Origin of the sequence: Longirhabdus pacifica, assembly GCF_004115085.1 — a bacterium.
GTDB classification, from domain to species: Bacteria; Bacillota; Bacilli; order Paenibacillales; family DSM-105158; genus Longirhabdus; species Longirhabdus pacifica.
Genome location: NZ_QXJP01000021.1, coordinates 1 through 57671, shown reverse-complemented (window position 1 = coordinate 57671; position 57671 = coordinate 1). Strand labels below are relative to the sequence as shown.

The following is a 57671-nucleotide window of genomic DNA, read 5'->3' as shown; positions in this document are numbered from 1 at the left end:
GCGGATTTAATTTGGTGTGAGACATCTGAGCCTAACTTAGAAGAAGCTCAACGTTTTGCAGATGCTATTCATGAGAGATTCCCAGGTAAATTGTTGGCATACAACTGCTCCCCATCATTTAATTGGAAAAAAAAGCTCAATGACGAAGACATAGCAGAATTTCAAGAAAAATTAGGGGAAATGGGTTATAAATTTCAGTTCGTAACATTGGCTGGATTCCATGCACTGAATTACAGTATGTTCGAACTAGCAAGAAAATATAAAGATAGAGGGATGGCAGCATATTCTGAACTACAACAAGCAGAATTTAGTACAGAACAAAATGGATATACTGCAACTCGCCATCAACGAGAAGTAGGAACAGGATACTTTGATGAAGTAACACAAGTAATATCTGGCGGGAAGTCATCTACTACCGCTTTAACAGGATCAACAGAAGAGGAACAGTTTACAAAAGTATAAAAAATAAAGCGTATTCATAAATGAATATATAGAGCACGAAACCAGATAGAGGCGAGGAAAAAATCCATCTTCGCCTCATCAAATATTTTTATAGCATTTTAAATATTTATAATAAATTGACGATTCAGTTATTTACGTATCATAATAATATTATATGTTCGAGATAATTGGGGGCAATTCATTAGAACATGGTTAAATCAATGGTTAGGAAGGAGATGAAAAGATGACAGTCCAGCAATTGGAGGATGTTCTTGGTCACGAGAATGTGCATTTTAACTTGCCTGTAGCAAGACTAATGGAAATAGCTGTGCAGCAGAAAGAAGGGGAGTTAACGAATGTAGGAGCCATCAACGCATTAACTGGTAAATATACGGGACGTTCTCCAAAAGATAAATTTATCGTGGATGAACCTTCCGTAGACGGTTTAATTGACTGGGGAAAAGTAAATCAGCCTATGTCGCAGCATCATTTTGACACACTGTATTCGGATTTGCTATCTCATTTGACAGCAAAACAAAGTTTCGTATTTGATGGATTCGCTGGAGCAGATGAACAGTATAGATTACCACTCAGAGTCATCACCGAATATGCATGGCACAATTTATTTGCTGCTCAATTGTTTATTAAGCCATCTGAGGAAGAATTGAAACACCACACTCCACAATTTAAAGTCATCTATGTTCCTACCTTTAAAGCAAACCCACAAAAACATGGTACTCGTTCAGAAACATTCATCACTATTCATTTCGAAAAAAATATCGTTCTTATTGGTGGAACCGAATATGCAGGAGAAATGAAAAAATCTATTTTTACTGTCATGAATTATTTGTTGCCTAGAAAAAACGTTTTATCTATGCACTGTTCTGCCAACGTAGGGAAAGATGGTGACACCGCTTTATTTTTTGGCTTAAGTGGGACAGGAAAAACGACGCTATCTGCTGATCCTGAGCGCCGTTTAATTGGTGATGATGAGCACGGATGGTGTGAAGATGGTATTTTTAATATCGAAGGTGGATGCTATGCTAAATGTATTCACCTGTCCGAAGAAGGAGAACCTCAAATCTGGAGGGCAATCGGTTTTGGAACCGTTTTAGAAAATGTGGAAGTACACCCATCCACCAGAACAGCAAACTATGATTCAAGCTTATATACGGAAAACACTCGTGCGGCATACCCAATAGAAGCGATACCGGGCGCAGTTATCCCTAGTGTTGGAAAAAGCCCGGATACGATTATTTTTTTAACAGCGGATTCAACAGGGGTGTTACCACCAGTATCTAGATTAACGAAAGAACAAGCCATGTATCATTTCCTATCTGGTTACACGAGTAAGATGGCAGGAACAGAGCGAGGAGTAACCGAACCAGAAGCTGAGTTTTCCACTTGTTTTGGAGCACCATTTTTGCCTATGCATCCTATTGTTTATGCAGAAATGCTAGGTCAAAAAATTAATGATCACGATGTAAAAGTGTATTTAATTAATACAGGGTGGACAGGTGGCGCTGTGGGCACGGGACATCGTATGAAGTTAAAATACACGAGAGCCATGGTAACAGCTGCATTATCTGGAGAACTTGAACATGCATCCTTTGTAACAGATCCTATCTTTGGCTTACAAATTCCAACTACATGTCCAGGAGCACCGAAAGAAGTATTGTTACCAAGGGAAACGTGGGAAAATAAAGAGGCTTATGATAAACAAGCGATTCAACTGGCAAAGCAGTTTATAAATAATTTTAATCATAAATTTCCGGATGCCAAAAACATTGCAGAAGCAGGACCTAGATTGAAGACGATGGCATAACATCAAACTTACTATTGTATAAGATTGTAAAAGAAGTCTGTCATATTTCGAAATAAGAATATGGAGGCTTCTTTTTTATGGCACCACAACTATGGTTAAACATATTTATATTGAAAAATATATAGACTATCAACCTATTTTTAGTTGAAACATATAGAAAATATTGATATTATTAACATGTAATATATTAGAAATTTAAATACAAATAATTTAAATGTTAACATCCATAGATAATGAGATGTAGTCAATAATTATGACAAACATATGCTATGATACAAATGTTTTATTATCTTGTAGTAAAGACCTTTATATATATTTACTTCAGTACATCATAGGGAGGAGGAGGTTTTTCTAGATCAGTAATTTAGTAGATTTACGTGTTGTTAGTAAAGCTTTAACGAAATAAAAAAGTTGTGATTAAAAAATATAGGAATGAGGGACAGTAATGAAAAAAACGATGGTTATGCTATTATCGTTAACTTTAATATTTTCGATGTCTAGTACTGTGTTTGCAGAGGACAAAGCAATAGAGGCAACGTCAATGGAACAATCACAAGTTAGAAGTGGTACAGTAGAAGTGAGTATGGCTGATTTAGCTTCATTTTCAGGAAGTAAAGAGTACAGTGCAGGAACCATAAATGGATTTTTCAGAGGAACAGATAAAATATGTCAAGCAGATCCGAAAATCGTAAATGTAACTAGTCTTGGAATTCCAGACAATGCTAAAGTGTCTGCGATTAAAGTGACAGCATCACGTACTGGAGTCGTGAATTACACTTACAATTATAGGTTGCAAGTGGCAAATGAGTTAGATGGGATCTATCCTAAATATTCAAGTGTAGAAATGCCTTCTTCCTCTAGACAGTATGGAACGATAAATACATTTAACGGCGCACCTGTGATCGATACTTGGTTTGTTTCTTTTACTTGTGAAAGAATTTTTACAAATCAATTCACAGGCGCAACAGTCAAGGATTTTAAATTACTCATTGAATACACATATTAAATCTGACACATCTTAAGCATATGAAATAACAAAGATGAAATCATCTTAACGCTGAGTATAAAATACTTAGCGTTATTTTTTTTAGAAAAATGTTGACAGGCAAAATGACCATTGTTAATATGGCAATAATATATTTTGGACTATCTAATGAATAAACAACAAAAAGGGGGCTTATGTTGTGTGGGAGGCAAAGTTTCAAAAGGAAGGACTTTCGTTTGATGATGTACTATTAGTACCTAGAGAGTCTAATGTTTATGGGAAACAAATTGATGTTTCTACCCAATTACACAATAAATTAAAATTAAATATACCATTTATAAGTTCAGCTATGGACACTGTAACGGAATCAAAGCTGGCTATTTCCATTGCAAGAGAAGGTGGACTTGGTATTATACATAAAAACATGTCCATTGAGCAGCAAGCGGAAGAAGTGGATCGAGTAAAGCGCTCTGAAAGTGGAGTTATTACAAACCCCTTCTCCTTAAATCCAGAACATACGGTAACGGATGCAGAACATTTAATGAGTAAATACCGCATCTCAGGTGTCCCTATCGTTGATGAAGCGAAGAAATTAGTCGGTATATTAACGAATCGTGATCTTCGTTTTATTCATGATTACAACATTCTTATTCGAGATGTGATGACGACCGAACACCTAGTAACAGCTCCAACTGGAACTACGTTGGAAGAAGCAGAGGTCATTTTACAAAAGCATAAAATTGAAAAATTACCGATAGTAGATGAAGAAATGCACCTTAAAGGTCTCATTACTATTAAAGATATTGAAAAAGCGATTCAATTTCCTAGTGCTGCAAAAGATGAACAGGGAAGATTGTTAGTAGGCGCGGCAGTGGGTATAGGTAAAGATACATTTGAAAGAACCGCTGCGCTATTGGAAGCAGGAGCAGATGTTATTACGATCGACTCTTCTCATGGACATCATATTAACGTTGTTAATCTGGTTCGTGAAATGCGTGCTCAATATCCGGAGCTACCTATTATCGCTGGAAACGTTGCAACAGCGGAGGGAACGATTGATTTGATCGAAGCAGGAGCGTCCATCATTAAAGTGGGAATTGGGCCAGGTTCCATTTGTACGACGCGAATGATTGCAGGAGTAGGTGTACCTCAAATTACTGCTATTTACGATTGTGCAACAGCAGCAAGGAAATATAACATCCCTGTCATTGCAGACGGTGGTATTAAATTATCTGGGGACATCACAAAGTCAATAGCAGCAGGAGCAAGTGCTGTCATGATTGGCAGCATGTTCGCAGGAACAGAAGAGAGTCCAGGGGAGTCGGAGATTTTCCAAGGCAGAAGATTTAAAGTATATCGAGGCATGGGATCATTAGGCGCCATGAAAAAAGGAAGTAAAGATAGATACTTCCAACAGGATGAATCGAAACTCGTTCCAGAAGGTATAGAAGGAAGAGTTGCGTATAAAGGACCTTTATCCGATGTCATATTCCAACTCATTGGTGGATTACGTTCTGGCATGGGATTATGCGGTGCGGCAAATATTCATGTGCTGAAAGAAGAAACGAAATTTGTGAAAATAACGGGAGCAGGATTGAAAGAAAGTCATCCGCACGATGTACAAATTACGAAAGAATCACCAAACTATTCCCTATAAAATAAAATGTAAGCTAGAGAGCAGAGAAACGGAATTGTTTCCCTGCTTTTTTTGTACCTATCAATATGTTAAAATAATGTGGATCATAACTGTTTCGCAACTGTTTTACCAACAAAATGAGAAGTATACTTTGCACCATGAAAAACACACATAATTGAATTAATGGGAAGTGAGAGAGAATGAATAAAATTTTTAATAAAACAAAATGGAAAAAAATAACCGCGACTGTATTAATATTTCAACTATTACATATGTTTTTGCTATCTTCTTTTTTTCAAACTCATCATGTACAAGCTCAAACCGACATTACAGTCGTTAGCGATGAATTAAAATCAGCTGTCTTGATGGATGCCATGACAGGACAAATACTATATGCTAAAAATGCAGATGCAGCATTACCACCAGCAAGTATGAGTAAGATGATGACGGAATACCTTCTATTAGAAAGTGTTGCTAACGGTCAGTTAGCATGGGAACAAACGATTACCATTAGTAAATATGCTAGTGATATGATAGGTTCTGGACAGCAGCTTGCAGAAGGTAGACAATATACGGTCAAAGATGTATACAGACAGTTGGCTATATACTCCGGCAATGATGCATCCATCGCTTTGGCGGAAGCTATTGCTGGCACGGAAGAACAGTTTGTGAATATGATGAATAGCAAAGCAAAGGAATTGGGATTATCAGATCAAACTTATTTTGCTAACTCTACTGGTTTGAATAACAGTGAATTAAGAGAGTATAGTGCATTGGCGCCAAACGTCCCCAATGTTCCTGGTGAGACATTATTAACCGCGAATGATGCAGCATTATTGGCTAGAAACTTAATTGTAGATTTTCCTGAAGTGTTAGAAACAACCAGTATTACAGAGGCGAATGTCGTAGAAAGTGATCCTACTTCATTAAAAATGGTCAATTGGAATTGGATGTTGGAAGGTTGGAAAGAGTACAACAACAACTTCACAGAATTTGCATATGAAGGTTTAGATGGCTTGAAGACAGGTCATACAGATGAGGCAGGATACTGCTTTACAGGGACAGCAGAACGAGATGGCATGCGCCTCATTAGTGTAGTAATGGGTGCTGGATCAGAACCAGAAAGATTTAGAGAAACGAAAAAGTTACTCGATTACGGGTTTAATAATTTTGAAAAGAAAACGATAGTGAAAGCAAAGTCTACGTTAGAACAATTGACAGAAGTGGAAATTAAAAAAGGCGTAGAAACAAAAGTCCCAGTAGTAACTGAGACGAGCATTACGTTGTTGGTAGGGAAGCAGTTTGATGAAGCAACGGATGTTACCATTGAAGCAGTGGCATTACCTGAAGATATTGTAGCTCCTATCGAAACGGGACAAAAAGTAGGTACCGTAACCGTAAAGTATACTTCACCAAGTGGTGAAATTGTAGAGACAGTAAACCTTATTGCTGAAGAAGAAGTAGAAAAAGCGGGATGGTTTAGACTCTTTTTGAGAGCAATTAAAAACTTCTTTGTCGATATTTTTGAAGGAGTAAAAAATTTATTTTAATTCCATTCTAAATATGAAAGAAATGTCCTTCAAATCAGGGCAGTAAAACAAGCGTATTCAGCAGTAATAGTTGTTTAAATATAGTGTTTATTGTAAAATGAGATGTTAGTATATCATGACGGGAGGTCTTTCGATTGGAAACAGGAACAACGGTAGTAAAAAGAGGTATGGCAGAAATGCAAAAAGGTGGCGTCATCATGGATGTGATGAACGCAGAACAAGCGAAAATTGCTGAGGCTGCAGGGGCTTGCGCAGTGATGGCTTTGGAAAGAATTCCATCCGAAATTCGCGCATCTGGTGGTGTAGCAAGGACAGCAGATCCGACTATTATCGAGGAAGTAGTGAAATCTGTTTCAGTTCCAGTCATGGCGAAAGCACGTATTGGACATTTTGTAGAAGCGAAAATGTTGGAATCACTAGGTGTAGACTACATTGATGAAAGTGAAGTGCTTACACCAGCTGATGAAGTGTATCATATAGATAAAACACAATTTACCGTTCCATTTGTATGTGGAGCGAAAGATATCGGAGAAGCATTGCGTCGTATTGGAGAAGGTGCAGCGATGATGCGTACGAAAGGAGAACCAGGTACGGGTAACATCGTAGAAGCGGTTCGTCATATGCGTATCATTAATTCTCAAATCAGACATATTCAAAACATGCATAAAGATGAGTTAATGACTTATGCTAAAAACCTTGGAGCACCTTACGATTTGGTGCTTAACATTCATGAAAATGGGAAGCTTCCAGTCGTGAATTTTGCAGCGGGAGGCGTTGCTACACCTGCTGATGCAGCATTAATGATGTATTTAGGCGCTGACGGTGTATTTGTAGGATCAGGCATATTCAAGTCTGACAATCCTGAGAAGTTTGCAAAAGCAATCGTAGAAGCGACAACACATTACGATGATTATAAATTAATTGCTGATGTATCTAGAAATTTAGGTGCACCGATGAAAGGGATAGAAATATCCGACTTAAATGCAGCTGAGCGAATGCAAGATCGCGGAATCTAATTTGTAGCTTGGAGAAAGAGGTCACGATGAAAGTAATTGGTGTTTTAGCTTTACAAGGAGCAGTAGCGGAGCATATTCGTATGATTGAACTCGCTGGGGCTAAAGGAGTCGCAGTAAAGCGGGTAGAGCAGTTAGCTGATTTAGATGGCATGATTATTCCAGGTGGAGAAAGTACCACGATTGGAAAACTGATGAAAACGTATGGTTTTATCGATGCATTAAAGCAGTTTTCTGAACAAAAAAAGCCAATTTTTGGTACGTGTGCAGGTCTTATTATATTAGCTAAGCATATAGGCGAGGAACAAGCACACTTGCAATTGATGGATATCGAAGTGAAACGAAATGCATTTGGCAGACAGCGTGAAAGCTTCGAAACCGATCTTGATATCAAAGGGTTGGATGAACCGTTTAGAGCAGTGTTTATACGCGCCCCTTTAATTGAAAATGTGGGTGAAAATGTAGACATCTTATGCCGATATAAAGATCAAATTGTAGCTGCTAGACAAGATCATTTGCTTGTGGCTTCTTTCCATCCAGAGCTCACCAATAACATGGCAGTGCATCAATATTTTATTGATATGATGATGTAATGAAATCCATGCATTATCTTTATAGAGCCTATAAAGCACCTTTTTAAGGTGCTTGTTAATTTTTTGTTGTTTGTATAAGGAGGTTTTCCTTTTATGTTGGACATAAAAAAGCTTAGAAGTGATATGGAAAATATAAAAAAAATGTTGGAGCATCGCGGCGGCTCTCTTGCAGAGGTTACACAGTTTACGGAACAAGATGAAAAGAGAAGAGCATTATTGCAGGAGACAGAGCAATTAAAAAATAAAAGAAACATTGTTTCACAGCAAGTGGCACAAAAAAAGAAAAAGAAAGAAGATGCAGAAGCGCTGATTGTTGAAATGAGAGAAGTTTCTTCACAAATCAAACAATTAGATGAGCAAATACGAACGGTAGAAGAAAACCTACAGCAGGTTATGCTCTCCATTCCTAACATCACGCATGATTCTGTCCCTATTGGAACATCAGAAGAAGACAATGTATTGCATCGCACATGGGGGGATACAACCACATTTTCTTTTGAACCTAAACCTCACTGGGAACTAGGAACGAATCTGGGTATTCTCGATTTTGAAGCTGCAGCAAAAGTGACGGGATCACGATTTGTTTTTTATAGAGGACTTGGTGCAAGGTTGGAACGGGCGCTTATACAATTCATGATGGATGTACATAGCGAGCAACATGGGTATGAGGAGATTCTACCTCCGCTCATGGTTCATCGCAATAGTATGGTTGGTACGGGTCAGTTACCGAAGTTTGAAGAGGATGCATTTAAAATACAAGATACAGAGTATTTTATGGTTCCAACTGCGGAAGTTCCAGTCACCAATTATTACCGTGATGAGATTTTAAGTATGGAGAACTTGCCGCAAAAATTTGTAGCTTATAGTGCATGCTTCCGCTCTGAAGCAGGTTCCGCAGGCAGAGATACGAGAGGAATTATTAGACAGCATCAATTTAATAAAGTAGAACTCGTTCATTATGCACTACCAGAAGCATCTTATGAAACGTTAGAACAACTTCTGAGTCACTGTGAAAAAATACTACAGTTGTTGAAACTTCCATATCGCGTGATGAACTTATGTACAGGAGATACTGGCTTCTCAGCGGCTAAAACGTACGACATTGAAGTTTGGATGCCAAACAGTGCAGTGTATAGAGAAATATCTTCTTGTAGCAACTTTGAGTCTTTTCAAGCGCGTAGGGCGAACATTCGCTTTAGAAGAGACAATCAGAGCAAACCAGAATTTCTGCATACACTAAATGGATCTGGTTTAGCTATTGGAAGAACAGTAGCAGCCATCATGGAGAACTATCAGCAAGAGGATGGATCTATTGTCATTCCGGATGTTTTACAACCTTATATGCAAAATGTAAAAAAAATAATAAAATAGTACTTGATTATTTAGGTCAATATATGATATTATACTCCTTGTCACTACAAAGTGTGACAAGGTCTTGGAGAGGTGGTCGAGCGGTTTAAGGCACTGGTCTTGAAAACCAGCGAAGGGGTGACTCTTCCGTGGGTTCGAATCCCACCCTCTCCGCCATATAACATTAAATACATAAAACCGTAAGGTTTACGATAATAAAAATCCTGTTGCTTATCACAACAGGATTTTTTGTGCCCTCCATATTCAAGTTCTTATATGTTTATTCTCCTCACTCACCAGCTATAAAGCTATACATACGTAGATAGTACCTGTTAACGGTTTAACGCCTGCTACTTGCTATAATGAGTTCCTCCTGAGGTGTCCATATTCTATGTTGATGTTGTTATGATGGTTCCCTTTTCTTATTGTATAAAACTACACAGGTTGAACGATAAAAATGGATATGTGTGAAACGGTATAAAAAGAGGACGGAAGCGAAAAATTAAAGGATGGAGGTGTCATCTCTATGCAAGAGCAAGTTCATCATATGGATTCACTAGAACAATCGTGGCAGCATACACTCCCTGGCTTGTTAAATGTCAGTGATGGATGCAGTGTGGTGCAAGATGCTTCTAATCCTAATGCGCTTCGTATTCACATTGATGCAGCGGGAAGAAATCAACATTCGTTTGACTTCAAGTGTACGTATGTTGATGAAAGAGAAGTTAAAGTGGAGCTCGTTGATGTCGAGCAAGCTAATGTAACAGTAGATGAGCGTTCCGAAACGATGCAACATATGATAAAGGATTACGTTCGGCACATACACGAATGTGCACAGGCTCTACAACACGACATATAAGGCTCAATGGAGGTTATGATGGATACAGAAAAGATGATTATGCCAGATAATCCACATGAAGTAACAAACCGCAGCCACGGAGAGCAACAACACGGACAAGCACCGTTGTCAGGGTCAAAAAAGACGAAAAAAGCAAACCACTCCAGAAGTAAACAGCATAGTGAAGGTTCCTAGTAATACAAAAACAGCGAAAGCAAGTGAATTGCTTTCGCTGTTTTATATCATTTAGTACTGATTCATTACAAATTTATGATGGTGAATTTAATGAATTATGATTCTGCATTTATTTCTTCAACTGGATCCTCAATGAGGTATCCATCTCCACTTCCATCTGATTCAGACTCTGTTTCTTCCTCGTTTTTATCTTCCTCTGTTGTTTGATCATTATTTTCGCTCTGCTGTTGGTCTAATTCATTTTCTTCATCTTGAGCAGATGACGGTTGGTCATTTTCATTATTAGTATTCTGCTCTTCATTTGAAGTTGTTTCATCCCCGGTTTGCTCATTATTTTCATCAGAACCTTCTTGTTCAGATTCCGCTTCATTTATATCTTCGTCATTCGTATTATCTTCTACATTGTCGTTGGAAGAAGTATCTTCCTCGATGTAACCATCATTAGATTCATCATTTTCTTGTGATTCCGCATCTTGTTCTGTATTATCTTCTTGGCTGTTATCTTGTTCCGACTCCTTTTCTTCCTCATTGCTCACTTCCTCTTCCTGTTTCTCTTCTACTACCGCAGGAGGCGTGTAAGCTGGGAACGAAGCACTCGGGTTATCTGTTACATCTGGAATAGATGCTAACTGATCGATACTGTAATCTGGTTCCAAAGCATGGAACGATAAACGTAATTTTGAGAGTTCATCATCAGAAATAACGACTTGACCATTCGCATATTGTTCAGGAAACGGAATAGATACAATAGAATTGCTGTTGAACGTATTGTAATGCGTCGTGATTAGACTATACATATCGTTCATATTCATATCTGTTTTAATATTATCACTAACAATATCTAATAAACTTGTTACTTTTGTTGCGCTTCCCCACGACAACAATTCATCTGCTAATGCATCCACGATTTCTTGCTGTCTTAGTCCTCGCTCGAAATCAGAGGAATAGTACCTTGAACCTCTATCGTCTTTTCTGTGACGGGCATAGCCTAATGCATCTTTTCCATCTAATACTTGCAAACCTGCTGCAATATCAATATCCGTGCCGTCACTTTTGTTGCGATAAATAAGGGAACGCTGTACGTCTATCTCAACACCACCAACTTCATCGATGAGATCAATGACAGTTTGGAAATTGACCATCACCGTATGTGAAATTTCAATATCTAATAAATCTTCTATACCTTCTCTAAGAGAAGCCATGCCTGTACTTACATAAATTTCATCATATTCGCTACCGCCTAAATTTACAGTAGAACCTGTAAGGAAGGAGTCATCCTGTCTTCCTTTTTGTTGAGCGTAAGAAAATCCTTGATAAAAGAAAGAATTAATTTTTGAATAATAATTATCGTTGTTCGCTAAGTATAGATCCCGTGGGATGGAAACGAGCTTTATCGTTTCTTCTTTTGGTATAGCGTGAATGACCATAATGGAATCTGTATTAAACATGACCAAATCTTCTCTATAATCCATACCAAAAACTAAAGCGTAAAAGTCTTCATCATTTTTTATCTCTGGTACTTCTTCTTGACTGATTACTTCCCCTTCAGCATTTGTTTTCGGTACTTTTGTTTCTTCTATTTTGGAAAGTACCTGATATACAAAAAATGAGGTCATCGAAAAAAGTAGTACAACCGTAATGAGTGCCACGCGTTTTATATTAATTTTATTTTTTTTGTTTATTTTTTTATTTTGATTTTTTCTTCTTGTTACAAGGGATTTGTTGTTTTCTTGTTCACTATGAATAATAAATCACTCCTACATCAAATTACATTATAAAATATATACGAGATTGACGGACAAAAGTTGCTTCAACTTATTTAGAAAGGCAACTTTATTGTTCTATTTTCGTATACATAGATGAATGCAGTTTTATAAAGTTAAAAAATTAAAAAAATGTAATGAATTTATTGATTTTTTACTTGCAAAAAGTATTCATTATACTATAATGAATAAATGTTTGAAATTTGAAATGAATGAAAAATGGGGGAAGTAAAATGAAACGATTATGGATGAGCTTTGTCAGTGTGTTATTAGTATTCTCTTTAGTACTGACAGCTTGTGGGAACAGCAATAGTGCTGAAAACAATGCAAGTGAGAGCGCGAAAGACATTTTAAAGACTGAAATGGAAAAACAAGCAGATATGAAAAGTGGAAAAATATCTGGCGACTTTGACCTGAAGCTAGGAGAAGAAGTGATCACGGCAATGATGGAGGAAGCTGCTAGTAATCCTCAGGCGATGATGATTTTAAACCAAATGTTAGATGCCGATGTTAGTTATCGAAGTACATTTGATTACGAGGCAAACCAAATGGAGTTTATTCTTGATGTAGCATTAGGTGGATCAGAAGAAGGTGCGGAAAGTACAATGGAGTTTTCCTTACCAATTATGATGAATGATGAAGCAATGTGGATTGGCGTTCCAGATATCGATATTATTGCTATGTTTGCACCGCAATTGTACGGAAAATACATTAAAATGAGTTATGAAGAACTTGCTGCAATGGACGACGCTTATATGTATGAGGTAAGTCCTTTTGAATTACTGAATGAGAACAGAGAACTACAGACAAAGGCAGGCATAGATATCATCAATGCTGTAATGGGTCCGCTTGATGAAGCAACATTTTTTACACAGTTAAAAGCAGACGATATGGAGCTTCCAGATGGATTTAAAGCAGATCAAATTGTACAATTTTCACTGAGTGATGATAATTTAGAGCCGTTTGTAAAAGCAATGGTACAAATGGTGCCTGATGTATTAGACGTTTATAGTAATCCAGAATATGAGTCATTGTTCGGATTTACAGAAGATGATCTAGAAGAAATGAAAAGTCAATTTGAAAGTGAAGATATCACAGAAGAAGACATCATGACAGCGTTGGAAGAGATGAAAGAAGCAATTCAAATTGAAAAATTCTATCTTACACAAGCTTTTAGCGAAGATTTAGGGCAATACGTTTCTATGGAAGCTGATATCATTGCGATTGACAATGGAGAGCAATACCCATTTGCAATGAACATGACAAGCTTGTTAAGTGAAGTAAATGAAAAAGTGGAATATGAAATTGGAATCCCTTCAGAAGAAGATTCTATCTCCATTATGGAGCTAATGGGGCTATAACAACAATTTTAACATTTGGATTAAATAAAAGATGAAGGTAATACTAATATTAACATTAATTACCATTCCATTAAGTAATGAGAAGATGCTGCCGCATAGTGATATGTGAGTAGCATCTTTTTTTGTAGTATGTTGTACAACCTACTGTATTCATACCAACCTACCCCACTATAGTGAATAATATCCATAGGTAACGGGAAAACCATACATAAGTTTTGTGTGACTGTACTGCACAGCATGTTTTCCATACATAAGGGTAAAAGGTGGTTTATCTCACCAATGGATAAAATAAAGTGGTATCAGATTTTAATTATGTTTTCTATATCGATTAGCACGATCAATCAAATTCAGGTTGTTCCTGTTATGATGTCTCGCGCAGACAGAGACACATGGGTTGCTATTCTATTCACCGTCCCTCCCTTTCTATTATGGATTGTCGTGCTTTACTTTTTAATAAAAAAAGCGAGCAAACAACATATTTATGATTGGTTAACGGAACGTACTTCTTCCATCTTTGCTACATGTATTATCAGCATTGGTTGTCTCGTCATTCTTGTTTCTGCCTATTCCACGTTAAAAGATGTCATTACGTGGACATCTAACACGTATTTAATGCAGCGGCCTTCGGTTGTTCTCGTCGTCATTTTTATCATGCTCAGCTATTATCTAGTTCAATCTGGGTTACAAACCATAGTGATAACAGCTGGGGTATTGTTGCCAATCCATTTCTTTTTGGCACTAACCGTATATATGTGGGGTTTTTCATACGATAATTTTTATCGTGTTTTTCCTGTATTTGAACATGGGATACAGTCCGTTGCCTATGGCATGATGTATGCTGCAGCCGGCTTTTTAAGTATATTTTTCATTTTATTTTTGCAACATAGAATTAGCGAGCCGATCAAATTGCGTTGGTTAATGCTATTAGGTGCTTATCTTGTTATTGATCTACTTATCCCTAACTTGATGGGCAATGCAGAATTTGGACCGAAGGAAACGTCGAGGCAACGGTATCCTATATATGAACAATGGCGGTTAATTGAAGTAGGGAGATATATCGAACATCTTGATTTTTTAGTTATATTTGAATGGTTATCTGGGACTTTAATTCATTTTTCTATACAAATTTTTATTGTGCAAGAGATGATTTCTAGGATGTTTAACGTCGTCAATCGAAAAGCATTATTAAGGCTTATTTGTCTTTTGCTAGCGCTGAGTTATTACATTCCACTCAATGATGTTCGATTTTTTTATCTGATGGAAAATTACTTTTTTAGTTCGGTGCTCATTATTTACGTATTGTTGACTGTCGTATTTATCCTAATTCCTAAAAAGAAGAAACAGAAGAGCCAATGAAGGGGGTTTAAACATGACGGAATGCGAACGGTATATGAGGGACTGGTTTGAAAAATCGAATGATGTTTATTTTTCAACAATGTACTTAGCGGAGAAAGAACAATCTAAAGTCATTCTCCTTTATTGCGAAGGTTTAGTGAACATGAATAAAGTGGAAAAACAAATTATCCCCGCGCTGAAAACACTGTATTCCAACACGCAATTTTTAGCCGACTGGGAAGAGCAATTGCTTCAGCTTCCTTTAATAGGAGTAGAAAAAATAGAAAAACTTAAAAAGCAGGAAGTAGAAGAACAAGTTTACAGTGGCGATTTATTTGTCATCATGGATACCGTACAACAAGTGTATCGATTCCAAGTGTCTAACCCTCCTCATCGCAACCCAGAGGAATCTAGCACAGAATCATCGATTAGAGGCCCGAAAGATGGATTTATTGAAGAATTAATCATGAATCGAGCACTAATTCGTAAAAGACTAAAGTCCAATGAACTAAGGTACGAACAGTTTAACTTAGGCAAAGAAACAAAGACCAAAGTCGGCATGCTTTACATTGAAGGAACTGCTTCAGAGGATGTCGTAAATAAAGTAAGAGAAGCATTACATGCATGTGACATCGAAGCGTTGTATAGCAGTGAACAACTAGGAAAGATAATAACCAACAAAAAGAATACAATGATCCCGATGTTTGGTAGTACGAATAGACCAGACTTTGTTGCTGAGAGTTTACTAAATGGAAAAGTATCGCTCTTAATTGATGGATTGCCGACAGCATTAATTGTACCTATTAATTTATTCTTTTTATTTAAATCAGCCGAAGATGCTCACGTTGGTCCTTATGTTGTATTGGAACGAAGTTTGCGGTTATTTGCATTTTCCATCGCTGTTTTTTTACCAGGGTTTTGGATTTCGCTCGTGACGTTTCATCAAGATCAACTTCCATTTCCTATGTTAGCAACGATAGCGATTTCTAGAGAAGGGGTTCCGCTATCTGCTCCGCTAGAGTTGTTTATCATGATTATGTTATTTGAATTATTTCGTGAAGCAGGGATGAGATTACCTTCTACACTAGGACCAACATTAGGTGTAGTTGGCGGTATTATTATCGGAGATGCGGCAATCAGTGCAGGGGTTACTTCACCTATGATGCTGGTCATTGCTGGTACTACGGCGGTAGCAACATACTCCCTTATTACGCATACGTTAAGCGGGAGCGTGAGTATTATGCGTTTGTATGTATTTTTCTTCTCTAGTATACTCGGACTGTTTGGTTTTTTTATTTCTTTTTTATCCATCATTATTTATTTAGCTTCATTACGATCTATTAGTGTTCCTTTCTTATCTCCCATTTCACCCTTGCACCATAAAAATATTCCTTATACGTTGTTTAGGTTGGAATGGAACAAATCCAGTACGATGCCATCTAAATCAAGAAAGAAGAAGGAGTGAAAGGTGTTAATGAAATCAATTTGGATGAAAATCATCGTTTTTCTTTTCTTCTCCTTGACGTTAAGTGGTTGTTGGCAAGCTAGAGAAGCGGAAATTATGGATTACGTGAGTGCTGTTGGTATTGACTACAAAGATGGGCAATTTGAAGTGTATACACAAATGCTTAGTTTTACTGTGCTGTCCAAGCAAGAAGGAGGAGGAAGTAGGCAGGGGACCGTCCCAATTTCTATTGCCAAAGGCACAGGGAAAACAGTGAACAATGCCATAAACAATTTGTATAGTGGTGCACCAAAACAAATTTTTTGGGGTCACACCACCGCTATGATTTTAAGCGAAGGTGTCATGAAGGAAGGTCTAAAAGAAATGATCGATCTTTTAAACCGACACCAACAAATCCGCTATTCCATATGGGTTTACGGAACAGATCAAACCATTTCTGACTTGTTTTTTATTACTCCAACGTTTGAGCAATCTCCCCTCTATTCCATATTACATAACCCAATAGAGCCTTACGTACAGCGAGCTTACATTAAGCCCATTAAATTGCATGAACTCATTGCTCAATTGGATGAGCCGGGGATGATTGGTGTCGTACCATACTTGAATGCTTATAATAAAGAGTGGCTAGAGAATGAGAAGGCAAAAGAGACGTTGTTTATTGACGGGGTTTATGCTGTCAATCGCGATAAATTGTTTGGGAAATTATTAAACAAAGACTTATCAGGTCTTCCATGGATGGGAAGAAAAAGCTTCACTTCTTCTCAGTTGCAAGTGTATGAAGGTGAAAATCCCGCAGCCAATGTATCGATTAAACATGTAAAATACAATATTAAGCCTATTATTCAAGGGGACGATGTAAAGTTTAATGTAGATATCGTGTTAAAAGGAGAAGTATCATCATTACTAAAACATTTATCGTTGAAAAAATTACAGACCCTAGCAGAAGAACGTGTGGAAAAACAAGTGTTTGCCACATACCATTCTGGTATAGATATGGATGTTGACATATATCAACTCATGCATACGATGTACAAGAAGGATCCCAAATTATTTCATCAACTTGTATCGGAAGATAAGTTGACCCTAAACAGTGATTCGCTCCAATCGGTGGATGTAAGTGTAGACATTACATTTTCAGGTAAGTACAAGTACTTTGAAGAGCAGCCATAATATTGCCATCTATGCATAAATAGCTTAAGATAATACAGGTTCATGAAACCAAATTGGTGAAAGTAAGGAACAAACATGTTGTTCTAATTGATGATCCTGTTTTGATGAAGGAATAGATGCAGCTTAGTCGTAGGAGTATAGGAGGTATGATAGGATTGGATAGTTCTTTATGGATACTGTTAGCTATTGCTTTGTTAGGATACTTAAGTAAAAACTTGGCGGTAACTATCGCTTTATTATTACTCGCCATTATAAAATTAACCCCATTAGATCGTTATTTTCCACTATTGGAAAAGCACGGTGTTACCATCGGTATCATCATTTTAACGATGGGGGTGATGACCCCATTAGCCAGAGGTAAAATTAGCTTTGACTTAATTTTAAAAAGTTTTACCCAATGGCAATCGTTGCTGGCCATCGTCATTGGTATTTTTGTGTCTTATTTAGGTGCAAGAGGAGTCGGCTTGATGTCCGGCAATCCGCTCATCGTGACAGGGCTGTTAGTAGGGACATTAATTGGCGTAGGTTTGTTCAAGGGCGTACCTGTTGGTCCATTAATTGCAGCAGGAATGTTAGCATTAATACTAGGGAAGTAAACGTTACGTTGACGTATCCTATATGAGGGGATAGATAGAAAGCATGGTGAGAGGCAACATGAAATATGTATTTCTCGTTTTTTTTGGTGCTTGTTGTTATGGCATATTATCTGTACTTGTGAAATCAGCCTATGAGGAACAATATACGGTGCAGCAAGTGGTAGGGAGTCAGATGATATTTGGTATGGTGGTGTTGTGGGTGGTTACTTTTCTCGTTGCTGCAATAAGAAAGCAAAAGCAAGGGGAGAGAGGGATTCATCAGCAGCAAACAATAGCAAAGCGTCAAAGCGTCGTGACCTTAAAGCAAAAAGGAATATTGATGGCGGTTGGGACGACGATTGGTTTGACTAGCATGCTTTATTATGCTGCATTGCAGTACGTTCCTGCATCATTGGCAATTGTATTATTATTTCAGTTTACGTGGATTGGTGTTTTGCTTGAAGCAGTGACTACGCGTACCATACCTTCGAAAGGTAAAATGATATCTCTTTTTATCCTTTGGTTAGGAACATGGTTTGCGGCGGGAATGTTGGAGGAAAGCTTTACGATATCTTGGATTGGTCTTGGACTAGGGTTACTTTCGGCTGTGTCCTATGCTTTGTTCATTTACTGGAGCGGGACAGCAGTAACGGAAGCAGATTCGCTGGTGAGATCAACATGGATGGTGACAGGTGGTACGGTATTAGTCGTTATCGTATTCCCACCTCTATTTCTTATCGATGGTTCCTTGTGGAGTTCGTTAGTGATATGGGGCTCTTCCTTAGCTATATTAGGTATTGTTATACCGACACTTTTTTTCGCAATCGGTGTACCTAAGATTGGTACGGGACTGAGTACCATTCTTGGAGCTGTTGAATTGCCTATGGCTGTTTTGCTCTCTGCGTGGGTATTGCAAGAAGACGTTGGAGTAGTGAAATGGGCAGGCGTCATCGTCATCTTGATTGGCATTGTTGTTCCACAAATGATGGAGATGGATAGGGGAACAAAGAGAAGCATGCCCTAAAGGTGAGGATAACAAGGGGAGTATGCACTCCACCTTTTATCCTTTGTACATATCTTTATCTGGTGAATATCCTGTTTCATTTTCTTTGTAACCTTTGTCGTTCGTTTTGACGTTCTGTTTATGTCGATCTGCTCTTTTTTGCTGTAATTGCTGCTGATAATGGGCATTTACTGTCGGTGCTTCTAATTGATCTACGACATTTTGTAGATTCTTATTCCCACTGCTCATATGACGATCAGACATTGCTCATTCTCTCCTTTTATTCATTATTATGCCTTTCCTTGCTGATCATACATAAACTGTTCATGAAGTAGAATGTGTCTTCTCTAGACTTTGAATGTTACCGCCATATTATACATGGGAGACCTTGTTACGTTTTTTTACTTCTTAGTTCACGGAAGAAAGAGGTCAGCATATCACTACAGTCTGGTTGCAATACGTTTTGTATCACCGTGGTCTGGTGGTTAAATCGTTCATCACGCAATAAATTCATTAATGTTCCACAGCATCCCCCTTTTGGATCCGTAGTGCCAAATACAAGGGTTTTGATACGTGACTGTATGATAGCACCAGCACACATGGGACATGGTTCCAGTGTCACATACAACGTGCAATCCGTTAGCCGCCAAGCTTGCAGATGACGACTTGCTTGTTTAATCGCAATCATTTCGGCATGTGCGGTTGGATCGTGTGAACACTCTCTCAAGTTGTGGCCACGTGCGATGATCTCGTTCTCTTTCACGATGATTGCACCGATGGGAACTTCACCGATTTCCTCTGCTTTTTTCGCTTCAGCTAATGCTGCTTTCATCCAATATTCATGTGTATGTTCTTCATTCATTATGTTTTTTACTCCTCATTTCATAAGTTCCGGTATCTACAACGTTCCATGATCCTAAGTGTAGTCAAAAAAATGTTTTCATGCAATGTATAGGTAAACGCACACCTTTGCATTTACCTTCATACTATAAGCAAGTGATATTGATGAGTTGAGGTGATCCAAATGAGTACCATCTCTAAAAAAGTATCGATATTGGGAAGTGCAAAAGCATCAAAAGAACAAATGATAACCTATCTACATGCTATTAATGACAAAGCGCCTGATTACAGTGAGTTTTATTTGTCGTTAGGTGAGAAGTATGGCGTTCGCGGTGATGTGGCCTTTTGTCAAGCGATTAAAGAAACGAATGCATGGAGAAATGATGAGGAAGGCAACGTTGTATTCAACAATTTTGCAGGTTTAGGAAGCATGCGCAAAAGCACGGAATATGCGATGTTCAAAAGTCCTCAGCAAGGGATAGAAGCGCAAATACAACATCTATATGGTTATGCAACATCCAAGCCGCTACCAGAAGGAACTGCTGTTCTTGATCCCAGATTCGACATGCTCATTCAATCGGACTTAGGAGGTTCTGCGCCTTACTGGATGGATTTAGATGGGAAGATGAAATCGCCAGGAGTTCCATATAGCGATGAGATTATTAGAATGTGGAGAGTGATTTTATCTATTCCAACGGAAGAAGAATGGAAAGTGGAGGCGATGGATTGGTTGAGAGAGAAAAAATTAATTCATGATAAAATGGCCGAAGATACTTACGTTACATGGGCAGAGTTAGGAGCTGTGCTTTCAAAGATGGATATTGTTCGTTGAGCAATTGATGAAACTACTGTATAATAATATAGTTAAGCATGATGGGTAATCTCTATCACATAGTGGAAAGACCATACTGAATGTTTTTCATTCGTGCTATAATGAAACAATGAGTAATGAATAGATGTCTTATGGTATAAGGGAAATAAAAAAACGAAATAAAGTACTGAGTTCAACCAATATGTAATGCAGTATCCCATTGGCATTATGTATTGGTTAAATATATGAAATCACATGTAATAGGAGTGGGCATAGATGGCATTAAAAGCAGGGATTGTTGGGCTTCCCAACGTCGGTAAATCCACATTATTTAACGCAATTACACAAGCAGGGGCAGAATCAGCAAATTATCCTTTCTGTACGATTGATCCTAACGTTGGAGTAGTAGAAGTACCAGACCAGCGCTTAACTAAAATCTCAGAAATCGTGAATCCGGAAAAAATTATTCCAACAGCATTTGAATTTGTGGACATCGCAGGATTAGTAAAAGGTGCAAGCAAAGGGGAAGGATTGGGGAATAAGTTCTTATCCCACATTCGTGAGGTGGATGCCATCGTTCACGTTGTTCGTTGTTTTCAAGATGAGAATATTACGCATGTATCTGGTGGAGTAAAACCATTAGATGACATGGACACGATCAACTTGGAGCTTATTTTGGCTGACATGGAGACGATCGATAAACGTTATGACAAATCGAAAAAAACGATGAAGTCAGGCGATAAGAAGCTGGCAGCAGAAGTCGCTTGCTTGGAAAAAATCAAACAAGCATTGGATGATAATTTACCTGCAAGAAGCGTGGAGTTAAGTGAAGAAGAGCAGTTCATTATTCGGGACCTGCATTTGCTTACGATGAAACCTGTATTATATGTTTCCAACGTGAGTGAAGATGAGGTTGCTTCGAAAGAACACAATGAACTAGTAGAACAAGTAAGACAAGCAGCAGCAGAGCAAAATGCTCAGCTTGTGGTCGTTAGTGCCAAGGTGGAATCGGAAATTGCTGAGCTTGAAGGAGAAGACAAGCAGCTATTTTTAGAGGAACTTGGTCTGGAGGAATCTGGTTTAGATCGTCTGATTAGAGCGGCATATCATTTATTAGGATTGTATACGTACTTCACTGCGGGTGAAAAAGAAGTTCGTGCATGGACGATCAAACAAGGAATGAAAGCACCGCAAGCAGCGGGTGTCATTCATACCGATTTTGAAAAAGGCTTCATTCGAGCAGAAGTTTGCGGTTACGATCATCTCATTGATGCAGGTTCTATGAGTACGGTAAAAGAAAGAGGCTTGCTACGTTTAGAAGGAAAAGAATATGTTGTACAAGATGGCGACATTATGCATTTCCGCTTCAACGTATAACATAATGTATAAGGAAAAAGGAGGGTCATTATACGGTGCTAGATAAATTAAAAACACTTGCTGATCGATACGATAAAATTAGTGAAATGCTGTGCGATCCTGATATTGCAGGAGATCCGAAGCAACTGAGAGAGTTGTCCAAAGAGCAATCTGAATTACAGCAATTGTACACTGCGTACAATGAATATAAGACAGTCTTAGAGAACTTTGATGCTGCGAAAGAAATGTTGCAGGAAAGCACAGACGACGAAATGAAGCAGTTCGCCAAAATGGAAATGGAAGAAGCAAAAGAAAAGCAAGAAACGTTAGAGGAAGAAATTAAAATTTTGTTGTTGCCAAAAGACCCTAACGACAGTAAAAACGTTATCGTCGAAGTGCGCGGAGCAGCTGGAGGAGACGAGGCGGCACTATTTGCAGCAGACTTATTCCGCATGTATTCTCGCTATGCTGACTTACAAGGCTGGAAAGTTGAAATCATGGAATCCAACGAAAATGATCTAGGTGGATTTAAAGAAATCGTGTTTATGGTCAAAGGAAAAGACGCGTATAGCAGATTGAAATATGAGAGTGGCGCTCATCGTGTACAACGTATTCCAACAACAGAATCCGGTGGCCGCATACACACGTCCACTTCTACAGTAGCTGTACTTCCAGAAGCGGAAGAAGTGGAAGTCGATATACAAGATAAAGATATAAGAATTGATACGTTTTGTTCTAGTGGCCCAGGTGGACAGTCAGTCAATACAACGAAATCCGCTGTGCGTGTGACGCATTTACCTACAGGCATCGTCGTATCTTGCCAAGATGGTAAATCACAAAACTCAAACAAAGAAATGGCACTTCGCGTGTTGCGTGCCCGCATTTACGATCAACTTCGTCAGGAAGAGGAAGCGAAGTATGCGAGCGAGAGAAAAAGCAAAGTGGGAACGGGAGATCGAAGCGAACGAATCAGAACGTACAACTTCCCGCAAAGCAGGGTGACAGACCATCGTATCGGTTTAACGTTGCATAAATTAGATTATGTACTACAAGGAGAATTAGAAGAAATCATTTCTGCGCTTACTCTAGCAGAACAATCCGAGCTTATGAAGGCAGAGGGATAATATGAATCGCAACATGACTATTTTTGAAGCCTATCAAGAGGCTTCTTCTTTTTTAACACAAAAAGAAATCGGACAAGATGTCAAAAATGTATGCCTCATCATGCTGCAACATGTACTATCTGTAGATCACAGCACATTATTGCTACGCTGGCACGATCCATTCCCTGCACAACAACTAGCGCAGTGGCAGCAGATGGTGCAGCGAAAAGCAAAAGGGGAACCAGTGCAATATATTGTCGGCGAACAACATTTTTATGGCCTACCTTTTCATGTCACGCAGGACGTATTAATTCCGCGTCCAGAGACGGAATTGTTAGTGGAGCATATATTACAAATGAGTGAGCTGCAACCTTCGCATAAAAAGTGGTGTGCCGTCGATATCGGTACGGGAAGCGGAGCTATAGCGGTTACGCTGGCATATGAGCGTCCAAATTGGAACGTATGTGCCTCTGATCTATCCTCTTCTGCCCTGCAAATCGCACAGCGGAATGCGAAGCACCATAACGTAAACCATATTGCATGGGCTGAAGGTGATCTGCTACAACCGTGGATTGAAAAGAAACAACATATCGATATATTAATTTCCAACCCGCCGTATATCCCGACAGAGGACGTGAAGCAGCTGCAAGTAGAAGTCGTTATGCATGAACCGGGAAGTGCACTCGATGGTGGTGAAGATGGATTAGATTTTTATCGTACGCTCGTCAAGCAATTGGAGCAATTACCTACGTATCCTAATGTTATCGGGTTTGAAGTAGGTATTGGACAAGCTGACGATGTTGCTGAATTACTACGTTCCACAGGTACGTATGAGGTTGAAATCATAAAAGATTACAACGAAATTGAAAGGCATGTGATTGGATTAAGCACTTCTTGGGTAAGTTAACAGCAGGAGGTGTTATGAGTGAGAAAATGGATCACGATCAGCGTTGTATTCTGTTTGATGATCGTGCTGCTTGCAGCCCCTGTACAAGCGGAAAAAGGAGCAAACAGCAGAACGGCACATGTTAACATTTTTGATATACAAAATAAAAAAATATTAAGTAAAGTTCCGGTTGATGGCAACACAGAAAAAGAAGCAAATCACATTTTACAATCCCTTGATTCTATTGTGGATGACGTTACGATTGGAAAGAACCAACAAATCGCAGTAAGGATTCCTTTGCAAGAACCCGTGAAAGTCCATCATCGTGCATTTGAAAACCAAGTGAAAACGATGATTTTGTTCGCATCGAAAGGAGAACCTCCTTATTTATTGTTGTTTACTTCCGAGCGAAAACCGATGATTTTTACATTTAAACACGACGTAAAAGACTTCTTCAACAAACTCGGTATATATGAAATGCTAGAAAAAATGTAAAAGCAAAAAAATAATAGATTCATAGTTTAGCTTCCCCTGCAGTCGTCCATACTAAGGATGTAAAGGGGGAAGTTTTCATGCGCAATCATTCAAAATTCTTATTATGTTTATATGTTTTTATTTCTTTCATGCTTATTGCTAGTTGGGAATATCAGCAAGTTCATGCGGCAATTACGACGATAGATGACATTCCTGAACAATCTATTCGCCTTAGAATACTAGCTCATTCCGACCATCCTAAAGATCAATGGATCAAACAGCAAGTACGAAATGAACTAGTACAATATATGAATGAGTGGGCTGAAGAGCCGTTAACTATTGCAGAAGCTCGAGTTAAAATAGAAGTGGAAATAGATCAAATGAAACAGATCGTAGGACAAGTACTAAGGGAGAATGACATCACGTTCGATTATGATGTGGAGCTCGGGATGGTAGACTTTCCGACGAAACTATATGGTAACACCGTATACCCTGCTGGTTTGTATGAAGCGGTAAAAGTGACGATAGGAGATGGATTAGGCCAAAATTGGTGGTGCGTTCTTTTTCCTCCATTATGTTTTGTTGACGCTACAACGGGGCAAACAGTCGAAGCCAGTACCGTTTCAGAAGCAGATTCAGAAACAGAACGGTCGGATGAAGTACAGACGAAATTTTTCATCTGGGAAATCATAAGCAAGTGTTTTGCTTGGATTGCACAATTGTTTTCATGATATAGATATCGTATTCGTAAAATGTTTTGCAAAACATCATGTGCTATCTTAATATAGTAATAAGTTGAATGAAGCACATGTTCAACCAACTTATTACCACTATACATAAGTGGAATGAACTAATAAAAAATGATAATGGTGAATGATGAATACAAAAGTATGGAAGTGTAACACAGAACAACATAATGAACAACCATTACAAGAAGCAGCGAACATATTAGTTGATGGAGGCACCGTCGCTTTTCCTACGGAAACCGTGTACGGACTAGGTGCTGATGCAACTAATGAAGCCGCTGTGAAACATATATTTGCAGCAAAAGGTAGACCGTCAGATAATCCTTTAATTGTGCATGTTGCCACGATGGAACAAGTGCAGCAGCTAGTGATGGATATACCGCCGCTTGCCATGGAGCTGATGCATACGTTTTGGCCAGGGCCATTAACGATTATTTTACCTGTGAAAAAAGGAGTACTAGCGCCAACGGTTACCGCAGGACTGGATACGGTCGGAGTTCGCATCCCTCAACATCCACTTGCACTATCTCTGCTATCGTTATCCGGTATTCCGATAGCAGCACCAAGCGCTAACCTTTCAGGGAAACCTAGTCCGACGAAAGCAGAACATGTATGGCATGATCTAAACCATAAAGTGAATGGCATCGTGGATGGTGGAGAGACAGGGGTTGGATTAGAATCGACGGTAGTACAAGTCATGTGTGATCAAATTCATATCTTGCGTCCTGGCGGCATTACATTGGAGCAATTGCAAAACGTATGCCATAGCGTTATACCCACCTATAATGAAAAAGAAGGTGTAAGTGATACACCTCGTTCACCGGGGATGAAGTATACCCATTATGCTCCGCAAGGCCAATTGACAGTAGTCCAAGTCCAAGGTCAGTCTAATCCAACAGCAGCCCATCATTGGATCGAACAACAAGTACAAGCAGCGAACGAACAAGGGCGAAAGACAGGTGTGCTGACGTATGATGAAGATCGTTGGGAGTCGCAGGCACATATCATGCTGTCATTAGGTTCAAAATATGAATTAGAGCAAGCAGCTCATACTTTGTATAGTGCTTTAAGAATGATGGATGAAAGCAACGTAGAATTCATTTGGGCGCAGGATTGTGATATGGAAGGGATAGGCACAGCGATAAAAAATAGATTGCATAAAGCAGCAGATGTCGTCATGACGTTGTAAAAACATGTTTCTCCCCTTGTCCGCATAAGATGAAATGAGTAGGACAAGGAGGAGATATGTAGTGAATATCTTGGATATGCAAGGTCAAGCTGTTGCTATCATGTTCATGGCCATCGCTTTGGGCATGGATGCTTTTTCTATTGGGATTGGTATAGGCATGAGAGGAATACGCCTCTTACATATTTTAAAAATAAGTATGGTGGTGGCTGTTTTCCACCTCGTTATGCCACTCATCGGCATGTTTACAGGTACGTACTTAGGGAGCTTGTTAGGAGACATCGCTGTCTTTACTGGTGGTGGTCTATTGGCACTGCTCGGACTTCATATGATGTATAGTGCTTGTACAAAACAACAAATATATAGCTTTGACCATCGTTCATGGCTTGGTATTATGTTGTTTTCTATCGGAGTCAGCATTGATTCCTTCTCGGTTGGCATCTCTCTCGGCATTTTTGCGGCGGATATACTATTTACCGTACTATTATTCGGTATCGTTGGCGGCATCATGTCCATTGGTGGTCTCATTTTAGGTAGAAAGATGACGAGTTGGTTAGGAAAGTATGGGGAAGCATGTGGCGGCATGATTTTGTTTATCTTTGGCCTAAAGGTGTTAATGTAACGATGGACGTAAAGAGAGGTTATACAATCAGCTAAGCCATAAGGTGGCTGCATCACGTTGCCAAGATGTGCAGCAGCATGCTACAAGATGTTTACAAAATACGTTATACTATGTATATACGTTGAATGAACTTGTTCAACCAACGTATGATCACGATGCATAAGATGAATAAATCTGAATACATGTGATGATGTTTGTGTAGAGGAGGAGAACAATGCATATACTTTTTATTTGTACCGGAAATACATGCAGAAGTCCATTGGCAGAAGCATTATTAAGAGAAAAAAGCAAGCATCACGGTTTGGACATAGAAGTACGATCCGCAGGTGTTTCTGCTTTAACTGGCGCTTCTATCTCAAGTCACTCTGCACAAATTTTGCATGATAAAGGAATAAATACACAAGGGATGAACGCAACTTCACTTCACGAAGACCTTGTGTTGTGGGCAGATCTTATTTTGACCATGACCATGACGCATAAAGGATATGTCATCCAGCAATATCACGGAGCAGCAGATAAAACGATGACGTTGAAAGAATACGTAGAAGATCAGAGTCACTTAGCAAAATTAAGAGAAGAACATGCCAAAATGGCAGCGGAATTACAGTCTAAACTGGCGCTGAATAAAGAGATCAGTGAAGAGGAGAAAGTAAAATGGTGGGAGCTCGATGCTAGTCTTGCAAAACTAGATATTTCGGATCCATTTGGAGGTTCTCTATCATTGTACCAACAAACAGCCGCGGAGTTGGATCGTCTGTTGGATATGCTCATTCATAAGTTGAAAAATCAATCATCGTAACGGTAATGAAGGAGTTGTTGCATATGAATCAAGATGTTAATTTTTCGCTATATGAGGATAAATTTAAAGCATTAGCAGATGAAAAAAGATTGTCCATATTACGAGAAATTCATGTGCGCGGGAGTGTGTGTGTTTGTGATTTATGCGAAGTAGTGAATATGCCGCAATCCAAACTTTCATATCATCTTAAAATTTTGCTTGATGCCGAAATGATCCTTAAAGAAACAAAAGGAACTTGGAGCTATTACTACATTAATGAGCAGCGGCTTTCAGAATTATTGTCAGAAAAACTATGTCAACAAATTTTGAATGCATAGATGCATCCTATTTACAACTTTGTTGAATCATTGTAGAATGAAATTAATTGAATCTGTTCCATGTAACTGGCGACAACTGTGGAAAACCACAATGGAGCATGGAACCGAGATGGGCCGGTCGCCTGGGCGAAGAGCAGAAATGCAAATGAGATGCATTTGATGCTCTTTTTATGTTTATAGCATGATTTTGGTGTATAGCTAGGTAGAGGATAGTTTTTGAAAAATATTGAAGCTGTCAGTATGGAAAGCTTGTACAATACTTAAAATAAGAGCTGTAAAGGAGGTTAAGTGAGATGAAAATTGCAATAGGTTCAGATCACGGGGGATATAAATTAAAAGAAGTTATTAAACAATGCATACAAACTGAATTAGGTTATGATGTGATGGATGTAGGGTGCCATTGCCCTGACTCTGTAGATTATCCGGATTATGCAAATGAAGTATGTGAAAAAGTGGTCGCCAAAGAAGCTGATCAAGGCATTTTAATATGTGGTACAGGAATAGGCATGAGCATTGCAGCTAACAAAATGAAGGGCATTCGATGTGCACTCGTACATGATATGTTCTCCGCAAAAGCAACGAGAGAGCACAACAATACGAATGTACTTGCACTAGGAGAACGCGTAATAGGTACTGGTTTGGCACAAGAAATCGTCAAGATTTGGCTAACGACGCCTTTCTCTGAACAAGAACGTCATCAAAAACGAATTGATAAAGTCACATCGATAGAAGAGCAGCATTCACTTCAACGTTAAAGGAGTGAACGTCATTGGAGCAAAAACAAAACATCAGTATGGATCCACAGCAAATTACAGCACACATACACGACATTGCGGTGGAATTAGTGAAACAGAGTGGTTTAAACGAACGCCACGTCCTCGTTATCGGGGCGAGCACAAGTGAAGTAGTAGGCAAGCACATTGGAACAGCAGGCGCAGAGCAAATTGCACAAGCGATATATGAAGGATTACAGAAAGTACAGCAGATGTATTCATTCTCATTGGCTTTCCAATGTTGCGAACATTTAAATCGTGCCATCGTTGTATCTAAAAAGACGTTACAACACATAGACAGCGAAGAAGTCATGGCTGTACCTGTCCCAAAGGCGGGTGGCTCGATGGCTGCGTGGGCTTACCGTCATATGGACGATGCTTGCTTAGTAGAGTCTATCCAAGCCGATGCAGGTATAGATATCGGGGAAACGTTAATAGGGATGCATTTACGCCGAGTTGCTGTACCTTTCAGGCCAAGTATTAGATTTGTAGGACACGCTAGAATTGTGTGCGCGTATACGAGACCTAAGTTAATTGGCGGTGCACGTGCACAGTACGTAGTGACAGACCAAAACGTAGATCAAAATTGTGAGTAGGATTGAGGAGGAGACAGAAGATGAGTGAGCGATTAAGAAACGCAGATCCAGAATTAGCAGTAGCAATGAACAACGAATTGGTGAGACAACAGCAAAATATTGAGTTGATTGCATCCGAAAATATCGTTAGTCCTGAAGTGATGGAAACGATGGGGACCGTGTTAACAAATAAATATGCAGAAGGATTCCCTGCTAAGCGCTACTATGGGGGATGCGAACATGTGGATGTGGTAGAAGATTTAGCAAGAGATCGAGCTAAACAATTGTTTGGAGCAGAACATGCTAACGTACAGCCTCACTCTGGTGCACAAGCGAACATGGCCGTTTACTTAGCTGCATTGCAACCAGGAGATACCGTACTAGGTATGGATCTTGCCCACGGTGGACATTTAACACACGGCAGTCCAGTTAATGCTTCTGGATTATTGTACAATTTCGTCTCTTATGGGGTAACCGAAGAAGATTCCGTTATCGATTACGATCAACTTCGAAAACTGGCATTTAAGCATCGTCCAAGGTTAATTGTGGCTGGAGCAAGTGCGTATCCACGTGTCATTGATTTTGAGAAAATTGCAGCTATAGCAGCAGATGTGGGTGCACTTGTCATGGTAGACATGGCACATATTGCAGGGCTTGTTGCTGCTGGTGTCCATCCTAATCCTGTTCCCCATGCACATTTTGTGACTACGACAACACATAAAACATTGCGCGGACCTAGAGGTGGATTAATACTATGTAAACAGTCATGGGCAAGAGCGATTGACAAGGCTGTTTTCCCTGGTAGTCAAGGTGGGCCGTTAATGCATATTATCGCTTCAAAAGCCGTAGCATTGAAAGAAGCGCTACAACCTTCCTTTAAAACATACGGCGAAAATGTCGTAAAAAATGCTCAAGTACTAGCAGAAGCTTTACAAGCGGAAGGGTTGAACGTCGTTTCTGGCGGGACGGACAATCACTTGATGCTGATCGATACAAGAAATTTAGAGATTACAGGAAAAGATGCGGAACATGTACTAGATGAAGTGAAAATAACGTGTAATAAAAATGCGATCCCATTTGATCCAACTAGCCCATTTATTACGAGCGGTATTCGCATAGGTACGCCTGCTATCACGACGCGAGGCATGGGAGAAGAAGAGATGAAAGAAATCGCGAGCATTATGGCGTTGGTATTGAGAAATCCAAAGGACGAAAAAGTAAAACAAGAGGCATCGCAAAGGGTTCAGCAGTTAACGGATAAATTTCCTCTTTATGAGGGATTAACGTACTAGCATCCATTTTAAAATCTTTTTATAAAGATACGCATGAAAAGTAATGATATGGAAGAAGGTAACTTCGAATGGAAGTTGCTTTCTTTTTTTATGAGCAAATTTGTATAAGCAAAATAAACAAATAGGCTGCAAAAAAAAGGAAAGTAATAGATGAAGGATAGGACGTGCATGTCATAGGGAACAATGATATAATGATGAATGTTTGAATAAAGACACAGGGAGGATATTTATGGGAAAGCTAGTAGTTTGTGATCACCCATTAATACAGCATAAACTGACGTACATAAGAAATGAGAAGACAAAGACGAAAGACTTTCGCCAACTTGTTGATGAAGTGGCAATGCTTATGGCATATGAAATTACGAGAGATCTATCTTTAAAAACAGTAGAAGTACAAACTCCTGTTGCTACAGCGGAATGTAAAGTGATTTCTGGGCGCATGCTCGGTTTAGTTCCTATTTTAAGAGCAGGATTAGGAATGGTAGATGGCATTTTAAAATTACACCCAACAGCGAAAGTAGGTCATGTTGGATTGTATCGTGATCCAGAAACGTTACAGCCAGTAGAATACTATGTAAAACTGCCTACGGACGTGCAGCAGAGGGAATTAATCGTTATTGATCCAATGCTTGCAACGGGTGGATCAGCAAATGCCGCAATAGAAGTGCTGAAAAAACGTGACTGCACTCAAATCAAATTGATGTGTCTCATTGCTTCTCCAGAAGGAGTAAAGGCTGTTCAGGAAGCTCATCCAGACGTAGATATTTACCTTGGGGCAGTGGACGATTATTTGAACGACCACGGATACATTATTCCGGGATTAGGGGATGCAGGAGACCGTTTATTTGGTACAAAATAAATGAGTTTTCGATTCGTATCCATATAGAATAAAGAAGCAAGTGGGGGAGTACGAAATGCGTAAAGTCAAAGTCATGTCCGTGTTTGGCGTTAGACCAGAGGCAGTGAAAATGGCCCCTGTCGTATTGGAGTTGCAAAAACATCCTGAAACGATAGAGTCCATGGTTTGTGTAACCGCACAACATAGACAAATGCTGGACCAAGTATTAGAAACGTTTGAGATTGTGCCAGATTATGATCTAGATGTCATGCAAGTAGGTCAAACGCTGGAGGAAATTTCTGTTCGAGTCATCAGTGGATTGCAACCTGTTTTTGCGGAAGCAAAACCAGATATCGTGCTCGTGCATGGGGATACACTGACTACATTCCTTGCAAGCTATGCAGCATTTCTACAACAAATCCAAGTAGGACATGTAGAAGCAGGCCTTAGAACATGGAATAAACAATCTCCCTATCCAGAAGAAATGAATAGGCAGCTTACAGGAGTATTGGCTGATTTGCATTTCGCTCCTACAACTTGGTCTGCTGGAAATCTAGCTAAAGAGAATAAAGCACCACAATCTATCCATATTACAGGCAACACGATAACCGATGTGTTTCAATATACGGTGCGAGATGATTATCATCATCCTATTTTAGAACAAAGTAAAGGCAAACGTCTTATTTTGATGACAGCGCATCGCAGAGAAGCGCAAGGAGAAGGTCACCGCAACATATTTAAAGCGGTGAAGCGTATTGCCGATGAATTTGATGATGTATGTATTGTGTACCCTGTCCATCCTAGTCCAGCTGTACGAGAACCTGCCTATGAATGGTTAGGGAATCACCCGCGTATTATATTGACAGATCCATTGGACGTAGTGGATTTCCATAACTTGTACCCACATACATATATGATCATGACCGATTCTGGCGGGTTACAAGAGGAAGCACCTTCCTTTGGTGTTCCTGTGCTAGTACTTCGAGACACTACAGAGCGTCCCGAGGGAGTAGAAGCAGGGACGTTAGAACTAGTCGGTACAGATGAAGACAAGGTGTATCGTCATGCGAAAGAACTGTTGATGAACGAAACACACTATCACAACATGAGTGTTGCAGCAAATCCATACGGAGATGGCAAGGCTTCACAGCGTATTGTAAAAGCGATACAGCACCATTTTAATCACGAAAGTGAGAGACCAGCCCCATTTTCTAAAGAGAAGTAGCGGTAAAAAATAAAAAAGCGTACAGTACAACTGTACAGTTTTGTCAATGCAAAATCCTTTATTTTAAAGGAAAGCTAGTTATTTTGTTCACGAAAAGTTTGAAAATTGGTTCATTGACAAATCTATTAGCCCTTCGTTAAAATGGATGGGTAGTGTAAACAATAATGATTATAATTATTATTGCTTTTTTTAAGGAGAGGTTGTCTGTGGTATCAGATCATGAACCATCACCTTGGAAAGCACTTGGACTAATCGGTGCCATCGGTGTCGATATTGCTGTCTGTACGCTGTTAGGTTTATGGATAGGAACATACATAAGCGAATGGTTAAACCAAAAGTGGTGGGCTGTAATCGGCATGTTCATTGGCTTGATTCTCGGTTGCATCACCGCGGTGATGCTCATTCGCAACGTTCTGAGGAGTAAATAATGAAAGTTAATTTATCCCAACTCAAAGGAAAAATTACAGCGTTTACATTACTTTTTTTGTCAGCGTTAGCATTAGTCTGGCTTTTTTCTTCTGAATGGAAATCTCATGCTGTAGGTTTAGCATTGGGAAGTGTTGTTGCTTACCTTAATATGATGTATTTAGCTTTTAAGGTAGATCAAGTTGGTGGCAATGCAGCAGCAAGAGGAAGCAGGCGTATGGGTACAGGATTCGCCACTCGAGCAGCTTTAGCGATATTAGCAGCAATGTTAGCGCTTAAAGTGGATGAAATTTCTTTGCTGACAACCATTGTTGGTATTATGGTTATCCCCGTTTTTCTTATTATATATCTTATTTTTTCTTCACTTAAGCACAACAAGTCAGAATTAGAAAGGGGTGAAAAATGATTTATGCATAAAGCTCCTATAATAGAAGTACTTGGCGTTAGACTAGATTTATCCATACTAATTATGACCATTGTGACCTGTATTATTGTTTTTGTTATTGCTCGCCTAGGAGCGCGAAAACTTTCTGTAACCAACCCGGGGAAAATGCAAAACTTTATGGAATGGTTAATTGAATTTGTACAAGGTATTGTTGCAAGCACGATGGATATGAAACGAGGTAAACCCTTTGTCACATTAGGGCTTACGTTGATCATGTTTATTTTTGTGGGCAATATGCTAGGACTACCTTTCGCAGTCGTTACAGAACATAAACAGCCTACAGAAATTTTTGGGGCAACTTTAGTAGAACAAGGGGACTTGGATAAAGCTAAAAATGATCTTATTGCGAAAGCAGAAGCCAAAGGTGAGGAATATGACCCACATGATTATCACGGAGTTGGTTTTGTTTGGTGGAAATCACCAACAGCAGATCCGATGGTAACCACAGGATTGGCTTTAATTGTCATATTGCTTACACATTACTTAGGTGTGTTTAAAAATACGAAGTCGTATTTCAAACATTATTTAAAACCATATCCAGTATTTCTTCCCATTCATATTGTTGAAGAAGCTTCAAAATTAATTACACTGAGCATGCGTCTTTTCGGTAATATTTTTGCGGGTGAGATTATGATCAGTGTTATCGTCATGGCTGGAGTTTTTGGTATTCCGATGCTAGCAGTATGGCAAGGGTTTAGTATATTCGTCGGTTCTATTCAGGCATTCATTTTCTGTATGTTAACGATGGTATACATTGCACAAAAAACAGAACGACATTAAAGCGTTTTGTTAGGTTAGGTAGCTAGTCAATTTCAATCGAGGTTGATTTATTACAATAATTATTTTTTTTATAATAAAAGGAGGATCATCTCATGAGTTTAGATTTATTAGCAGCAGCATTAGTTATTGGTTTAGGAGCATTAGGAGCAGGTATTGGTAATGGTATGATCGTGAGTAGAACTGTAGAAAGTATTGCAAGACAACCGGAATTAAGAAGCGCATTGCAAACGACAATGTTTATCGGTGTTGGTATCGTAGAGGCACTCCCTATTATCGGAGTAGTATTCGGTATCTTATTCTTTATGGGGGCATAATTCGTTATACCTTTGTTATTTTGTTGGCGGGGATGGCACAGCCTCTTCGCCAACGTTTTAGTACTGGATACGAGAAAGGAGTGACTTGGATTGGAATTTGTACCTTCTAATACTTTTGTAGCTATAATTGCCTTTGGTATTTTGTATTTCTTGTTACACAGGTATGCATTTGGGCCATTATTTAGCGTAATGGAAAAACGTAAAGAACACGTACAGAATGAAATAAAGCAAGCGGAGAAAAGTCGTACAGACGCTGAGCAGTTTTTAACTGATCAGAAAAAAGCGATTGACGATGCTCGTAAAGAAGCATTTGAAATTATAGAACAAGCTCGTAAGACGAGCACAAGCCAAGCCGACGATATCGTTGCGAAGGCGAAAGAAGAAGCGGATCGCATGAAAGAAGCGGCAATCGCTGAAATTGAAAGCGAAAAGAACAAGGCTGTTGCTCAATTGAAAAATCAAGTGAGTGCGATGTCTGTGTTGATCGCTTCCAAAATTATTGAAAAGCAAGTAGATGAAAAGTCACAAAAGCAGTTGATTGACAGCTACTTGACAAAGGTAGGCGACAAATAATGAAAAATGTTATTGTCGCGAAAAGATATGCGAAAGCGTTGTTTGAAGTTGCACAAAGTAAAAAGCAAGTGGAAGAAGTAGGACAACAACTTGCTGCGATTGTGGACGCTTTTGAACAAGAGGAGCATATTTCTCGATTTTTACTTCATCCAAACGTATCCAACCAAGACAAAAGCAAAGTGTTGGCTGGTAGTTTAGGTGAAGCTTCCGATGTATTGAAAAACACGCTATTGTTTATGATGGAGAGAAATCGTTTAGATATTTTACCATCTTTACTAGAGTATTACGTACGCACTGCCAACGAAGCGCTAGGCAGAGAGCAGGCAACTGTCTTCACACCTCGTGAACTTAGCGCGGAGGAAGCAAAGCAAATTACAGCTACATTTAGCAAACTGACAGGAAAACAAATCACGGTGAACACGAAGATCGATGCTAGTTTATTAGGCGGTATCAAAGTGCGCATCGGTGATCGTTTATATGATGGAAGTTTAGCTGGTAAGTTAACGAAGTTAGAGCGAACATTAGCAACTTAATAAGCATGTAGTAAGGGGTGAGGTCCGTTGAGTATCAGACCAGAGGAAATCAGCACATTAATTAAGAAACAAATTGAAAATTTTGACTCAAAGATTGAAGTATCTGATGTTGGTACCGTTATTCAAATTGGTGATGGTATCGCTCGTGCCCATGGATTAGAAAGCGTTATGGCCGGTGAGTTGCTTGAATTTGCAAACGGCGTCATGGGTATGGCATTGAACTTGGAAGAAGATAATGTCGGGATCGTTATTCTCGGTCCATATAAAGATATTCGTGAAGGTGACCAAGTAAAACGTACGGGCCGTATTATGGAGGTTCCTGTAGGTGAGGAATTACTAGGTCGCGTTGTCAATCCGCTAGGTCAACCAGTAGACGGAAATGGTGACATCAAGACGAAGGAGTTTAGAGCTGTTGAATCTCCAGCTCCAGGTGTATTCGATCGTCAACCAGTAACAGAGCCAATGCAAACAGGTATTAAAGCCATTGACTCTATGATTCCGATTGGACGTGGTCAGCGTGAGTTAATTATCGGAGACCGTCAGACAGGTAAAACGGCAATTGCCATTGATACGATTATTAACCAAAAAGACAACGATATGATCTGTATTTACGTTGCGATTGGTCAGAAACAGTCTACTGTTGCTGGCGTTGTAGAAACATTAAAGCGTAACGGAGCAATGGATTACACTATCGTTGTTACAGCTAGTGCATCAGAACCAGCGCCACTATTATTCTTAGCGCCTTATTCTGGATGTGCGATGGGCGAATACTTCATGTATAAAGGCAAGCACGTACTCGTCGTATATGATGATTTAACGAAACAAGCTTCTGCTTATCGTGAATTATCACTTCTTTTAAGAAGACCACCAGGTCGCGAAGCGTATCCAGGGGATGTTTTCTATTTGCATTCACGTTTATTAGAGCGTGCAGCAAAATTAAATGACAAGCTTGGTGGCGGTTCGTTAACAGCATTGCCGTTTATCGAAACGCAAGCAGGGGATATTTCTGCTTACATTCCGACAAACGTTATTTCCATCACAGATGGACAAATTTTCTTGGAGTCCGATCTATTTAACGCTGGTCAACGACCTGCAGTTAACGTAGGTCAGTCCGTTTCTCGTGTCGGAAGTTCCGCACAGATTAAAGCGATGAAAAAAGTTGCGGGTACACTACGTTTGGATCTTGCAGCTTATCGTGAATTAGAAGCGTTCGCGCAGTTCGGTTCTGACTTAGATACAGCAACACAATCTAAATTGAATCGTGGAGCAAGAACGGTGGAAATCTTGAAACAAGGATTAAATCAACCGCTTCCTGTAGAACAGCAAGTCGTTTCTATTTATACAGCGATTAATGGATTTTTAGATGAAATTCCAGTTCGAGATGTTGTTCGTTTTGAGCGTGAATTTTTACCATATATGCAATCCAATCATAGCAACGTGTTACAGTCCATTGCACAAGAGAAAAACATTTCTGATGAGACGGAACAATCACTTAAAGCTGCAATTGAGCAGTTTAAGAAAGGTTTCGTATCTTCCAAGTAACTTCTATCAGTGTTATGGCTGTTAGAGTAAAGGTGGTGAAACCAATTGGCAGCAGCAGGAATACTCGATATTAAAAGGCAAATTAAGAGTAAACAGAGTACGAAGAAAATAACGAAGGCGATGGAGATGGTCGCTGCATCTAAGCTAAGAAAAGCACAGACGGCAGCAGATTCTTCCAAACCTTATGCGGCGAAAATCAAAGAGGTTATTAACAACGTTGCGCAGTGTGGTAATGGTGTGAATCATCCGATGCTAGAAACACGTGAAATTAAGCGTACGGGGTATTTAGTAATCACTTCCGATAGAGGTTTGGCTGGGGGCTACAACAGTAATTTGCTTCGTAAGTTAGTGCAAATACTGGATGAAAAGCATCAGTCAAAAGAAGAGTACACCGTGTTTGTTATCGGTAGAAAAGGTCGAGATTTCTTAAAGAAGCGTGGCATTCCAATTTTGGATGAAGTAATTGGTTTGTCCGACTCACCTGAGTTCGCGGATATTAAATTTATTGCCTCAGCGGCAGTCGATAACTTTGCCAAAGGTAATTATGATGAACTTGTTATCGTATACAATGAGTTCATTAATGCAGTCACACAAATTCCAACGGATAAACAAATTTTACCGTTGTCCAATACAACGTTAGAAAAAACGTCAAGTCCTAGCGCTAGTTATGAATACGAACCTTCTGCAGAAGGAGTGTTGGAAGTCCTTTTACCAAAGTATGCAGAAACACTCATTTACAGTGCGGTATTGAACGCCAAGGCAAGTGAGTTTGGTGCGAGAATGACAGCGATGGGTAATGCAACGAAAAATGCGACGGAAATTATTGGTGACTTAGAGTTGCAATATAACCGCGCTCGTCAGGCAGCAATTACGCAAGAAATTACGGAGATTGTTGCTGGAGCAAATGCAACAAGCTAGTGCTTGTTGGTACCGTAGAATTTTTAAGGAGGGAAAACGATGAACAAAGGACGCGTTTTAAGTGTAGCGGGACCGGTCGTGGACATTGAGTTTGAACGTGGCCACCTTCCTGAAATCCTTAATGCGATCACATTAGAACATAAAGCAAAATCAAAAACAGAGCCCGACATTCATTTGACATTGGAAGTGGCTGTGCATTTAGGAGACAATGTTGCACGCTGTATCTCCATGTCCTCAACAGATGGTGTCGTTCGTGGCATGGAAGTAGTAGATACAGGCCAACCGATTGCGGTTCCTGTTGGTGACGCTGTATTAGGAAGAGTATTGAATGTATTAGGAGATCCAATTGATAATGGTGGTGCCATTAAAACAAAGGAAAAATATCCTATTCATAGAGAAGCTCCAACGTATGATCAATTATCTACACAGACAGAAATCTTAGAGACAGGAATTAAAGTTATCGACCTTATCGCTCCATATGCGAAAGGTGGTAAAATCGGTCTCTTCGGTGGTGCGGGTGTTGGTAAAACCGTTACGATTCAGGAGTTAATTAATAACATTGCCCAAGAGCATGGCGGTATTTCCGTATTTGCTGGAGTAGGGGAGAGAACAAGGGAAGGAAATGACTTGTTCCTTGAAATGACAGACTCAGGCGTTATTAATAAAACGACGATGATTTTCGGACAGATGAACGAGCCACCTGGTGCACGTTTACGTGTAGCATTGACAGGACTAACGATGGCAGAATATTATCGTGATGCTGAAGGGAAAGACGTACTTCTCTTTATCGATAACATCTTCCGCTTTACACAAGCAGGTTCTGAGGTTTCTGCCTTGCTTGGACGTATGCCGTCCGCCGTTGGTTATCAGCCAACACTAGCAACGGAAATGGGTCAGTTGCAAGAGCGTATTACATCCACGAAAAAAGGTTCAGTAACGTCTATTCAGGCGATCTACGTTCCTGCGGATGACTATACGGATCCAGCTCCAGCGACGACATTCTCTCACTTGGATGCAACGACAAACTTGGATCGTAAGATCTCCGAGAAAGGGATTTTCCCGGCCGTTGATCCACTTGGATCTACTTCTCGCGTATTGGCTCCAGAAATTGTTGGTCAAGAGCATTATGAAGTAGCACAAGGGGTAGTACAAATACTACAAAGAAACAAAGAATTACAAGATATTATCGCGATTCTCGGTATGGATGAGTTATCTGAAGAGGACAAACTAGTCGTTCATCGTGCTCGTCGTATTGAGCGTTTCTTATCTCAGCCATTCCATGTTGCTGAGCAGTTTACAGGGCTAAAAGGTTCATATGTTCCTGTAAAAGAAACTGTGCGCAGCTTTAAAGAAATTTTAGACGGCAAACATGATGACTTGCCAGAGAGTGCATTCATGTACGTTGGTACGATTGAAGAAGCTGTGGAAAAGTCAAAATCGCTCTAATGAATGAGTGTAGGAGGTCATGACAAATGAGTACACTCTTATTGGAAATTGTCACACCTGAGCGTAAGGTTTATGAACGTGAAGTGAATATGGTCTTAGTAAAAGGTGTGGAAGGGGAGCTTGGTATTTTGCCAAAGCATATACCGATGGTAACCCCACTTAAAATTGCTCCTGTACGCGTAAAGTTTGGCAATGAAGAAGAAGTCATTGCTGTACATGGCGGTTTTATGGAAGTAGGAAAAGATAAAGTCGTTATTTTAGCAGAAATAGCTGAAGTAGGCGGAGAAATAGATTTAGAGCGTGCAGAAAAGGCGAAAAAGCGCGCCGAAGAAAGAATGAAAAGCAAAAGCAGTGATACGGACTTATTACGTGCAGAAATTGCATTACAAAAGTCACTCATGCGTATTGACACTGCAAGAAAAAGATACTAAAGCAAGATCCATAGAACAAAACTTTAAACTAGCAATGTGATATTGCTAGTTTTTTTGTATAAAAATATGAACTTATTATATAAGTTCAAGAAACAAGTTCAATTATCTTATATAGGAAATCACTTTTTTCATATTCAATTTATGTACTATCTTCTTCTTTGTATGTTAACTTACGTATCCATTTACTTTATGTCTTATGAGAAGCCTACTAATTAAAAAGTAAGATAATTTAAGCTATTGTAAAAGTAATGCCATATATTCATTCATTATCATCTGTTGACCGATAAATAAAAGGAGAAACTTTATTATGACAAAGTATTTTTACTAAATATTGCTTTGTAAGCATTTTCACATGGACTAAATTGGAATAGATTTGATATAATAGTGAAGGGTTTAATTATAAGCAACTATGCTTTTGTTCATAAGAAAAAGTAATAAATAAGATGGAAGAATTAGTGAGAACCAAGTTTACGCCGCAGTAGGCAGTCGTAAAGGTTGAAGTAGATTTCTCCATCTTATGATTAGTGGTAACAAGTTGGTTGAATAAGTTCACTCAACTTATGTAAAAGGGGCACGAAAACAAGTACATTCTATGACCGAGTACATCGGTTTTATTAGCATGTTTGTACATCGTTTTATCATCAAAGGAGGGAGACATAGCTTGGAACAATATTTTAATCAATATATTATTGTTGCAATATTCATTATTATTGGAATAGCGCTTCCTTTCGGAGCATTGACGGCAGGTAAATTACTGAGACCAAAGGCCCCGACTAAAGAGAAGCAAACCACCTATGAGAGTGGAAATGAACCTGTAGGGTTATCTCAAGTTCAGTTCAATGTGAGATATTACATGTTCGCGCTTTTGTTTGTTATTTTTGATGTAGAAACAGTTTTCTTATACCCTTGGGCTGTTGCTTATCAAGAACTAGGATTATTCGCGTTAATAGAGATGCTTATTTTTGTCTCTTTATTAGTAGTGGGTCTAATATATGCTTGGAAGAAGAAGGTGTTTGAATGGGATTCGATTTAACGTCTTTTACGCCAGTTGAACAACAAGAACTTGAACGTAACGTGATATTAGGAACATTAGATCAGATGAAAGCATGGGCTAGAAGCAATTCGCTTTGGCCGTTGACATTTGGTTTAGCTTGCTGTGCCATTGAAATGATGGGTACAGGTGGAGCACATTATGATTTAGACCGATTTGGTGTGATGTTTCGAAATTCACCTCGACAATCGGATGTCATGATAGTATCCGGAACGGTGACCAAGAAAATGGCACCTATTTTAAGAAGATTGTACGATCAAATGCCAGAACCAAAATGGGTCATTGCAATGGGCTCGTGTGCGACGGCAGGAGGTCCTTATGTAAAATCTTATGCCGTTGTAAAAGGAGTGGATCAAATCGTTCCTGTTGACGTCTATATACCGGGCTGTCCGCCTAATCCTGCAGCATTGATTTATGGCATCAATAAACTACAAGAAAAGATCAAATATGAGGCCAAGACAGGAAAGAAGGTGACAGATCTGTGAGTGACCGTGAAAAGGAAATAGAAAAGAAAGAAGAAAAAGAAATTAAAAAAGAAACTGAAAAGAAAGAAGAAAAAGAAATTAAAAAAGAAGTCAAAAAAGATACAGCAGAGGAAAAAAAAGCTTCTTCATCATCGTCAGAAAGGGAAAAGGATGCACAAGAGGAAGAAGAGGCAGCTCCATTGCCTAATCAAGATAAATTGGATAAACTCGTTGCTTTATTTAAAGGGCAAGTATCAGAAGATGCGGTAGTCGATGCTTATATCAATGAATTAGATCATCATGTCCCCGTCGTTACGGTTCACTCGGATCATCTGTTAGCTTGTGCTGCGATACTACTATCCGATGAACAGTTAAAGCTAAACTATTTACGTAATGTTAGCGGCGTCGATTATGAGACACACTTAGAAGTTGTATATCAATTTGTATCGATGGAACTGAAACATCACTATGTAATCAAAGTGAAGACGGATAGAGATCAACCTGTTGTGCCATCTTTGACTTCCCTATGGAAAACAGCAGATTGGAATGAACGTGAAATTTACGATTTACTAGGCATTACATTTACAGGGCATCCCAACATGAAGCGAATTATGATGCCAGATGACTGGGTAGGTCATCCGCTTCGCAAGGACTATGAAGCAGCGGATCCGGAGGTGTAGTCAACGTTGAGCATACGTACAGAAGAATTGTTAGTCAATGTAGGTCCACAACATCCTAGTACACATGGTGTTTTTCGTCTCGTCGTCAAGTTAGATGGTGAAGTGATTACAGAAGCAACTCCTGTAATTGGATATTTACATCGTGGAACGGAAAAACTCGCAGAGAATTTAAGTTATACTCAAATTATTCCGTATACAGATCGTATGGACTACTTGTCTGCAATGACGAATAATTATGTGTTATGTCATGCCGTGGAAACCTTAATGAAATTAGAGATTCCTGAAAAGGCTGAATATTTACGTGTCATCGTCATGGAATTAAATCGTGTGGCTAGTCATCTCGTTTGGTGGGGTACGTATTTATTAGATATTGGGGCCATGAGTCCGTTTCTTTATGCTTTTCGTGATAGAGAAAAAATAGTGGAACTATTTAATGAGTTATGTGGAGCGCGCTTAACTTATTTTTATATGCGTGTTGGTGGTGTGAAATGGGATGCACCTCCAGGTTGGATTGATAAAGTAAAAGAATTTATTCCATATATGCGAAAACAAATCGAGGAATACGAGAAATTAGTGACGGGGAATGAAATATTTTTATCCCGTGTAAAAGATATAGGGAAATATGATTCACAAACAGCGATAAACTATGGGCTTAGTGGCGTCAATTTACGAAGCACAGGAATAGATTGGGACCTGCGTAAACAAGAGCCATACAGCTTATACGAACAATTTGATTTTGACGTGCCAACGTCTACCGATGGAGACTGTTTTGCAAGATACCGTTTACGCATAGAAGAAATGAAACAAAGTCTGTCCATTGTTGAACAGGCCGTAGCACAGTTTCCTGAAGAAGGAAAGATTATGGCGAAAGTACCGAGAGTCATTCGTCCACCAGCTGGAGAAGTATATTCTCGTATTGAATCTCCGCGTGGGGAAATTGGGTGTCATATCGTATCAAAAGGAAAAGCAGAACCTTACCGACTTAAGTTTAGAAGACCTTCCTTTGTTAACCTTCAAATTCTACCAGAACTATTAATCGGCGAAACAATGACCAATCTAGTCACCATATTCGGAGGAATAGATATTGTGCTAGGGGAGGTCGACTGTTAATGGATAATATGATAGAACAGCTATCTATAGGTAGCGTTTCGCTAGTCACCCTTGCAACGGCGGCACTACTCTTGATCGTACTTGTTTTTGTGACATATGGCATTTATTTTGAGCGAAAAGTCATCGGCTGGATTCAATTACGTCAAGGTCCAAATCGAACAGGTCCATTTGGTCTATTGCAAACCGTCGCAGATGTGTTTAAATTATTAATTAAAGAAGATACCATCCCAAACAATGCGGACAAAACGGTTTTCAAATTAGGGCCGATTATCTCTTTCATCCCTGCATTCGTCGTGTTGGCGGTTATTCCGTATACAGAAAACCTTTATTTTGCTAACTTGAATGTTGGCCTGTTGTACTACGTTGCCTTATCTGGCATTAGTACGATTGGTATTTTAATGGGAGGATGGGCATCCAACAACAAGTATGCATTGCTAGGTGGCATGCGTTCGGTTGCCCAAATGATTAGTTATGAAATTCCACTTGTCATTTCTATGGTAGGTGTTATTTTAATGACAGGCAGTTTAAATATGATTCAGATTGTAGAAGGTCAAGCAGGTGGATTTTGGTCGTGGAATATCTTCCCTCAAATCGTTGCTTTTGGTATATTTATAATTGCGGCTGTTGCAGAATTGAATCGTACACCATTTGACTTGCCTGAGGCCGAATCTGAACTTATCGCTGGTTACCATGTTGAATACAGCGGTTTTCGTTTTGCCTTTTATATGTTATCAGAGTATGTTTATATTTATGCCATAGCTGGGTTGACGACTGTCTTATTTTTAGGAGGGTGGCATGCTCCGTTTGCTTTCTTATCTTTTATACCTGGACTGATTTGGTTTATTATAAAATTTTGTTCCATCGTATTCTTCTTGTTTTGGATAAGAGCAACGATGCCAAGATTAAGAGTCGATCACTTAATGGGACTAGGATGGAAAGTGCTGCTTCCATTATCTTTGGTTAATATTTTTGTTACGGCGATCGTATTAGAGTTGTTAAAATAAAAGGAGAAAAGTGAGGTGATATATTTTGAAAGGCATCGTAAAAGGTCTAGGGGTGACATTTAAAAATATTACGAAGAAGAAAGTGACGTATGCTTATCCTGATGTTCCTATGAATATGCCGGACCGCTTTCGAGGGGTACAGCATTTTGAGCCTGATAAATGTATCGTATGTAATCAATGTGCTCGCGTATGTCCTACAGATTGTATTACATTGGTCGGTAAACAAGACCCTAACTCTGAGAAAAAAGTGAAAATTATTGATACGTACGATATTAACTTTGAAATTTGCATTTTGTGTGATTTATGTACGGAAGTATGTCCCACAGAAGCTATCGTGATGACCAATAATTTTGAATTAGCAACGTATAGTCGAGACGATTTGTTCAAAGATCTTCATTGGCTGGAAAATAACAATACGTTAGTTAGATCGGAAAACAGTACGAATTTACAACCGAAAGCAAAACCGAAGCCAAAGCCGAAAGCAACGAAAGAGGAAGGAGTGAAGTAAGTTGAGCGGACAGTTTATCTTTTTTATGTTGTTTTCTGTCACAGCCATTGGCGGAGCGATTATGATGCTGAATATGGAGCGAATTATGTATATGATAGCTTCCGCTGCCGTCACCTTTCTCAGCTTAGCAGGGATATATGTATTGCTGCATGCAGAATTTTTGGCTTTTGTACAAATTCTTATTTATGCAGGGGCGATTACGATATTGATGATTTTCGGTATCGTATTGACGAAACATGAAGAGAAACGAGAAGAGCCTAAGCGACGCTTCTATCACATTTCATTATTTGCAGGGGTAGTTGGCTTGTTCGCAGTATTTTACTATGTCATTAATCAGAGTGCTTTTCCTGCTGTTACAAGGGAAATAGCGCAAGATCAGACCAAAGAGATTGGGTTGCTTATTTATAGCCAGTATGTGATTCCTTTTGAGCTGGTATCGATATTGTTAACCATTGCTTTAATAGGAGCTATCATTATTGCTAAGAGAGAGGGGAAGTAGGATGGAGCCAATGCTTAATTCATATCTTTTGTTATCGGCTTCCTTGTTCTGTATCGGGCTTTATGGAGCGCTATCGAAAAAAAATGCTGTTATTGTTTTACTTTCGATAGAGTTAATGCTGAATGCAGCGAATGTTAACATCATCGCTTTTTCCAAATATGGAATAAACCCTTCGTTAACGGGTCACGTTTTTTCATTATTCTCCATGACCGTTGCCGCAGCGGAAGTCGCAGTGGGTATAGCGATATTAATTATGCTGTATCGTAATAGAGGTATTTCAGATGTAACAAAGATGGATGTTTTAAAAAAGTAGAAAGAAGGGCAGGAAAGTTTGATGGACTTTACAATATCAACTTATGCTTGGATCATTCCCCTCTTTCCGTTTGTGTCATTCCTCATCTTACTCGTATTAGGTAGGCAGATGAAAGGAATAGCGAGTACAATTAGTATTTTCGCGATGCTTTTGGCAACGGTAAGTGCATTGCTGTTATTAGGGGAAACATTGAAAAATGAAGCACAAAGCTATACTTCATCCGTATTTAATTGGTTAGATATTGGTGATTTTTCTATTTCGTTTGGATACGAAGTGAACAATGTGAACGTATTAATGCTCGTTATCGTTACGGTAGTAAGTTTGCTCGTTAATGTATTCTCCAAAGGGTATATGGCGGATGATGAGCGCATGACCGTATTTTATAGTTACATATCATTATTTACGTTTTCCATGTTAATGCTAGTCATTTCAGATAACATCTTGCAATTGTATATTTTTTGGGAGTTAGTCGGTTTATGTTCGTTCTTATTGATCGGTTTTTGGTATCAGAAGAAAGAAGCAAAGGCAGCTGCCAAAAAAGCGTTTATCGTAACACGAATTGGGGATATCGGTTTATTCATCGCTGTTATTTTACTGTTTTGGTACATGCCAGAACATATGTTGAGCTTTACTGCTATACATAATGCCTTTGAAACAAATGCTCATGGTTTCAGTGATGGAATGGTCACGTTAGTGGCGCTGCTTATTTTTGTTGGAGCTGTTGGTAAATCGGGTCAGTTTCCGCTTCACACATGGTTGCCTGATGCAATGGAAGGGCCTACACCAATCAGTGCATTGATTCATGCTGCTACGATGGTAGCTGCTGGTGTATTTTTAGTAGCAAAAACGTATGATATTTTCCTTGCTTCTGAAACGGCACTGCTCATTGTTGGTACTGTCGGTGCATTTACTGCATTGTTTGCGGCATTGATCGCTATCGCACAAAACGATATTAAGCGCATATTAGCGTACTCCACTGTCAGCCAGTTAGGATATATGATGCTTGCACTTGGTTTAGGTACGATGGCAGCTTATTCTGCTGCAATGTTACATTTATTCACGCATGCTTTTTTCAAAGCGTTACTATTTCTTGGTGCTGGGAGTATTATCTACGCCCTTCATCATGAGCAAAACATATTGAAAATGGGTGGAATTGGCAAGTCGATGAAAGTAACGACGTGGACGTTTGCTATCGGTACGTTAGCTTTAGCTGGTATTTTTCCGCTATCTGGATTCTGGTCCAAAGATGCGATATTAGCGCAAGCTTATGAACATCAGCCTGTCTTCTTCGCTGCCGCATTAATCGGAGTGTTCCTTACTGCTTTCTATATGTCTCGACTATTTTTCCTCGTCTTTACGGGTGACAATAGAAGTGGTCATACGCCGAAAGAATCTCCATGGGTGATGACACTACCTTTAATCATACTAGCTGTATTAGCGGTGTGTGCAGGTTGGGTAGCAATTCCTGGTATCGGTACATTTAATGAATGGCTAGTAGGGGAAACGATGGAGGAAAAAATACATTGGTCTATTTTGATTATTTCTAACGTTGTCGCATTACTCGGCATTGGCTTAGGTTATAAAATGTTTAGGAATAAGACAGCTTCTTCATTACATGAACAAAGTGGAAATGGACTGCAAACGGTACTTGCCCGTAAATTTTACATCGATGAATTGTATGACCTCATCGTCGTGAAACCAGTCAGAGGTTTAGGTGCATTTTTACAACTGTGGGATGAATTTATCGTTGGCGGTTTGGTGAAGGGAAGTATTACCACTACACGTCAAATCGGGAAAATGGGCATGAGATTACAATCTGGTCAAATGCAAGTCTATGCATTAATCTCCGTTATCGGCATGTTAATATTACTACTCATATTTGCTGGAAGGAGGTTGATATAAGTGTTGGAATCATTACCGTTACTGTCACTTATTCTTTTTTCACCATTAATCGGTGTACTCATTTTATTGTTTGTTCCTAAACATAAAAGAAAACCTCTACAGACGATTGCGATTTTAACGACGTTAATCCCACTGGTATTGGGTGCGATGTTGCTTTTACAATTTGATGGTGTAAATAGTAGTGTGCAAATGGAAGAAGAACTGAAATGGATTCAGCCTCTAACCTACTTTAACTATCATTTTGCATACCAGCTTGGGGTAGATGGCATATCGTTACCATTGATTTTACTTACTGCTTTTATTGCCACAGCTGCAGCCTTTGCCTCTGTGTTTATTAAGAAACGTTGGAAGCTATTTTTCATTTTGCTTCTGTTATTAGAAACAGGAATATTTGGCGTATTTATGGCTCGCGATCTATTACTCTTCTTCATTTTCTTTGAGTTTACGCTCGTACCGATGTTTTTTCTTATCGGTATATGGGGGGAGAAGCGGAGAGAGAGAGCTGCAAATTATTACTTAATCTATAACGGACTAGGCTCTGCGATCATGTTTATCGTATTTATGATGCTCATTTTCACAGTAGGTTATGATATATCTACATCGTCTTACACTAGTAGCTTTGATGTTATTAAAAGTAATGCTTTAGATCCATCCGTGTTTAAGTTTGATTTTGAAGAGTTAAAGACGTGGATGTTTGTACTATTGCTGATTGCTTTTGGTATTAAATTACCGATGTTTCCTTTTCATACATGGGTGGTGAAAGTGCATCGGGAAGCTCCTCCTGCCGTTGTCATGATTCACTCTGGTATATTGCTGAAAATGGGAGCTTACGGATTAATTCGATTTGGATATGAAATTTTTCCAGAGCAAGCAGTAGAATGGGCGACCGTGTTAGCTGTGATCGGCGTCATTAACTTCCTATATGGAGCATTATTAGCTTTAATGCAAAACGAGCTAAGAAGTATATTGGCGTATTCTAGTATTAGTCATATGGGAATTGTATTAATGGGTCTTGCTGCTGGTAATGCATTAGGGATGCAAGGGGCTGTTTTCCAATTGATTTCACACGGGTTGATATCCGCATTGTTATTCTTGATCGTTGGCAGTATCGCGGAACGTACAAGAACGACAGCATTGCCTGAATTAGGTGGACTAGCGCAGCGCATGCCATTCTTAAGCGGAGTGTTCTTGTTCGCTGGATTAGCTTCACTCGGATTACCAGCATTATCTGGTTTTGTGGCTGAATTTATGTCTTTTGCCGGTTTATTCGAGCAAATGCCAGTGCTGGCTGCAATAGGTAGTATTGGGATTGTGTTGGCTGCGGTGTATATGTTAAGAGCGGTATTAGCGATTACATTCGGTAACCTCCATGCTCAGCACCAATCACTGAAAGATGTAAGGATGATGGAAGCGATTCCGATGGTTGCTCTAACTGCGGTGATCATTGTGTTAGGCGTATACCCTGCTTTACTTACATCGATTGTAGAACAAGGTATGGCATTTTACGTGATGGTGAAAGGGGGATAACAGATGGATACGCGGTTATTTGCAGCAGATTTACTAGATATGCTGCCAGAGCTCACATTATTTATTGCAATTATCATTATTTCCTTGCTAGACTTGTTTTGGCCTAAAAATGCTTCTAAAAAAGGGATCGGCGTACTAACACTCATCGCTTTGATCGTATCAGCAGGATTTTTGATCTATCAGCGAATACATTTAGACGGTGTTATTTCGCTGTTAAATGATAGTTACCTAGTATATCACTATGGCATATTGTTTAAACTGATTGTTCTATTAGGTGTTAGTTTGATTGTTATGATGAGTTTTGGAGCGATTAGGGACAAAGATATCCCTCATATCGGAGAATATTACGTATTGCTAATGCCAGCGGCATTAGGTGCGATGATTATGGCGTCATCTGCCGATATCATTACATTGTTTATCGGATTAGAATTGCTGAGCATTTCATCTTATATTCTCGTAGCTTTGCGAAAGCATCATACGAAAAGCAATGAAGCTGCATTTAAATACATCGTGCTAGGTAGTATCGCTTCTGCTTTTATTTTATATGGCATGTCGTTCCTGTATGGGATGGGTGGATCGACCAATTTATTTCAAATTGGCGCTACATTGCAAAGCTTAGAGTCATCTTTTCATCCGATGATCTACGTGAGCTTCTTTCTATTGCTCGTAGGATTTGGATTTAAACTTGCTGCCGCTCCTTTCCATACGTGGGCACCTGAAGTGTATAGCGCAGCACCGACACCAGTGGTGTCCTTTCTCGCTGTTATTTCTAAAGCGGCGATGTTGATTTTTATGTTTATGTTCCTGCCTGTATACTTCGTGCCGTTGGATCCAGTGCAAAACCTTACGATTTATTCCGACGTGGTTTTAACATTACATGTGGTGGCTGCTATTTCTATGATCGTTGGTAATATCGTTGCGCTCATGCAAAAAAACGTAAAACGATTATTAGCGTTTTCTAGTATAGCTAATGCTGGATATTTTCTCGTCGTGTTATCTACCGATAGACCAGGGGAACTAGTATATTATTTAGTTGCCTACTTATTGATGACTATCGGGATATTTGCAGTGGTAACAGCACTAGAAAATTCAGCAGAACATCAAGATATTAGCATCTTTTCTGGACTATATTTTACTGCACCAGTCACTGCGGTCATGACGGTAATTCTATTACTGTCTTTGGCGGGTATTCCATTAACGATGGGCTTCCTAGGTAAATTTTTTATTTTACTAGGCGTCATACAAGTGAAGACGTATTGGCTTGCAGCGATTATGATTGTAAGTAGTGTAATTTCTTTCTATTACTATTTCCGCATCATCCGTTTGATGTTTATGCGGTCACATAGTGAACATACAACGATAAAAGTGCCAGTGACAACGATGATCGTCATCGCCATTTGTGTCGTAGCTACGATTTTCTTTGCATTTTTCCCGCAATATATGTTGTCGTTCATTGAATGGACATAACAGACAGTATCATGTGCTTTTTACTGTAATGATTTAGCTATCACATCGCTTTTTGCTTTTGCAAAGTGGAGTGAAATTGGATACATGAAGAATGTTTGTCAGAAGGTGCTTCTTATGAAGCGCCTTTTTTATGTACTAATACCTTGAAATAGTGACCATAAAATAGGTGGATATTTTAACAAAATTTAGATTACATTTTTTGAAATTATTGTGCTATGATTAAATCAGAAATCAGTTGTAAAACGTTGTAAAATGTATAAAATCTGTATGATAAATGTTGAAACTTTTATACTTATTTAAAGTATAAAGTAGTAAGGTTAAAACGTTGATGATTAAATGATTAATTCTAATATTCAACATACGTATATATAAACTTTAAAATATAACGCTTTTTAGGGAGAAGGATGAGAAAGATGAGAAAGATGAGACGTCAATCAAGAAGAAATACATATCTTTTCATTGTTAGTTTGTCATTGATATTACTTTATATTGTATTTACAGTACCTGCCGAGGCCAAAGCAAACACATTAATACAAACAGAAACATTTCATCACACAACGGCAGTGCAGCATCAACAAGATTGGATTATAAAATGGGAAGGAAATATAGAACCTCAATTCATTGCCCAGAGTAACATTGTAGTAAAAGATGACGAACTCGGTGTTGTGATAGCTTTCCCTAAAAGTACGATAGATGTAAACATGTGGACTGACACGTGGTCTAATCATGATATGGTCCAGTACATGCAAATCAACCATCCTGTAACTATACATGAATCCGGTGACGAAACATCCAATGAACCAGTAGACGGAGAAGTTGATGAATCACTAGATGAGCCAACTGAAGCACCAGCGGATGAAGAAGTGGAAGCACCAGCTGAACAACCAGTTGATGAGTCATTAGATGAATCACTTGACGAATCATTGAAACAACCACTCGATGACTCCGTTGGGGACCCTCTACAAGATTCGGTTGAGAAATCAGTTGAAACAATCACGCCTATATCTCCTAATGACACGTATTACAATGAACAGTATTACTTAAAACAAATAGGAATGGAACAAGCATGGGGTGTCGTTTCTGGTAATGATGACATCGTGATTGCTGTTATTGATACAGGTGTAGATTACAATCATCCTGATCTTGCACCTAATTTATTACCTGGTATTAACGTCATGGACCCTAGTCAATCTGCTCAAGACGTTTACGATGCAAACGGTAATGGCGGACATGGCACGAAGGTAGCGGGAGTCATTGCTGCAGCTGGCAACAACAATACAGGCGTGGCAGGCGTCGTATGGAATGCTAAAATATTACCTATAAAAGCTGTCGATGCAGCAGGTAAAGAATATGCGCTAGCAAAAGGGTTATACGAAGCGATTGAACAAGGAGCAGACATCGTAAACTTCTCATCTGGTATTTACGAATATAGTCCATTTCTCGAAGAAGCAGTGTTGGAAGCGGAAAAAAGGGGAGTGCTCGTTGTTGCAGCTGCAGGCAATGAGAAAAGTGCAGTAAAATATCCAGCAGCTTTCCCAACGGTTGTAGCTGTAGGTGGAGTCAATGCAAACAACAATATATGGGACGATGGTAATTCCGGCTCACAATTTGGTCAAGAATTAGATATCATGGCTCCCGTTCATGTCTATACGACAAGTCTAGGCGGTGGATACGAAAAAGCAATAGGTACTTCTTTTGCAGCACCACAAGTATCTGGAGTTGCCGCATTAATTTGGGCACAATATCCTGAACTCAGTGTACTAGAGCTCCGTAACTTGCTGTATCAAACCGCGCAAGACATTAACAGCCCTGGATGGGATAAATTTAGCGGTCATGGTTTATTACGCGCTGACTTAGCGCTGACGAATACATTGCAAGACGATATATATGAAGAAAATGATACGATGAAAGATGCAAAATTGTTGCGCCTTACTTCTCAATTGTCAGCAAGCATTAGTAATGAGGAGGATGTAGACTGGTTTATGATACAACCGGAATACAATGGAGTATTGCAAGTGCAATATGAAGCCGATGCAGCCGATCTCATGATCACGTCATACAACAGTAATGGGGAACTTCTGGCTCAAATAGGTGGAAGTGATAATAAAGGAACTTTCAACATACCAGTTGCACAAAATCAGAAGCAATACATCGTCATTTCTTCTAATGGAAGTCCAATGACATACCAACTTCAGACCAAATTTGTGATTAACAAAGATGCAGCAGAAAATAATGACACGATGGAAGAAGCATACTCGATACCATTACAAGAAGAATGGACACAAACAGGAACCTTTCATCAACAATACGATGAAGATTGGTATGTGTTAAATATAACAACCGATAGCATGTTGAATTTAAATGTCTCGGCAGATACAAAACGAATGAATTTGCAAATGAAGATGGAAAAAGACGGGGATAGTCTGAATGATAAAATTATAAGTTACAGCAAACAAACAAAAATAGTAAATGATCTTCGTCTAACACCCGGAAAATACTACATTAAAATAAGCGGTTCAGATAATGAAGGTCCGGTTGTAGGACAATATACGTTAAAAATGACGTATAAAGAAATTTTTGTTGATCGTTATGAGCCAAACAATGCCACCTACTCTGCAACGACGATGCTGGAAGATGAGTATATGTACGGAATTATTGGTGATGAAGAGGATGTAGATTATTATCAAATTTCGCTCGATCAGGATTACTACGTCACAGTAAAGTTGGATCAGGTGGATATTAATACTACTTCATTAAAACTGTTCAATGAAAATTTCATTAAATACGCTGGATATACAGATAATGTGCTAACCACAGAAATGAAATTATCCAAAGGAACGTACTATATCCAAGTGGACGCTAGGAATGAGATGGAAACCCCTTATCGATTGTACTTGAGTAAAGAAACGTTAGTGTCTGGATTTAGGGACATCAGTACCCATTGGGCACAACTGGAAATATCGCGGTTAACCTCGGATGGTTATTTAAATGGATACGGTAATTATGAATTTAGACCAGAGCAGGCGGTAACAAGAGCGGAAGCCATTAAGATGATTACGGATGCCGCAAATCTCACGCAGTCGACGTTTATTCGATTCAACGACGTGACCCGAAATCACTGGGCCTATACTGCCATATCCAAGGGAGTGAAGGCAAATATCATTACTGGGTATCCAGATAGTACCTTTAGGCCAGATAACCCTGTTACGAGAGCAGAAGTCGCTGCCATGATAGCAACTTCCAATAAATTAGATATTAGCCAAAATAAATATTCTTATGTGGATGTGGGTCTTGATCATTGGGCTACAAACTATATTTACGCATTAAAAAGTGAAAAATGGATTAGTGGTTTTGGCGATGGAACGTATAGACCGGACGACACGACAACGAGAGCACAAATGGCTATACTCATCTATAAGATGATATACGGGAGGTAATACGATTGCAGCTGTGGTTTTCTCAACTTACATCTACCTTGCTTGCATCTGATATGTTAAAAACGAAGATGGCACAGGATGGCATTACATTTATCATCGTTACACTGTTATGCATTGTCATCAGTTGGTGGAGTTTACAAGCAGTAAAGTTTGAAAAATTTCTTCGCTATCCCAAAAGTGCACAAGCAAAATTACTACAGGTCATTTTAGCTTGTGTCATTGGCTATTTATTTTCTAGATTGCTTCTTGATTATTCCACCTGGGCCTTTAACATCAGAGGATTCCTATAGAGCACTGGTATAACTAGAACGAATAGTAAAGTAAAAAGAAGCACAAAATGAAAGATAAGTTGGATGAACTTGTTCAACAACTTATTACCTCTGAACACAAGATGAAGAAATTTCTATAACAATCTTTACGTCTGGCAACTGAGGTGTAAACATATAGCTCAATATTTCTTCATCTTGTATATAAGTTGGATGAACTTGTTCAACAACTTATTACCTCTGAACACAAGATGAAGAAATTTCTATCATAATCTTTACGCCTGGCAACTGAGGTGTAAACATATAGCTCAATATTTCTTCATCTTGTATATAAGTTGGATGAACTTGTTCAACAACTTATTACCGCTAAACATAAGATGAAGAAATTTGTACATCATTATGAAGTAAAATGTTAACTGGTAAAATTGTGAAAAGTATTTGACAGTGTCTAAACTGTGATTATATGTTTATGTAAAGTATTGAGAATAATAGTTGTCAAGTTAACTATCGTTTGTTACACTGTAAAATGATTATTATTTGATTTTTATTGATTTTTAACAAACAAATTCAAACGACGCGGAGGTTTATTCAATGAGCAAAATCATTGTCCGCGGTGGCAAACGTTTACAAGGCACAGTTAAAGTGAGTGGGGCAAAAAATGCCGTTTTACCTATTATTGCAGCATCATTGTTAGCAAGTAAGGGGCAGTCCATTATTCACGAAACACCTGCTTTAGACGACGTGAACACACTAAGTGAAGTATTAAAAGACTTAGGTGCTCACATCACTTACCAAAATGAGACGTTGCGAATTCATGCAGAAGATATTAAAAGTGTAGAAGCGTCTTATCTTCTCGTTCGCAAAATGAGGGCTTCATTTTTAATAATGGGTCCACTGTTATCTCGCTTTGGCAAAGCAAAAATACCTCTGCCAGGGGGCTGTGCGATTGGTACCCGCCCAATTGATCAACATCTAAAGGGTTTTGAAGCAATGGGTGCTAAGATGGAACTAGGCGAAGGTTATATTAACGCTACCGTGAATGGTCGTCTCCAAGGGGCGAAAATATATCTGGATATCCCTAGTGTAGGTGCTACCCAAAATATTATGATGGCTGCTGCATTAGCAGAGGGAACGACAACAATAGAAAATGCAGCATGTGAACCAGAAATTGTAGATTTAGCTAATTTCCTTAACGCAATGGGTGCTAAAGTTCGTGGAGCCGGAACGGATACGATCCGTATCCAAGGTGTAGATGAACTTGTTGGCACAAGTCACACGGTAATTCCTGATCGAATAGAAGCGGGTACATATATGATGGCTGCTGCTATTACAGGTGGAGACGTGTTGATTGAAGGTGGAATAGCAGACCATTTGAAGGCAATTATTGCTAAATTAGAAGAAATGGGCACCAAGGTGGAATGTGAAGATACTTCTATACGCGTAAGAGCGACTCAGCCTTTACGAGCGGTGGATGTAAAAACACTTCCTTATCCAGGGTTTCCTACTGACATGCAAGCGCAGATGATGGCGCTGCTTCTCGTATCGGAAGGAACTAGCGTCGTGACGGAAACAGTGTTCGAAAATCGCTTTATGCATGTAACAGAATTCAAAAACATGAACGCCAACATTAAGGTCGAAGGGCAAGCTGCTATTATTTCGGGTGGATCTTCGTTATCTGGATCGAAAGTGAGTGCTAGTGATTTAAGAGCTGGAGCAGCACTAGTCATTGCCGCGCTCGTTGCGGATGGTGACACAGAAATATCAGATATTCATCATATTGAGCGTGGTTATGATGATATTTGCAACAAGCTATCTCAGCTAGGAGCTTCGATTACTCTAACTGCTCAGCAAGAAGAGGAAGAAGAGAACAAAGTTCTTCTCAATTCCAGGTTGGCAAGAGCATAAAACCAACATGACTAACTAAATAATAAACATTTCTAAATAGATGAGAGAAAAGTGCAAGCAGGAATAATCATTTCCTGCTTGTATTTTTTTGTGTCAAAATGATATATTCTAACTGTTTTTGGGATGTTACAATATGTATATAGGGAAATGATTGGGATGGGATGTGACACATTTGAAATCTATGAAAATGAAACTAATCATCATGCTTTGTTGTTTATCTATACTTTCTGGCTGTGGCATAGCAAGTAAAGAAACGTTTCAGTACCTTCATAGGTATATTCAAGCTATAGAACAGAATATAAGTACAGCTGTAAACTCTACTCTCTATTTTATGTTATTACCAGACGAATCACAGATTATCGTCACTTATGATGTGTCAGATAACAAACTAGAATACCCTCATCAATTGACAACAAATGAGTACTGGGCTAGCTATTCGAGAGAAATAGAAAAGCATCAGCAACTTTGGCTAAACATTACATCTATTTTACCAGAGGATACAGTACATAACATACACAGACTTACACTCTATTCAGATGGTTATGCCAACGAACTAGCTGCAGTAGAACCGCTAAGTTGGAATAATGAGAAGTGGAAACTGTATGTGGATGTATCTGACTTAAATGACCCTATACAATGGGTGGATACACTAGTGCATGAACATGGGCACATACTTACCTTAGGACAACATCAAATGGATGGAGATAATTATTCAACCTATTTCTGTGATACGTTTGTAACAGACTATGGTTGTAGTGAAGAGGATGCTTATATATATCAATTTTATAAACAATTTTGGGAAGAGGAAATGATAGAGGAATGGGAAGCAAGAGGCCTAGCGGAAGATGATGATGGCGTAGGATGGTTTTATATGGACTACGAAGATCAATTTGTTTCGGAATATGCCGCGACCAGTATATATGAGGATATCGCAGAAGCATGGTCTTATTATGTGTTATATACTTTTCCAGAAGGGGATGAAATATGGGAAAAGAAAGTTCAATTTTTTGAATCCTACCCAGAATTAAGGGAACTAAAGTCTATCATTTTAGAAAATGTAACTAGAGAGTATGAAGATATTCAGTTCCCTATTTAGTGAACTACACGCCACTTAACAACCTTACGGGTCGTTTGAAGTGGATGCTTCTTGGGAAGTAGATACTTTTGTTAGCTATCTATATTTACCAAG

General features: G+C 39.1%; 59 protein-coding genes, 1 tRNA gene and 1 riboswitch (1 of these 61 running past the window's edge). Of the genes, 57 read left to right on the top strand and 3 right to left on the bottom strand.

What is annotated here, in order from left to right; genetic code table 11:
- The 11 genes from aceA to D1Z92_RS13780 form a co-directional block, all read left to right on the top strand.
- Positions 1 to 462: the 3' portion of an isocitrate lyase gene (gene aceA / locus D1Z92_RS13830; RefSeq protein WP_128896261.1), read on the top strand. 819 nt of this gene lie to the left of the window's left edge; 462 of the gene's 1281 nt are visible here — the last part of the coding sequence; its start codon lies off the left edge, out of view; the stop codon is at positions 460 to 462.
- Between the two features lie 223 nt (positions 463 to 685).
- On the top strand, positions 686 to 2266 hold the full coding sequence (gene pckA / locus D1Z92_RS13825; RefSeq protein WP_128896260.1) for a phosphoenolpyruvate carboxykinase (ATP): 1581 nt from the start codon (positions 686 to 688) through the stop codon (positions 2264 to 2266).
- 445 nt (positions 2267 to 2711) lie between these two features.
- A complete protein-coding gene (locus tag D1Z92_RS13820) occupies positions 2712 to 3272 on the top strand; it encodes a hypothetical protein (protein WP_128896259.1) in 561 nt (186 codons plus the stop codon).
- A gap of 178 nt (positions 3273 to 3450) precedes the next feature.
- Positions 3451 to 4908 (top strand): IMP dehydrogenase, encoded by a 1458-nt coding sequence (guaB, locus tag D1Z92_RS13815; protein WP_128896258.1) that lies wholly within the window; start codon positions 3451 to 3453, stop codon positions 4906 to 4908.
- A 179-nt stretch (positions 4909 to 5087) separates the two neighbouring features.
- On the top strand, positions 5088 to 6437 hold the full coding sequence (locus D1Z92_RS13810) for a D-alanyl-D-alanine carboxypeptidase family protein (protein ID WP_128896257.1): 1350 nt from the start codon (positions 5088 to 5090) through the stop codon (positions 6435 to 6437).
- Between the two features lie 134 nt (positions 6438 to 6571).
- Positions 6572 to 7453: a pyridoxal 5'-phosphate synthase lyase subunit PdxS gene (gene pdxS, locus D1Z92_RS13805; RefSeq protein ID WP_128896256.1), complete on the top strand. Its 882-nt coding sequence runs from the start codon at positions 6572 to 6574 to the stop codon at positions 7451 to 7453.
- A gap of 26 nt (positions 7454 to 7479) precedes the next feature.
- Entirely contained in the window at positions 7480 to 8043 is a 564-nt protein-coding gene (gene pdxT / locus D1Z92_RS13800) for a pyridoxal 5'-phosphate synthase glutaminase subunit PdxT (RefSeq protein WP_128896255.1), read from the top strand.
- A 93-nt stretch (positions 8044 to 8136) separates the two neighbouring features.
- A complete protein-coding gene (serS, locus tag D1Z92_RS13795) occupies positions 8137 to 9414 on the top strand; it encodes a serine--tRNA ligase (protein WP_128896254.1) in 1278 nt (425 codons plus the stop codon).
- Positions 9415 to 9480: 66 nt separating this feature from the next.
- A tRNA-Ser gene (locus tag D1Z92_RS13790) sits at positions 9481 to 9570 on the top strand.
- Positions 9571 to 9919: 349 nt separating this feature from the next.
- Entirely contained in the window at positions 9920 to 10252 is a 333-nt protein-coding gene (locus tag D1Z92_RS13785; RefSeq protein ID WP_128896253.1) for a hypothetical protein, read from the top strand.
- An 18-nt stretch (positions 10253 to 10270) separates the two neighbouring features.
- Complete coding sequence (locus tag D1Z92_RS13780; RefSeq protein ID WP_240666743.1) at positions 10271 to 10426, top strand: small acid-soluble spore protein P; 156 nt, start codon at positions 10271 to 10273, stop codon at positions 10424 to 10426.
- A gap of 95 nt (positions 10427 to 10521) precedes the next feature.
- Here the strand turns inward: D1Z92_RS13780 and D1Z92_RS13775 are convergent, their stop codons facing one another.
- A complete protein-coding gene (locus tag D1Z92_RS13775; RefSeq protein ID WP_128896252.1) occupies positions 10522 to 12042 on the bottom strand; it encodes an LCP family protein in 1521 nt (506 codons plus the stop codon).
- A 380-nt stretch (positions 12043 to 12422) separates the two neighbouring features.
- Between D1Z92_RS13775 and D1Z92_RS13770 the strand changes: the two genes are divergently transcribed.
- The 6 genes from D1Z92_RS13770 to D1Z92_RS13745 all read left to right on the top strand — a co-directional run bounded on the left by D1Z92_RS13770 (position 12423) and on the right by D1Z92_RS13745 (position 19119).
- A complete protein-coding gene (locus D1Z92_RS13770; protein ID WP_128896251.1) occupies positions 12423 to 13550 on the top strand; it encodes a hypothetical protein in 1128 nt (375 codons plus the stop codon).
- A gap of 279 nt (positions 13551 to 13829) precedes the next feature.
- Positions 13830 to 14906 (top strand): endospore germination permease, encoded by a 1077-nt coding sequence (locus D1Z92_RS13765; protein WP_164931627.1) that lies wholly within the window; start codon positions 13830 to 13832, stop codon positions 14904 to 14906.
- 13 nt (positions 14907 to 14919) lie between these two features.
- On the top strand, positions 14920 to 16350 hold the full coding sequence (locus D1Z92_RS13760; RefSeq protein ID WP_128896249.1) for a spore germination protein: 1431 nt from the start codon (positions 14920 to 14922) through the stop codon (positions 16348 to 16350).
- Positions 16351 to 16359: 9 nt separating this feature from the next.
- Positions 16360 to 17520, top strand: coding sequence for a Ger(x)C family spore germination protein (locus D1Z92_RS13755; protein WP_128896248.1), 1161 nt, complete (start codon positions 16360 to 16362; stop codon positions 17518 to 17520).
- Between the two features lie 155 nt (positions 17521 to 17675).
- Positions 17676 to 18116 carry a DUF441 domain-containing protein gene (locus D1Z92_RS13750; RefSeq protein ID WP_206099761.1) on the top strand — a complete coding sequence of 147 codons (441 nt, stop codon included), beginning with the start codon at positions 17676 to 17678 and terminating at the stop codon, positions 18114 to 18116.
- Positions 18117 to 18174: 58 nt separating this feature from the next.
- Positions 18175 to 19119, top strand: a complete 945-nt coding sequence (locus D1Z92_RS13745; protein ID WP_128896246.1) for an EamA family transporter — start codon at positions 18175 to 18177, stop codon at positions 19117 to 19119.
- 36 nt (positions 19120 to 19155) lie between these two features.
- Here D1Z92_RS13745 and D1Z92_RS13740 read toward each other — a convergent pair whose 3' ends face one another.
- Together D1Z92_RS13740 and tadA are read right to left on the bottom strand one after the other, a co-directional pair.
- Positions 19156 to 19362, bottom strand: coding sequence for a hypothetical protein (locus D1Z92_RS13740; RefSeq protein ID WP_240666741.1), 207 nt, complete (start codon positions 19360 to 19362; stop codon positions 19156 to 19158).
- Between the two features lie 127 nt (positions 19363 to 19489).
- The gene (gene tadA / locus D1Z92_RS13735) at positions 19490 to 19960 is read right to left on the bottom strand and encodes a tRNA adenosine(34) deaminase TadA (RefSeq protein WP_128896245.1); all 471 of its coding nucleotides are present in this window, start codon (positions 19958 to 19960) and stop codon (positions 19490 to 19492) included.
- 162 nt (positions 19961 to 20122) lie between these two features.
- Here tadA and D1Z92_RS13730 point away from each other — a divergent pair, with 162 nt between their 5' ends.
- From D1Z92_RS13730 to D1Z92_RS13535, 40 genes are all read left to right on the top strand, one after another.
- On the top strand, positions 20123 to 20770 hold the full coding sequence (locus D1Z92_RS13730) for a glucosaminidase domain-containing protein (RefSeq protein ID WP_128896244.1): 648 nt from the start codon (positions 20123 to 20125) through the stop codon (positions 20768 to 20770).
- Between the two features lie 255 nt (positions 20771 to 21025).
- Positions 21026 to 22126, top strand: coding sequence for a redox-regulated ATPase YchF (gene ychF, locus D1Z92_RS13725; RefSeq protein ID WP_128896243.1), 1101 nt, complete (start codon positions 21026 to 21028; stop codon positions 22124 to 22126).
- Between the two features lie 35 nt (positions 22127 to 22161).
- The gene (prfA, locus tag D1Z92_RS13720) at positions 22162 to 23229 is read left to right on the top strand and encodes a peptide chain release factor 1 (RefSeq protein ID WP_128896242.1); all 1068 of its coding nucleotides are present in this window, start codon (positions 22162 to 22164) and stop codon (positions 23227 to 23229) included.
- 1 nt (position 23230) lies between these two features.
- Positions 23231 to 24115 (top strand): peptide chain release factor N(5)-glutamine methyltransferase, encoded by an 885-nt coding sequence (gene prmC, locus D1Z92_RS13715; RefSeq protein WP_128896241.1) that lies wholly within the window; start codon positions 23231 to 23233, stop codon positions 24113 to 24115.
- 18 nt (positions 24116 to 24133) lie between these two features.
- Entirely contained in the window at positions 24134 to 24589 is a 456-nt protein-coding gene (locus D1Z92_RS13710; RefSeq protein ID WP_128896240.1) for a hypothetical protein, read from the top strand.
- A gap of 77 nt (positions 24590 to 24666) precedes the next feature.
- Positions 24667 to 25299 carry a stage II sporulation protein R gene (spoIIR, locus tag D1Z92_RS13705; RefSeq protein WP_128896239.1) on the top strand — a complete coding sequence of 211 codons (633 nt, stop codon included), beginning with the start codon at positions 24667 to 24669 and terminating at the stop codon, positions 25297 to 25299.
- A 142-nt stretch (positions 25300 to 25441) separates the two neighbouring features.
- Positions 25442 to 26503 (top strand): L-threonylcarbamoyladenylate synthase, encoded by a 1062-nt coding sequence (locus tag D1Z92_RS13700; RefSeq protein ID WP_240666739.1) that lies wholly within the window; start codon positions 25442 to 25444, stop codon positions 26501 to 26503.
- Positions 26504 to 26579: 76 nt separating this feature from the next.
- Positions 26580 to 27122 carry a manganese efflux pump MntP gene (locus D1Z92_RS13695; RefSeq protein ID WP_128896270.1) on the top strand — a complete coding sequence of 181 codons (543 nt, stop codon included), beginning with the start codon at positions 26580 to 26582 and terminating at the stop codon, positions 27120 to 27122.
- 214 nt (positions 27123 to 27336) lie between these two features.
- Positions 27337 to 27921, top strand: a complete 585-nt coding sequence (locus D1Z92_RS13690; protein WP_128896238.1) for a low molecular weight protein arginine phosphatase — start codon at positions 27337 to 27339, stop codon at positions 27919 to 27921.
- A gap of 23 nt (positions 27922 to 27944) precedes the next feature.
- Positions 27945 to 28238: an ArsR/SmtB family transcription factor gene (locus D1Z92_RS13685; protein WP_128896237.1), complete on the top strand. Its 294-nt coding sequence runs from the start codon at positions 27945 to 27947 to the stop codon at positions 28236 to 28238.
- Positions 28239 to 28290: 52 nt separating this feature from the next.
- Positions 28291 to 28373: riboswitch (ZMP/ZTP riboswitch) on the top strand.
- Between the two features lie 158 nt (positions 28374 to 28531).
- Entirely contained in the window at positions 28532 to 28993 is a 462-nt protein-coding gene (gene rpiB / locus D1Z92_RS13680; protein WP_128896236.1) for a ribose 5-phosphate isomerase B, read from the top strand.
- Between the two features lie 14 nt (positions 28994 to 29007).
- Entirely contained in the window at positions 29008 to 29607 is a 600-nt protein-coding gene (locus D1Z92_RS13675; protein WP_240666737.1) for a TIGR01440 family protein, read from the top strand.
- Positions 29608 to 29627: 20 nt separating this feature from the next.
- Entirely contained in the window at positions 29628 to 30878 is a 1251-nt protein-coding gene (glyA, locus tag D1Z92_RS13670; protein WP_128896235.1) for a serine hydroxymethyltransferase, read from the top strand.
- 229 nt (positions 30879 to 31107) lie between these two features.
- Positions 31108 to 31737: a uracil phosphoribosyltransferase gene (gene upp / locus D1Z92_RS13665; RefSeq protein WP_128896234.1), complete on the top strand. Its 630-nt coding sequence runs from the start codon at positions 31108 to 31110 to the stop codon at positions 31735 to 31737.
- Positions 31738 to 31792: 55 nt separating this feature from the next.
- Positions 31793 to 32941, top strand: coding sequence for a non-hydrolyzing UDP-N-acetylglucosamine 2-epimerase (wecB, locus tag D1Z92_RS13660; RefSeq protein WP_128896233.1), 1149 nt, complete (start codon positions 31793 to 31795; stop codon positions 32939 to 32941).
- A gap of 206 nt (positions 32942 to 33147) precedes the next feature.
- A complete protein-coding gene (locus tag D1Z92_RS13655; protein ID WP_164931626.1) occupies positions 33148 to 33369 on the top strand; it encodes an AtpZ/AtpI family protein in 222 nt (73 codons plus the stop codon).
- Positions 33369 to 33773, top strand: coding sequence for an ATP synthase subunit I (locus D1Z92_RS13650; RefSeq protein WP_128896231.1), 405 nt, complete (start codon positions 33369 to 33371; stop codon positions 33771 to 33773). Before D1Z92_RS13655 ends, D1Z92_RS13650 begins: the two co-directional genes overlap by 1 nt.
- A 3-nt stretch (positions 33774 to 33776) precedes the next feature.
- On the top strand, positions 33777 to 34592 hold the full coding sequence (gene atpB / locus D1Z92_RS13645) for a F0F1 ATP synthase subunit A (RefSeq protein ID WP_128896230.1): 816 nt from the start codon (positions 33777 to 33779) through the stop codon (positions 34590 to 34592).
- 92 nt (positions 34593 to 34684) lie between these two features.
- Complete coding sequence (atpE, locus tag D1Z92_RS13640; RefSeq protein WP_128896229.1) at positions 34685 to 34906, top strand: F0F1 ATP synthase subunit C; 222 nt, start codon at positions 34685 to 34687, stop codon at positions 34904 to 34906.
- 90 nt (positions 34907 to 34996) lie between these two features.
- Positions 34997 to 35479 carry a F0F1 ATP synthase subunit B gene (atpF, locus tag D1Z92_RS13635; RefSeq protein ID WP_128896228.1) on the top strand — a complete coding sequence of 161 codons (483 nt, stop codon included), beginning with the start codon at positions 34997 to 34999 and terminating at the stop codon, positions 35477 to 35479.
- A complete protein-coding gene (locus tag D1Z92_RS13630) occupies positions 35479 to 36012 on the top strand; it encodes a F0F1 ATP synthase subunit delta (RefSeq protein WP_128896227.1) in 534 nt (177 codons plus the stop codon). The genes atpF and D1Z92_RS13630 overlap by 1 nt, the downstream gene beginning before the upstream one ends.
- Positions 36013 to 36039: 27 nt before the next feature.
- Positions 36040 to 37554 (top strand): F0F1 ATP synthase subunit alpha, encoded by a 1515-nt coding sequence (atpA, locus tag D1Z92_RS13625; protein ID WP_128896226.1) that lies wholly within the window; start codon positions 36040 to 36042, stop codon positions 37552 to 37554.
- A gap of 45 nt (positions 37555 to 37599) precedes the next feature.
- A complete protein-coding gene (gene atpG / locus D1Z92_RS13620; RefSeq protein ID WP_128896225.1) occupies positions 37600 to 38472 on the top strand; it encodes an ATP synthase F1 subunit gamma in 873 nt (290 codons plus the stop codon).
- A gap of 39 nt (positions 38473 to 38511) precedes the next feature.
- The gene (gene atpD, locus D1Z92_RS13615) at positions 38512 to 39918 is read left to right on the top strand and encodes a F0F1 ATP synthase subunit beta (protein WP_128896224.1); all 1407 of its coding nucleotides are present in this window, start codon (positions 38512 to 38514) and stop codon (positions 39916 to 39918) included.
- A gap of 26 nt (positions 39919 to 39944) precedes the next feature.
- Positions 39945 to 40349, top strand: coding sequence for a F0F1 ATP synthase subunit epsilon (locus D1Z92_RS13610; RefSeq protein WP_128896223.1), 405 nt, complete (start codon positions 39945 to 39947; stop codon positions 40347 to 40349).
- A 619-nt stretch (positions 40350 to 40968) separates the two neighbouring features.
- Complete coding sequence (locus D1Z92_RS13605; RefSeq protein ID WP_128896268.1) at positions 40969 to 41382, top strand: NADH-quinone oxidoreductase subunit A; 414 nt, start codon at positions 40969 to 40971, stop codon at positions 41380 to 41382.
- Positions 41367 to 41885: a NuoB/complex I 20 kDa subunit family protein gene (locus tag D1Z92_RS13600; protein WP_128896222.1), complete on the top strand. Its 519-nt coding sequence runs from the start codon at positions 41367 to 41369 to the stop codon at positions 41883 to 41885. The genes D1Z92_RS13605 and D1Z92_RS13600 overlap by 16 nt, the downstream gene beginning before the upstream one ends.
- Positions 41882 to 42544 (top strand): NADH-quinone oxidoreductase subunit C, encoded by a 663-nt coding sequence (locus tag D1Z92_RS13595; protein WP_128896221.1) that lies wholly within the window; start codon positions 41882 to 41884, stop codon positions 42542 to 42544. Before D1Z92_RS13600 ends, D1Z92_RS13595 begins: the two co-directional genes overlap by 4 nt.
- A gap of 6 nt (positions 42545 to 42550) precedes the next feature.
- Positions 42551 to 43654 (top strand): NADH-quinone oxidoreductase subunit D, encoded by a 1104-nt coding sequence (locus D1Z92_RS13590; RefSeq protein WP_128896220.1) that lies wholly within the window; start codon positions 42551 to 42553, stop codon positions 43652 to 43654.
- Positions 43655 to 43662: 8 nt separating this feature from the next.
- On the top strand, positions 43663 to 44658 hold the full coding sequence (gene nuoH, locus D1Z92_RS13585; RefSeq protein WP_240666745.1) for an NADH-quinone oxidoreductase subunit NuoH: 996 nt from the start codon (positions 43663 to 43665) through the stop codon (positions 44656 to 44658).
- A gap of 25 nt (positions 44659 to 44683) precedes the next feature.
- Positions 44684 to 45166, top strand: coding sequence for an NADH-quinone oxidoreductase subunit NuoI (nuoI, locus tag D1Z92_RS13580; protein ID WP_128896218.1), 483 nt, complete (start codon positions 44684 to 44686; stop codon positions 45164 to 45166).
- Between the two features lies 1 nt (position 45167).
- Positions 45168 to 45665, top strand: coding sequence for an NADH-quinone oxidoreductase subunit J (locus D1Z92_RS13575; RefSeq protein WP_240666735.1), 498 nt, complete (start codon positions 45168 to 45170; stop codon positions 45663 to 45665).
- Position 45666: 1 nt separating this feature from the next.
- Positions 45667 to 45978 (top strand): NADH-quinone oxidoreductase subunit NuoK, encoded by a 312-nt coding sequence (nuoK, locus tag D1Z92_RS13570; RefSeq protein ID WP_128896217.1) that lies wholly within the window; start codon positions 45667 to 45669, stop codon positions 45976 to 45978.
- 21 nt (positions 45979 to 45999) lie between these two features.
- Entirely contained in the window at positions 46000 to 47880 is a 1881-nt protein-coding gene (gene nuoL / locus D1Z92_RS13565) for an NADH-quinone oxidoreductase subunit L (protein WP_128896216.1), read from the top strand.
- Positions 47881 to 49407: a complex I subunit 4 family protein gene (locus D1Z92_RS13560; RefSeq protein WP_128896215.1), complete on the top strand. Its 1527-nt coding sequence runs from the start codon at positions 47881 to 47883 to the stop codon at positions 49405 to 49407. It begins immediately after the preceding gene.
- A 3-nt stretch (positions 49408 to 49410) separates the two neighbouring features.
- The gene (locus D1Z92_RS13555) at positions 49411 to 50874 is read left to right on the top strand and encodes an NADH-quinone oxidoreductase subunit N (protein ID WP_128896214.1); all 1464 of its coding nucleotides are present in this window, start codon (positions 49411 to 49413) and stop codon (positions 50872 to 50874) included.
- Positions 50875 to 51287: 413 nt separating this feature from the next.
- Complete coding sequence (locus D1Z92_RS13550; protein ID WP_164931625.1) at positions 51288 to 54311, top strand: S8 family peptidase; 3024 nt, start codon at positions 51288 to 51290, stop codon at positions 54309 to 54311.
- A gap of 5 nt (positions 54312 to 54316) precedes the next feature.
- Complete coding sequence (locus tag D1Z92_RS13545) at positions 54317 to 54601, top strand: DUF1146 family protein (RefSeq protein WP_128896212.1); 285 nt, start codon at positions 54317 to 54319, stop codon at positions 54599 to 54601.
- Positions 54602 to 55168: 567 nt separating this feature from the next.
- Entirely contained in the window at positions 55169 to 56482 is a 1314-nt protein-coding gene (gene murA / locus D1Z92_RS13540; RefSeq protein WP_128896211.1) for a UDP-N-acetylglucosamine 1-carboxyvinyltransferase, read from the top strand.
- 172 nt (positions 56483 to 56654) lie between these two features.
- Positions 56655 to 57578, top strand: a complete 924-nt coding sequence (locus D1Z92_RS13535; RefSeq protein WP_128896210.1) for a hypothetical protein — start codon at positions 56655 to 56657, stop codon at positions 57576 to 57578.
- The last annotated feature ends 93 nt before the right edge of the window (positions 57579 to 57671 follow it).

Bases quoted from the DNA above. Each gene is read 5' to 3' on its own strand.
- pckA (WP_128896260.1), top strand. From the start codon at position 686: ATGACAGTCCAGCAATTGGAGGATGTTCTTGGTCACGAGAATGTGCAT.
- D1Z92_RS13820 (WP_128896259.1), top strand. From the start codon at position 2,712: ATGAAAAAAACGATGGTTATGCTATTATCGTTAACTTTAATATTTTCG.
- D1Z92_RS13810 (WP_128896257.1), top strand. From the start codon at position 5,088: ATGAATAAAATTTTTAATAAAACAAAATGGAAAAAAATAACCGCGACT.
- pdxT (WP_128896255.1), top strand. From the start codon at position 7,480: ATGAAAGTAATTGGTGTTTTAGCTTTACAAGGAGCAGTAGCGGAGCAT.
- serS (WP_128896254.1), top strand. From the start codon at position 8,137: ATGTTGGACATAAAAAAGCTTAGAAGTGATATGGAAAATATAAAAAAA.
- D1Z92_RS13785 (WP_128896253.1), top strand. From the start codon at position 9,920: ATGCAAGAGCAAGTTCATCATATGGATTCACTAGAACAATCGTGGCAG.
- D1Z92_RS13780 (WP_240666743.1), top strand. From the start codon at position 10,271: ATGGATACAGAAAAGATGATTATGCCAGATAATCCACATGAAGTAACA.
- D1Z92_RS13775 (WP_128896252.1), bottom strand. From the start codon at position 12,042: ATGACCTCATTTTTTGTATATCAGGTACTTTCCAAAATAGAAGAAACA.
- D1Z92_RS13770 (WP_128896251.1), top strand. From the start codon at position 12,423: ATGAAACGATTATGGATGAGCTTTGTCAGTGTGTTATTAGTATTCTCT.
- D1Z92_RS13765 (WP_164931627.1), top strand. From the start codon at position 13,830: ATGGATAAAATAAAGTGGTATCAGATTTTAATTATGTTTTCTATATCG.
- D1Z92_RS13760 (WP_128896249.1), top strand. From the start codon at position 14,920: ATGACGGAATGCGAACGGTATATGAGGGACTGGTTTGAAAAATCGAAT.
- D1Z92_RS13755 (WP_128896248.1), top strand. From the start codon at position 16,360: ATGAAATCAATTTGGATGAAAATCATCGTTTTTCTTTTCTTCTCCTTG.
- D1Z92_RS13745 (WP_128896246.1), top strand. From the start codon at position 18,175: ATGAAATATGTATTTCTCGTTTTTTTTGGTGCTTGTTGTTATGGCATA.
- D1Z92_RS13740 (WP_240666741.1), bottom strand. From the start codon at position 19,362: ATGTCTGATCGTCATATGAGCAGTGGGAATAAGAATCTACAAAATGTC.
- tadA (WP_128896245.1), bottom strand. From the start codon at position 19,960: ATGAATGAAGAACATACACATGAATATTGGATGAAAGCAGCATTAGCT.
- D1Z92_RS13730 (WP_128896244.1), top strand. From the start codon at position 20,123: ATGAGTACCATCTCTAAAAAAGTATCGATATTGGGAAGTGCAAAAGCA.
- ychF (WP_128896243.1), top strand. From the start codon at position 21,026: ATGGCATTAAAAGCAGGGATTGTTGGGCTTCCCAACGTCGGTAAATCC.
- prmC (WP_128896241.1), top strand. From the start codon at position 23,231: ATGAATCGCAACATGACTATTTTTGAAGCCTATCAAGAGGCTTCTTCT.
- spoIIR (WP_128896239.1), top strand. From the start codon at position 24,667: ATGCGCAATCATTCAAAATTCTTATTATGTTTATATGTTTTTATTTCT.
- D1Z92_RS13700 (WP_240666739.1), top strand. From the start codon at position 25,442: ATGATGAATACAAAAGTATGGAAGTGTAACACAGAACAACATAATGAA.
- D1Z92_RS13695 (WP_128896270.1), top strand. From the start codon at position 26,580: ATGCAAGGTCAAGCTGTTGCTATCATGTTCATGGCCATCGCTTTGGGC.
- D1Z92_RS13690 (WP_128896238.1), top strand. From the start codon at position 27,337: ATGCATATACTTTTTATTTGTACCGGAAATACATGCAGAAGTCCATTG.
- D1Z92_RS13685 (WP_128896237.1), top strand. From the start codon at position 27,945: ATGAATCAAGATGTTAATTTTTCGCTATATGAGGATAAATTTAAAGCA.
- rpiB (WP_128896236.1), top strand. From the start codon at position 28,532: ATGAAAATTGCAATAGGTTCAGATCACGGGGGATATAAATTAAAAGAA.
- glyA (WP_128896235.1), top strand. From the start codon at position 29,628: ATGAGTGAGCGATTAAGAAACGCAGATCCAGAATTAGCAGTAGCAATG.
- upp (WP_128896234.1), top strand. From the start codon at position 31,108: ATGGGAAAGCTAGTAGTTTGTGATCACCCATTAATACAGCATAAACTG.
- wecB (WP_128896233.1), top strand. From the start codon at position 31,793: ATGCGTAAAGTCAAAGTCATGTCCGTGTTTGGCGTTAGACCAGAGGCA.
- D1Z92_RS13650 (WP_128896231.1), top strand. From the start codon at position 33,369: ATGAAAGTTAATTTATCCCAACTCAAAGGAAAAATTACAGCGTTTACA.
- atpB (WP_128896230.1), top strand. From the start codon at position 33,777: ATGCATAAAGCTCCTATAATAGAAGTACTTGGCGTTAGACTAGATTTA.
- atpE (WP_128896229.1), top strand. From the start codon at position 34,685: ATGAGTTTAGATTTATTAGCAGCAGCATTAGTTATTGGTTTAGGAGCA.
- D1Z92_RS13630 (WP_128896227.1), top strand. From the start codon at position 35,479: ATGAAAAATGTTATTGTCGCGAAAAGATATGCGAAAGCGTTGTTTGAA.
- atpD (WP_128896224.1), top strand. From the start codon at position 38,512: ATGAACAAAGGACGCGTTTTAAGTGTAGCGGGACCGGTCGTGGACATT.
- D1Z92_RS13610 (WP_128896223.1), top strand. From the start codon at position 39,945: ATGAGTACACTCTTATTGGAAATTGTCACACCTGAGCGTAAGGTTTAT.
- D1Z92_RS13605 (WP_128896268.1), top strand. From the start codon at position 40,969: ATGTTTGTACATCGTTTTATCATCAAAGGAGGGAGACATAGCTTGGAA.
- D1Z92_RS13600 (WP_128896222.1), top strand. From the start codon at position 41,367: ATGGGATTCGATTTAACGTCTTTTACGCCAGTTGAACAACAAGAACTT.
- nuoH (WP_240666745.1), top strand. From the start codon at position 43,663: ATGATAGAACAGCTATCTATAGGTAGCGTTTCGCTAGTCACCCTTGCA.
- nuoK (WP_128896217.1), top strand. From the start codon at position 45,667: ATGGAGCCAATGCTTAATTCATATCTTTTGTTATCGGCTTCCTTGTTC.
- nuoL (WP_128896216.1), top strand. From the start codon at position 46,000: ATGGACTTTACAATATCAACTTATGCTTGGATCATTCCCCTCTTTCCG.
- D1Z92_RS13555 (WP_128896214.1), top strand. From the start codon at position 49,411: ATGGATACGCGGTTATTTGCAGCAGATTTACTAGATATGCTGCCAGAG.
- D1Z92_RS13550 (WP_164931625.1), top strand. From the start codon at position 51,288: ATGAGAAAGATGAGACGTCAATCAAGAAGAAATACATATCTTTTCATT.
- murA (WP_128896211.1), top strand. From the start codon at position 55,169: ATGAGCAAAATCATTGTCCGCGGTGGCAAACGTTTACAAGGCACAGTT.